A 57,671-nucleotide genomic window follows, 5' to 3' on the forward strand; every position below is an offset into this window, starting at 1 on the left:
GTGAGCGCTACCGCGAGTGTTATCTGGGATCTGCATATCGGCTTGCCCGATGGCGGCAGCCAGATCGGCCAATGGTTGATCGGCAGCGGTTTGGGTTGCCACTTCAACCGGCAGTTCTTCCGCCGGGCACCGTCGTTCATGGGCCGTACTTTGATCGGCACCGCACTGACCATGGCGCTGGCGACATTGGCAGCGGTGGGCCTGAGCGCGCTGACCCATCTGGACCTGCGTTCGTTGACATTGGGCATGATGCCCGGCGGCATTGCCGAGATGAGCCTCACCGCCGAAACCCTGCAACTGTCGGTGCCGTTGGTAACGGCGATGCAGGTGATGCGGTTGTTGTTTGTGTTGTTTTTGGCGGAGCCGTTGTTCCGGTACTGGAACCGCCAACTTTGACCTGGACGGGCGTGGCTCGCAACGAGCTACGACCGCTGGTCTGAACTGTCAGATATCACAGTTGTTGCGCTCCTCACCCGCGTGTTCTAACGCATCTCGTGCCCCTCTGCCGCGAGATGAACAACATGCGCCCAGCCCGAAATGCCCGTCCTCCCGTCGCACAACTGACGCCGTATATCCCCGGGTTGAAAGCCCCGGTGGTCGGTTTCAGTGGCGCTGTCAATAAGGCCTTGCTGGAGTCCCATGGCAATGACGGGCTTATTTGCATCCTGAGAAGCTATGCCAGCCAGGCCGAAGGTGATTTCATCGCGCTGATCTGCGCCAACCCTGACATACCGGTTGATACCCATACGGTCACAGACCAGGAAGCCCGTGAGCAGAAAGCGATTGTGTTGCGCATCCCCTTGGCACACCTGTCGGATGGAGCGGTGGGGCCCGTTTACATGGTCGTCACGCATCTGGATTCACGCCGCGAAGAGACCCAGCGCCTGACCCTCAAGGTCGATCAAGTGGCACCGACCGGTAACGACCCCATCGTGGCACCGCCCTGGGTCAACGAACGCCTGGCGCGCCCACAACTCGCCCAAACACTCATTGATTCGACGGCAGCCCAGCGGGGTGTTGCCGTCAGCATCGATTTCTATCCGGTCGATCCCACCTTGCCCACCAATACTCACCGATCTGTGCGCGACCAAATCCGGCTGATCATTGGCAGTGAAATCATCGAACACGTTGTCACCGAAGGCCAGGCGAGTAATCGCAATCCGATTGCGGTGACGGTGAACTATGGCTCCTGGCTGAAGATCGGCAGCGGTCGGCATGCCTGCGCTTATGACGTATTGGACGAATCGGGCAACTACACGCCCGGCCGCTCGCCGTCACAGATGATTGAGGTGCGCCTGAATCCAAACGAGAAATTGCTGGACCCAGCACATATCGTCGAGGCCCCCAGCGGCACACTGGATGCCGACAAGCTGGCAGGTAAGAGCGCAACGTTGCGATTCCCCATTGCCGGTAAAGGCTGGGCCAGCGGCGACACGCTGCGGGCCAGTGTCAAGGGACGCACCCTGGCCGGGGTGGAGCTGGAGCAAATCTACAGCACCCTTGTTGGCTCACCGGCCATCACGTACCTCGATATCCCATGGCCAAACGCAGATTTGAGCGTGCTGATAGGCGCATTGACTCAACTCAGTTATGAGCGGCTTCGCCCAGGCCAGCCTGGCGTGCCCTCGGAAAACAGCTTCATCCAAGTGACGGGTACGCCGGTTGCCAGCGAACTGGATGCACCTCACGTACCAGCAGCCAACGGTGGCGTCCTCGACCCGCTCACCGATCCCGTCAGGGTCATAGTCCGTTCCTACATGGGCCAGCACCCTGACGATTGCGTAACCCTCGTGTTGGACGGCAAGTATGCCAATGGCCATGGGTTTTATCAGGAGCACCGCCTACCGGCGGGCACGGGCGACATCCCGTTCGATCTCGCCAACGGCCCGGAGGGTGATATTCGCCAATTGGAAAGCGGCACGCTGCGCCTCTATTACTACATCAACCTGCCCGGACAACGTCCGCCGTCAAAGGAGCTGAACCTGCTGATCGGCGAACCGATAGAGGCGTTACCCAAGGTCCAAGTGCTCGAGGCGCCGGAACCCGACCTGACCTTTGACCCGGAGATCTCTCGCGCCAATGCCAATGTCACCGTCAAATGGCACACGTCATTTGTGCTCGGAACAACAGTGGTGCTGTATTTCGAAGGCAGCGCACTGGGCGGCAGTGCGCCCCCCATGCGACGGTTGATCACCGACGCCTGGCTCGGCGAGGATTTGAAGTTTGTGGTCCCGCGCGTCTACGTACTTGCCAACCTCAACCGTTCGGCCCGTCTCTACTACAGCGTCGAGCGGCCCGGCCAACGCACGCTGTATTCACAATCGCTGGTGATGAAGGTAGGAAGTGCGTTGCAACTGAACGTGCCACTGATCCTGCAAAGCACCGTCTCCGGCCCTGCAACAGCAACGCTGAACCCCTTGCATGTGCTGCCGCCGGCCGCACCGGTGGTCACTCTACGCATACGCTACCCCATGATGGCGGGGGATGATATTCAGCCGATCTTCAAGGGTACCTTCGGCCTGGGCACTCCGGTGATCGCGCCAAAACCCGCCGACCCGGCGTTGGGTTATGTCGACTTCAGCATCTCCAACCACGTGATTGCCGCCAATCTCGGCCTGCAGGCCAGCGTGTCCTATATCGTCACCCGGGGTGGCGCGAGCACGTCATCGCAAATACTGAGCCTTACGGTAGAGACGCTGCCGGCTCAACATCTCGACCGGGTCAGCGTGCCGCAGGCGGCGGCAGGTGTGATTGATGTCAGCAAAGCTCACAGCGTGCGGGTGTTGGAGTGGCCCTTCATGCGCAACGGGCAGTCGATATGGATAGACATCAAAGGCGCCGCCAACCTGCCTTTGCGCGAAGGCACGCCACTGAGTGCGGCGGAGTTCGCAGCCAAACGCGTGGAACATAGTTTGCCTGCGGCCTTTCTGCGCTCGCTCCCCAACCGCAGTACGCTAACCGTAGAAACCCACGTCTCACTCAACGGCAGTCTGCACAAAGACTTCGCGGTCAAGCTGGGCACCGTCAGTTATCGGATCGAGAACACCAAAGGGGTCATGGCCAATATCCGCGCAGCCGGCACGCCCACAAACCTGGCACTCAGTGCCGACGGCACGCGGCTATACCTGACCCAAGCCACCACGCCCCGATCCGTGGCGGTAATCGACACACAAAACTACCGGGTCATTCACACGATTACTGACATAGGCTCACCGCTCTGGCTGGATTTGCACCCCAACGGCAGCCGCTTGTACGTGTCGGATAACAGCAACGCGGCCAATACACCGATTCGCGTGATCAGTACGCAAGACTACTCGACGATTCACACACTCACAGGCTTTACCACTGTGCACGGGCTCACGCTGAACAAGACGGGCACGCGCCTGTATGTAGCGGACTACGGTGCCTCAGAGATGGTGATTATCGACACAACCAGCCATAACGTGGTCAGCCGCGTACCCACCAGCCGACCCAGCGCTATCGCGCTGAGCCCGGACGGAACCCGTGCACATATCGCCGGCGCATTTGATTGGCGGGCCTTCAACCTGGCAAACAATGCCCAGCTCAGCCAGGCGAACACATTCTCGCTGCCCCAGCAAATCGCCCATAGCCCGATGCTGCAACGTATCTACATCACGCAACCCGACCGAGGCACTGTGGTGATCGGCAATACCACAACGCTGCAGGTCAGCCAGACGCTGAGCGGTCTGCAACGCCCCTATGACGTAGCCTTTCACCCGAAACTGGAACGCGCCTACGTCACCCAAAGCGGCGCCAACTTACTGACCCTCATCGATACGCGGGCCCAGAACGTTATTGGCACCTATGCCGGGTTCAGTCAGCCACGGGGCGTGGTGGTTTCACCGGATGGCGTCTATGCCTATGTGGCCAATGCAAGTAATGACACGGTATCGGTGGTGGTGCTGTGACTCGTTAATTCCATTGGTCGGTACTGTCAATTCTCACAGCTAGTCAGGGCGGGAGGAAGAGCGCTGAATCAAGGCCCCGACTCAATTCAACGATGAATTACGGGTCGTGCTCTTGATTAATACTCAGACAGGTATCCCGTCATGACACATGATCAAAATTCCCTACCCGCCGCCCCTTGTCACTGCACATCGGCAGAACCGACCCCTGATCAAACTACGCCGCCAGCCCTACCGCTTGGCTGCATGCCAACGGTGCAGCGCAAAAGACCCAGCAAAAAACCTGGAGGTCGCCTGCCTGACAGGCCCGATTTTGGAGGCTGCCCTCCAGGCTTTCACAGGCCCCCTGCAACCCGGCTGCCATTCGCTGAACTGTACCCCTTTATTCCAAACCTCACTCCCATCCCTGGCACCGACGGCGCCCTTAACAACGCCGCGCTGACGGTCAGCGCCCTCGGCGTCATCTACATCCTCGAAGCCTGGTTTCAACAGGCTGAGAATGACTTTGTCTGGGTTGAACTCAATGGTTTGGAGGTCAAAAGCTACACCGTCTCCGAGACCGACGCCGCCATTGGTAAGGATATTACGCTGAACATTGAGTCCGTCCGGTTTATCGACCAGGCCTTCAACAAACTGCAAGGCTTCGTCAGGCGCTTGAACGGCACCATAGAGGAGACCACCCTTTTGGACATCTGGGTGGACACCAAAGCGCCCGGAGGTCTAGACCCACAGACCAGTACCCCCACCATCAATGAAAACCTGGCGCGGCCCCGCTTCGAAGATCCAACCATCGAAGCCTTTGGCATCATCACCCAGGCGGCCGCTCAACTCGGCATCAAGGTGATCATTGATGATTACCCTGTGAACCCGCTGGTGGATCAGGTCTACCACCGCAAAGAAGCTGATGTGATCTTCATCAGTATTGGCGGGGTGATCGTCACCCACACAGTCACCAGTTTTGAGGCCTCCGGCGACGCGCCCATCATTATCACCATCAACTACGGCACCTGGCTGCAGGTGACGCCTGGGGTAAACATCCTTGAATGGTTTGTAAGGGATAAGGCCGGCAATCAGTCCCACGGTTTTTCGATGCCAAGGCTTATACAAAGCAACGTGGGCGGGGGCGTCGGCCCGTTGCTGCCTGAGGGACTTGTGCCTGAGTCCGAATACGATGCAGATTTAGACGAAGACTTCATTGACACCGATACACAATCGAGCGACCTGAGCTTTGAAGTACCGATCAGAAATTATGCTTGGGCTGCGAATGACAAAGTACTTGTCACCTATCTCGGGCTGACCTCGACAGGTGAGCCTCTCAAACATACCGAAACGGCCAACGTACCTCAGCCCAACGCGCTACGCATTTACGTTCCCCTGCCATTGACGTTTGCCAAAAAACTTGCGGGGGGCCGCTTGTTGATTACGTACGAACGCGTGCGGGTAGGTGCGGCGAATACACCCTCCAATGCCGTGATTTACAGCATGCGAGGCGTACCTGCTGACAACAGCCGACCAGCCCCTATAGTCAAAGGGGTGCAGGGCGGAGTCTTGCCGGTAGATACCGATCCAGTGGAAATTACCGTGCGCTTCTTCGAACAAGACCCCGGTGACAAAGTCGACCTGATCATCGAAGGCAAAGCCCTGGACGGCACCCCTGTGTATGCGAAATACACAGAGATCGCAGGCACTGGAGACATCGACTTCTATCTGGACTACTTCAGCGTATTCTCCGCCCTGGAGGGCTCCTCCTTCACGGCGTATTACGTGGTCAATAACGACACCGCTCGCCCCTCTAAATCGGTGACCGTCCAGGTGGGTGACATTCAAGTGACGCTGCCACCTCCTACATCAGCAGAAGCACCACCGCCTGACCATGTTTTTAACGAACTCGTCAGCAAAGGCAACCTGAAGGCACTCGTCCATCCACATTCGAGCATCGCCCTGAACGATGAAGTCAGACTTGTTGCCAATGGCAGCAAACCAAGTGGCAGTATCACCACCTCGTGGCTGAAGGTAACGTCCACCTGGTTCGGCGCTGATCTGCCCTTCACGATTCCACGCGCTATCGTGCTGGCGAACAAAGAAGGCACCATGACACTGCACTGGGAAGTCAGGACACTGCCTACAGACACACCGCTCAAATCTCTGCCGCTGGTCGTCAACGTAGGTGCGATGCTGCAAATCACTGAATGCCCAAGCCTGCTCGAAAGCACCTATGTGTCACCTTGCGTCACGCAACTTAATCCGCAGAACGTCTGGACGCCTTCGCCTCGTATTGTCACATTCAGGGCCAAATATCTGATGCTGCCCACAGACCTGGTGAAACTGGTGGTGCAGAACAAGCTAGGTCCGGGGATGCCCGATATCCCGTCTAGACCCGGCGTTCCGGATGCAGGCCATGACTACATCACGTTTTCCTGGAACAGTAATTTTGTCGCAACTTATCTGGGTGAGTCCTTCACCGTGCATTTTGAAGTGCAGCGCAACGGAAACATTATTGAGTCTCCCAAGCTGACCGTTAACGTGGATGCGCTGTCGGAACAAGCACGTGATTTGGTGAGCGTACCTGAAGCGTCGGGAGGAGTGATCGATACCAGTCTGGCTAACCACGTCGAAATAAAAGCCTGGCCTTTCTTTGCCAAAGATCAGTCCGTTTTTATCGACTTAAAAGGCCCGCCAGACCATCCTCAACGTACCGGGAAGGTCGTGAGTGCAGCCGAGTTTACGGCTAAACACACGTCGGATTTGATTGACAGAGATTATTGGAGCGGCTTTGACAATGGTGCAAACATGACCGTTCATGCTCGCGTTTCATTGGACGGTTTTAATAATAAAGATACGGCAATTGCTTTGAAACCCATGCCTTATGTCATTCAACGCAAGGCACAGATAATCAAAACAATTCTTGTGGGAGATAATCCAAGTCAGATAGTTATCACCCCGGATGGGAAAAAGCTGTTTGTAATGAACCATGGCTCAATAAGCGTTATTGACACCCTACAGCAGAAAGTCGTTCATACAATAGTGACCTCAAGCCTTCAAGGCATTGCAATCAGCAATGACGGCACAAGGTTGTTTGGGGCCAACGCCGGCGCTTTAGGGCAGGGCGTCTACAACTACATATTCAGCACCGATACCTATGGCATCTTGGGCTGGAACTACAACGATTACTGGGCTCTATCCGCAGCATCAAACAAGAATGACTCGAAAGTCTATTACGGCGATTATTCCGCAAGCCACTTTGGCATTGCCATATTCAACTCCCCTGGCAACACATTCTCAAAACGTATCATACTTAGCAGGCCACTTTATCCTTACTCAATTAAACCCGACCCCGATGGCGCAATCGCTTTAATTGTTAATCGCAATTCAACCTATCCATACATGCAACGGATTGACCTACGCACAGATACCCTAATAGGTAACACGCCTGGTTTTTCAGGCCCCGTCAATGACGTGGCATTTGAGGCAGAGGGCACTCGGGCAGTGTGCGCGACAACTAACCAAGTCAGCATGATGGATTACCACACCAACATAGTGGTCGGTTCGTTACCCGGTTTTACAAGTGTTCAGAGAGTAGCGTGCCATCCTCACCTGAAACGCGCCTATGTCAGCGATAACACGGTTAAAGTGTTGGATACCAGTGGCACCACCCCGGTACTCGTAGACACACTGTCTTTTCCGAGTCCCGCTTTCGCACTACTTGTTTCACCTGACGGGCAATACCTCTACGTTACGAGCCCCAACGCAGATCTGATAACAATCGTTAAACTGTAAACTTCAAGCGCCGATAAAAAAACGCCCCGTACTGTCCAGTACGGGGCGTTTTAAACCAACACCGTGCAATCGCTTAGCAATCGCCTGACCTCAAAACTCCCAACGCACCCCCACATTAACCCCCAGCGGCTGCTTGATATTCTGCCCAACGCTGCGCTCCAGATCCGCATGCAGCTTCAGGTTCTGCGACACCGACATCGCCACGCCCGCACCCAGCTTCAAGCGTGAACCTGACAGGTCGTTATTGAACGAGTTGTCATTGACGAACACCTTGTTGCTCTGGTCGAACTCATGGGCCACGGCGGCCTTGAGGTACGGCTGCAACACGCTGCCACTTTCCAGTTGGAAGTTGCGGCCAGCAGTTACACCCACTTCACCGATCACCGTGCTCGAACGGTCGCCCTTGGCCTGCAGGCCGTTGTCCAGGGTGTAGCTCTGAGCCTGGGTGATGACTGCGGCCAGTTGGCCGTAGGGTTCAACGAAATAGCCATCGTCCAACTTGATGTGACGGCCCACTTCCGCCGAAGCGCCCACGGCGTTTTGCGTGTAGTTGCCCTTGGCTTTCTTACCGTCACTCATCGCCACGTCAGAATCGCTGTGCAAGCGGTTGAGTTTGAGCACTCCATCGAAGTAAAAACCGCTTTCAGCATCCAGCCAGGTGGCGTAACCGCCGACGTAGTAGCTTTTGATCTCAGCCTTGCTGCCACGGTTGAGATCCAGGTCCGAAGTACTGTGGCCGGCCATCGCACCGATCAACCACTGGCCATCACCGGCTTGCAACGGCGCATCGGCACCGATGGTGAAACCGCGCTGGGACTGGTTGTAACCCAGGCCGGTCTTGTCGTTGGACACTTCGTACTTGTTGCCGTAGGCACGGCTCCACAACCCAGCGGATTTGCCATCGTTGAAGCGCAACTCGCCCATGCGGGTACGCAGGGTGGTCATTTCACCCAGCAACACGCTCGGTGCCGCGTTGAACAGCGCCAGTACCGAATTGGTGCTCGGGCTGATCACTTTGTTGTTCGGGTCCAGGTACCAATCGTGGTCACGGTTATCACTGACCAGGCCGTACGAATAGGTACCCACGTCAACACGATCACCGACCAGACTGAACGTGGCACCGCCGTCGGCCGTGTGCACCACATGCAAACGGTCATCGGACAACGGGTCGGCACCGGTGCTGGAGATCAGCAACTGGTGGGCGCCGGACGAAGTCCCTGTCACGTTGAGGAAGTCGCCCGTCAAGGTGGAGAAATCCGCCTTCATGATAAAGGTGCCGCCCGTGCCATTGAGGTTGGTCACGTCCAGTTGGTAGAACGCGCCCGAGTCGCCGAACTTGACGTTGCCGCCATTCATCGACAGCTCCTTGAGTTCATCCTGGCCATCGACCAGCACCCAGGTGGCGTCGCTGTTGACCGACAGCTTGTCGACGTTTTCCAGGCGGCCGGTGAGGATCGCGCCGTTGTTCAGGCCCACATTGGCGGTGCCGCCACTGTTGATGATGTCGCCTTTCATGGAGGCAAAATCCAGGTTCAGGTCCAGGGCACTGCCGCTGCCAACCTGAATGTTGCCGGTCAGGTTGCTGTTGTTGACCAGTACGTCAGCGGAGCCGCCGTTGAGCAACTCCAGCATATTGCCGTTACCACCTTCCAGTGTGGTGCCATTGGTGAGGGTGATCGGCGTAACGCCCGTCCCCGGCCCATCCACCACAATGGCCGCACCGGTTTGACCCACGACGCGGGTGCCGTCAAGGTGAAAGCGGGTGGGTGCGGTTTCTCCGCCACTGCGATAGACGTAAAGACCATTGGTGCCGCCGGTAATACTGCCGCCTTGCGCGGCCAGGTTACCGTCAATGGCCAACACACCGAACTCTCCACCGACGACATCGGTGTTCATCATCTGCAGCGTGCTTTCCCGCCCCAGGTTGACGCCATAGGTGGCCCCTTCAATCAAGCTGTTGGACACCACCGCGTGACTGCCCACCCCATCCTGCTCGCCCACGACCATCCCAATGCCGCTGGCACTGGAAATGTGAGCGTCGCGAATGGCTGCCTGGCTGCCGAACAACCGAACGCCGTCTTCGGAGCCCGCAACCACTTGGCCACCATTCATCTCAAAGATCGAATTCTGCGACAGCACGCTGAGAATCGAACCACCGTTGGAGGTCAGCTTGGCACCATCTTTCAGGGTGTAGCGATCAAACGGGCTCTCGGCATCAATGACGAGTTGCTGACCTGAGCCCAGGTCTACGGCAGACACGTGAGTTGCCGCCAGTGAAAAAGGCGCGAGCGCCAGGATTTTGATTGCGGTAGACAAGCGCGAGCGCTTGAAGAGTACTTGGGTATTCATAGGGTAGAACCTCTAGTCGGATGACTGAACAAGCCAATCGATTACAGGACTCATCGACTCAGGCTTTCAGAGGCGCCAAGGTTACGTACCCGAAGGGGAACTTCATGTAGGCCGAATCAACGACCCTGTAGGACTTTCCTTAATGGTGGGTGGGCGAAATTTTGAGGTGAACCCTCAAGCCAGCATCGATAACCCTTGGGGCTTGCCCCCAAGGGTTAATGGACGTCACTCAATGCATTTAAAACAGCGTTTTAGCCGCAAACGCCTCCGCCCAGCAGATACCGACTGACGTACAAGAGGCTAGGCTCGGACTCTCCCGGAGCACCACTCGGCCTGAGTACTTTGTAATAAGCCTCGACACGCCCCTGTGTGACGGGGGAAATGTAAGTGGCGAAGGGCACCGTGAATATTTCGCCAGGGTGTCCTGAAAAGTGATCCAACGTGACGGTCACCGGAGGGAACTCATGTTCGAGCACCACGACTGACGAGTAGAAGTCATCAGGCCCATAGATCACCCATACCAGGGTCACTTGATCGCCAGCTTTCAATTTGCCCGGGCTGATGATTTTGGTTTTGATGCCTGACGTAATGCCATTATCACAGTTAATGAAGAACGGATCTTCGTCAGCCCCAGTCCCCTGCGCATCTGGATATTGCAGCAGTTCCAAATCAACAAGCGGGGACGGTTTCACATCGACTGGGGTTGGCAGGGAGTCGATGAAATTGTTGTTGGTTCCATTATTGAGGCTGTATAAAACATCGTGTACCCCATCCCCCCCCAGGGCAATGACTGACGCAGGGACCGGGATACTGAATTGTGGAGCCGTCTCATCCGCCACAGTAACGGTGTAGGGGGGGGTCAACGCCGGTATGCCTTTCCAGTAAATCTGGATTCGGTCACCTGCCACAGCACCGGTATACACCGCAAAAGTGGCCGTGGCATTACCTGTATCGCCCGGGCCGATCTCGTTGGTCAAGCCGCCAGCCGAGGTGATTGTAAGCCGCCCAAGATTAGGGTTGACCGGACCAGGGCCACCCGGATCTGGTGTCAGGCCCGGAGCAGTCAGATCCACGGGAACGCTGATCGAGCTGGAAGTCGGGGAGGCAGTACCGTTTGCAATAATCGCGTAAAAGACCATGGCAGTATAAGGGGCATCCTCACCTCCAGACGCCAAATCGGCCCACGGTATTGGAATGTCTTTAGGAAACGTTAAGTTGTTAACCGTTGCATAGATCATTCGCCCGTTAAAATTGACAACGATTTGTTGGCCAATTTCAACGTTGTCGTAGCCCGTGATTCGAACATAGGCGCGATTCAACTGAGCATCCTCCCGATCCAGCGGCGCTTCGGGCACGACAGGCGGTTGCAGGTTTGCAGGACTGGGTTCACGTGTAAGCGTTATCTCCGTCAAATACGGGGGGAAGGTCGTTTCATTACCGGCGCGGTCGTAGTAGATATACGCCAGTTGGTAGACGCCTGATTCCATGGCCAATATGTCCGCCTTGTCCAAGGTAACGCTCACCGGTGAATTATTGACGGGCAAATCGGTGACTGTGGCAATCGGCGTCGGATCCGTGTAATGCCAGAAAATACTGAGTCGGTCCCCTACCTGAGGATCAAACCGAGGGCTGCAGGTGACGGTCAAAAGGTTAGTCGAAACGTCGAGCAACTCCACCGTCACTTTGCCATTGACCACCCAAGCCGGAAGCGTTGCTCTGGCCGGCCGGATCCTGGCGTGCGTGTCGTATCGGTCAACCGTAACGACCGCCGCCCTAAGCGAACTATCAGACGTCGTACCATGAAACACTTCGTAGGTCAGGTTTTTGAGACCATGATCACCCAATTGCGCTTGATTGAACGTGTAAGGACGAGGCCATACCAGCTCGGGGGCATTCAGGTTGGGGCCAAGGTCCTCACGGGGCCCCACGAGCGAATTATTGATCCTGATTTCCAGACCGTACCTCGCAAACGGGCCGCCTCCCCCTGGAGACCATCTGGGGATCTCAATCCTCAAACCCACGAGATAAAGCGTCTCGATACTCATCAAACCAGGCTGGCCACCGGGCACATCTGGCAGCGCATTCAACACGTCTATGGCAGCAAGTGAGCCTGCCCGTGGGGCTCTTCGCGTGGATCGAGGCTCTGTCAAAACCGAGCGAACAGCCGTCTTGGCTTTTTTCTTGGCTTTCTTGCCAGCTTTGGGCTCTTTGGGGCTGTTGGTGTTCTTTAAACTTGCCATCTTGGTTGACTCCGGAAGTTTAGATAACTCGTCCGTCTCGCTCACGGACATAAGGCCATCTGTATTAGGCACTTCCAACATCATTCGCACACCTGTCAACATTGACAGTTTTGCGATTTAACCAATCAAGCGTCGTCGTCGTTGTATTGCCGTGCAAACAGGCACATCGCCAAAAACAATAAGAACGTGCGCGATTACTTTGATTAGCGCTAATGCTGCATTGGCCGAACCTGATTTAAAACAACAAAGGGGCCTAAGCCCCTCTGTCGTTCAACCTGTTTTCTACTGGGTTTTTGCTTTGCCGGGTTTCGACGGCTTACCTGCAGGAGGCGCGAGGCATGTCGTTCCACCGGGCCGAATAAGATCAATCCGTGCGAAATTGGCAGCTGACTTGCCGGTTGGGCCCGACATTTTGTAGAGACGGTAGTAAAACAACCCGGAACCATTGGTTGGAATCAGCCCAGGCACTGTGATCAACGGGTCGAAGGGTTCTATGTAGACCTCTGCCACTCCAGCAGTCCTGTGGGCATCCGTCAGCTCCACTTCAAACCAGACCTGAGACCCCGCAATAGGCGCCCCCCCACCATTGGTCGTGCGGTGACTGCTCCAGAACAACCTGACCTTATCGCCGACTTCAAAGTGAGTCGTGCTCCAGGGAATCCCCAGGATGACCGCCTCATAGGGCTGAGGGACGGTATCGCAGGTAATCCATTTACTCGGGTGATTATTCTGCAGGGTGGCCGCAAGCAGCCCCGTTAACGTGTCTAACTCAACCCGCACTTGAGTGGCAGGGCTACGTTGATAATTGACGCCGTTATAGGTCCAGTAATAAACCTCTACCAGCCCACCCCCCGCGACGATCAAGGCCCACTGCACATACAGCTGCACGGTTTGCCCGGCGACATCTCCGGGATCGACCACTTTTATATCGGCAAATGTGGCGTCATTGCCCCAGAACAGACGCAGGTTTTCCCCCACCTGCGGATTGAAGAACAAAGGCACCTCAACCAAGACAGGGCCGGGTGAGTCTGCGGGAGTGACCACGTTATCCTCGGTGACCCCTTTGACCGTTACAGGCGGCAACGCGGGGTTGATCGGATCGGGGCTGACCGGGGGATCACCTGCCACCGTAGCATCGACTTCAATAAAGGTGTCCGGTGAGTTCTTGGTGAGCGAACCCCGCGCAAACGCGTACCAGACCCTTACCGGGTATCGAGCGTCAAACCCGCCAACCAGGAATATCAGCCACGTGACGTCCACGGAAATGGGCCAGATCTGCGTCGCACCTACGGTAATCGTCGCCAGAATATGGGTGTTCCAGCGCAGAGTCAGGGTATCGCCCTCCTCCGCCCCTATCACCCTCTGCAGGGAGACACTCACGCCTTGGCGGATATCATCCAGGTCAATCAGGCCATCGGTTTCTGCCCGAGGCACCAAAGGCCGGAGCAAATCGGGCAAGGAAACCAGGTTGATATCGAGTTTGACCTGAGCGGAAAAAGGTCCGATGTTGCCGACACGATCCATCAACCGATAGGACGCCCACCTTTCACCACCACCACTGGTGCGAACAACTGCCTCGGGAATCAGGTACAGCAGTGGGTCACCGTCTTCAATGTGACGCCGTTCAACCGTAAAACTGCCGACATAGTCGATATTGGGGATGGTCCCAAAGAACACCATGACCACGTCTTCGGTGCGCATGACCAGATAACGTGGAACTTCACAGGGGATACCTGCATCGGCGGTGAGCTCGGCGTCACTCACGCCGTCAAGCGTGTCGGGGCCGAATATCAGCTCGGCACCCGGGTTATCCTGGTTGGGGGCAAGATCGTCGACATCAATCAGCGTTCGCTCCGACTCGCCCGTCGGCAACAATACCCCACTGATCTCGTAATACATCTGGCTGACACCGGGCGTATCCAGCAACCATGCCGGCAGCGCTTTGGTGTACGGGAACAGGAGAGTGGGATCATAGGGGCCGAGGATCTCCTCGGTCCACACGTGGTCGCCCTTCCAGAAGTATCGAATGTTGGTGCGCACGTTCGTGGCTGCGTTATTGGGCATCCACACGCTTGGAATGGTGATTTTGAAAGGCTGGCCCCGAATTGACAGGGGGATTTTGTGTGCGGCTTCGTCCCATAACAGTGGAAGGCTGTCTTCCGGTAGTGGGCCCACCACCCCGGGCGATGGTGCGGCAGGCTCAGCAGGAGAGCTCTTTTTTCTTTTGTTGGGACGGGCCTTTTTGGCGACGGTTTTTTTCTGTTGGCGCACCTTCGAGTCAGTCATCTCATTCTCCCAACGCAACCCATGATGTGGCGACCATGGGCTACTGCGCTGGTGCGAACCCGCCGCCTACGGTCAGGAGAACAGTTAAAACGTAAATCGACAGGTTGAATACTGTCAGAACTCACAGGTGCCTACGGTGCAACGCTTGCTTGCGTTGTACCCACGCGTGCTTAAAGCGGCGGCAAACACCAATCAATCGGCGTCTCACCATTCTGCTCAAGAAACTTGTTGGTACGGCTGAAATGCCCGCACCCCAAAAACCCGCGATATGCCGACAACGGCGACGGATGCACCGAGGTCAGCACCAGATGCTTGGTCGCATCGATCAGCTTCTGCTTGCCCTGGGCATGGGCGCCCCACAGCAAAAACACCAAGTGCGGCTGGTGCTCACTGACCACTTCGATAATCCGATCAGTAAAGAACTGCCAGCCCTTGCCCGCATGCGCATTGGCGTTGGCGCGCTCCACGGTCATGGTGGTGTTGAGCAGCAGCACGCCCTGATCCGCCCAGCTTTGCAGGCAGCCGTGATTGGGGATGTCGATGTTCAGGTCGCGCTTGAGCTCTTTGTAGATATTGAGCAGCGACGGCGGCGTCGGAATGCCCGGTTGCACCGAGAAGCACAGGCCGTGGGCCTGGCCGGGGCCGTGGTACGGGTCCTGGCCGAGGATCACCACCTTGACCTTGTCCAGCGGCGTGGAATTGAGCGCATTGAAAATCAGCGGGCCGGGCGGGTAGATCTCTTTGCCGGCGGCATGTTCCTGGCGCAGGAACTCGCGTAACTGGGCCATGTACGGCTGCTCGAACTCATCCCGCAGGGCGTGTTTCCAGCTGGGTTCGAGTTTGATACGGTCGTCTTCGGTCATGGTTGAAAGGTCTTGTAAAAAAGAATGTGGCGAACCCTAGGAAAGCCGACCCCGCTTGTCAATTGATCTGACACACAACCGGCACTTTCCTACCAAAGGATCATACTGATCCTTCACTTCCCCGAATGAGGTCATGATGAACCTGCACTTCGAAGAGCTGACCGGCAGCGACGGTGCCCGCATTGGTATCGCCAGCCTCGACGCAGAAAAATCCCTCAACGCACTCTCCTTGCCGATGATCCTGGCCCTGGGCGAGCGCCTGGACGCCTGGGCCAAGGACCCGAACATCGTCTGTGTATTGCTGCGCGGCAACGGCCCCAAAGCGTTTTGCGCCGGTGGCGAAGTGCGCAGCCTGGCCATGGAATGCCTTGAGCAACCCGGCGTCGTGCCGGCGTTGGCGGCCAAGTTCTTTGCCGCGGAATATCGTCTCGACTACCGCCTGCACACCTACCCCAAACCGCTGATCTGCTGGGGCCACGGCTACGTATTGGGCGGCGGCATGGGCCTGCTGCAAAGCGCTGCGGTGCGTATCGTCACGCCGAGCAGCCGGTTGGCCATGCCCGAGATCAGCATCGGCTTGTATCCCGATGTGGGCGCCAGTTGGTTCCTGTCGCGCCTGCCGGGCAAGCTCGGTCTATTTCTTGGTCTTACCGGCGCGCACATCAACGGGCGTGATGCGCTGGACCTGGGCCTGGCCGACCGTTTTCTGCGTGATGATCAACAAGACGAACTGCTCGATGGCCTGCTGCAACTGAACTGGCAGGAGCAGACCGCGATGCAGCTCAACAGCCTGTTTAAAGCGCTGGCCCAAGAAGCCGTCGACCAGCAACCCGAAGCGCAATGGCTGCCACGCCGCGCGCAGATTGACGAATGGCTCGACGTAAGCGATGTGCGGTGTGCGTGGCGCGCCTTGAGCCAACTTCGCGAACACGCGGACCCGCTGTTCAGCCGTGCCGGCAAAACCTTGAGCGAAGGCTGCCCGCTGACGGCTCACCTGGTGTGGGAACAGATCCAGCGGGCTCGCCACCTGTCCCTGGCCCAGGTGTTCCAGATGGAATACACCCTGAGCCTCAATTGCTGCCGTCACCCGGAATTCAGCGAAGGCGTGCGGGCGCGGTTGATCGACAAAGACCATTCGCCTCGCTGGCATTGGCCCGACATCAACACCGTCCCCGAAGCGGTGGTACACGCGCACTTTAATAAAGCCTGGGAAGGTAGGAATCCTCTGGCAGACCTTTCCGATTATTGACAGCTCAAGGTTTGGGCCGGTCGAGCATGAAGGAGCAGTTGTCCGGCTGGCTGTCCTGGCAGATATAAATGTCCTGATCGAATGGACCGCTAACAAGATTCCAATACAAGGTGCTGGTCAGCGACATGCTCTCGACTGCCACCGGCCCACCATAACGCAAGGCCACTACCTGCCCCGTACCGGTGCGGTAGAGGCACTTTTCAAGGTAGCCATTGTTTCGCTCTTGCCCCTTGCCCGGGGTAAACACAGCGCCAATGAATACGTCGACAAAGTCCCGGGACTCCACCTTCGCGCTTTGCCAAAACGCCTTCCCTCCTGCGGTCTGGAAGTAACCCTGTACGAAACGGATCGATGAAGGATAGGGACAGCCCTGCTCTGCCTTCGCGTGAGTGATCACGCCGCCCAGCAATAAGAAACTACATACCACGTGTTTAAACATATTAAGTTCCATAAACCCACCAGGCACTCGGGAAAAATCAACGGTTTCCCACCCAGTGAAATGCATTAGAACCTCGAAGCCTAGCTGTTAAATCTGACAGTACGGATAAACGGCACCCACAAAAAAGCGGCGCATCGTGCGCCGCTTGCAGTACTGGCCCTTCAACGGTGACCGCCGCGGCCACCTCCGTGATCGGAACCGCGTCCGTGCCCACCATTTCCCCCATGATCCCCCCAGCCCTGGTTTGGATAAGGTCGATAACCGGCGCGGGGGCCAGCTGGATAGTAGCGAGGGGCCGGTTGGTAATAACGCGGCGCCGAGTAGTAACGCGGTTGAGGCGCGTAATAGCGCGGTGCAGGGTAGTAATCACGACGGTATTGATACGCCGTGCCACCGCCGTAGTAGTACACCGGCGCCGGTGAGGTGTAGACCTCGGATCGATAGCCTCCATCGTAGTAGGGCACACAGGCCGAAAGAGTCAGACCGAGTAAAGCACTGAGCAGCAGTCGTCGATACATGGCGGCCTCCTGGACCGCGAAAGAGCGCCTCCAGCGACGCTGGGGGGCGGCATTCATCTTTCAATGAATGACGAAATATCTGACATCAAAAACCGAATCTGGTGCGTTTCAGTAACAACTTGATACATCTGCGTAGGGCGCCGGATACAGCTTGGCCGAGCCTGTATCAAGCAGGCTTAACGGCTCCTTTGATTTATCGATTCAGTAAATTTACCTGGCTCGAAACTTTGCCGATTGCGATGATGTCATTGTGATATCGCATAATGCCAGGGAGGCTCTAGTGCGAGCCCTTCGCCCTTATCGCCGGATTCGACCCATGAAAATTTCCACCAAGCTGCTACTTTCGTTTCTTATGTGTGCGCTGGTCACCCTCGGGGTCGGCCTGCTGGGGATCCAAGGCGTCGTCCGACTTGCCAACGCCCTCGAATTGACGTTCTCCAATAACCTGGTTTCCGTCAGCAATACGGCGGCCACCCTCAATGGCCTGGTTGCCCACAACCGCGGCTTGTACCGCTTGATGGATGCCAGCAAAGGCGACGTCTCGGCACAGGACCGCGACCGTGTACGCCAGGACATCAGCAACGAACTCAAACGCAGCCAGGCCGCTTACGCCACCTACCGCGCCACGCCGCTGGAAGATGACGAACGGGCGGCCGGTGATAAGCTCGACCAGATTTGGCCGACTTACATCAGCAACTCCGAGCGCATCATCGCGATGCTCGATAGTGACCACATCGAACAGGCCCGCAGCCAACTCAACACCACCAACAACGAGCTGTTCCGCCAGGCACGTGAACTGATCCGCGTGATGATCGAGTCCAACAACCGCCAGATCAAGGAAGGTGCCGTCGCGGCCGATGAATTGCGTGCCAGCGCACTGGCCTGGATGATCAGCGGCATCGTGCTGGCCTTCATCATTGCGATCACTATTGGCGTGCTGATCACCCGCCTGATCACCCGCCCCATCGCCCAAGCGGTGGAAAGCGCCCAACGCATTGCCAACGGCGACCTCACCCAGGCCATCGTCACCCAGCGCACCGACGAAGCCGGGCAACTGCTGATGGCGCTGTCGGACATGCAAGGCGGCTTGAAAAGTACCCTGGTGGAAATCGCCAACGCGTCTGACCAACTGGCATCGGCCGCCGAAGAGCTGAGCGCGGTCACCGATGAGAGCAGTCGTGGCCTGACCCGCCAGAACGACGAAATCCAACAGGCCGCCACCGCCGTCAACCAGATGACCGCCGCGGTGGACGAAGTGGCGAGTAACGCCGTGTCCACCTCCGAAGCCTCGCGCCAGGCCACCGCCGAAGCCGAGGATGGCCGCCAGCAAGTGGAACAAGCCGTGTCCGGCATGAGTTCGATGGTGGGCGAAATCAACGACTCTACGCAGTCGGTGGCGGACCTCGCCGGCCAAGTGCGCGAAATCGGCAAGGTAATTGATGTAATCCGGGGCATCGCCGACCAGACCAATCTGCTGGCCCTCAACGCCGCCATCGAAGCGGCGCGTGCCGGTGAACAAGGTCGCGGGTTTGCGGTGGTGGCCGATGAGGTTCGGGCGCTGGCCCATCGTACCCAGACCTCCACGGTCGATATCGAAAAGATGATCGGCGCAGTACAGGTCGGTGCCGATGACGCGGTGGCCGCCATGAACAAAAGCCTCACCTGGGCCAACAACACTCAAGGTCTGGCGCAGAACGCCGGTGAAGCATTGCAGCGGATCACCGCCAGTGTGGCGAAGATCAACGAGCGCAACCTAGTGATCGCCTCAGCCTCGGAAGAACAGGCCCAGGTCGCCCGGGAAGTCGACCGCAACCTGCTCAACATCCAGGACCTGTCCACCCAGACTGCCGCCGGAGCACACCAGACCAACGCGTCCAGCCAGGACCTGTCGCGCCTGGCCACTTCGTTCAATGTATTGGTCAGCAAGTTCCAGCTGTAAGTAGCCTGCGCCAGGGCTGCGCTGTATCGTGCAAGGCACACCGGGACTCACCGGGACCTTGCACCTTTCAGCCTGAACTGACCATGACTACGCCAACCCTCTGCCCCGCCTGCGGTGCGCGCAACGACTGCGCCCTGGCCGACCCGCGCACTGCCGACCAAGCCTGCTGGTGCTACAGCGTCAGCATCAACCCGGCGGTACTCGAAGCGCTGCCGGATGAACTGCGCAACAAGGCTTGCCTGTGTCCGCGTTGCGCCCAGGTGGATGAACAACTGCGTGGCCGCCATGCGGATTGATCGGTTTCTCAGCAATCTGCCTCGTTTCAATCGCAAGCAGGTACGCCTGTTGCTGGTTGAGCGACAGGTGACAGTGGACGGGGTGACGGTCGACGACCCTCACCATGATGTACGTGAATTCAGCCGGGTCTGTGTAGGCGGTGAAGTGTTGCAGGTGGGCAAGCCGGCGCGCTATTTCATGTTGCATAAGCCTAAGGGCTGCGTGAGTGCCACGTCAGACCCGCAGCACCCGACCGTTATCGACCTGTTGGACGAACCGGATAAAGACGAGCTGCATATCGCCGGCCGCCTGGATTTCAACACCACCGGTCTGATGATCATCACCAATGACGGCCAATGGTCGCGGCGTCTGACCCAACCGCAGACCAAATTACCCAAGGTTTATTGGGTGGAGACCGAGCAGGACATTGGCCCGGAGTACGCGTCGGCCTTCCAGGCGGGCCTGTACTTTGCCTTTGAAGACCTCACCACCCAGCCCGCCGAGCTGCAAGTGCTTCGCCCGACGACAGCGCGACTGAGCATTATCGAAGGCCGTTACCACCAGGTGAAACGCATGTTCGGGCACTTCAATAACAAGGTCATCGGCCTGCATCGCGAGCGCATGGGGCCGCTGGTGTTGGACACAGCCCTCGCGCCCGGTGAGTACCGGGCACTGACTGACGAAGAAATCCGACAGGTCTGACGACCGTTCAGCCGGTGATGGCAAAAAACCGCTGGGTCGCCTTGCGAGGCAGCACCTCTGCTGCTTGAATCAAAACGCCAGCCAAATTATGACTGGCGAGTCGCCTATAACCTCCAAGAAACACTTTGCCCCCGCCCGCGCTTGATCTACGGGCCTTCCAGGCAAAACTGCCCGCCATAACAACACCCGTCGGCCAGCCGTCATCGGATCGACATGGGCTCTCACTTTTCCAGGCGTATGCCTACCTGTCACAAAGCTCGTGCAGAGTTATCTGCGCGCCCTACCCGCTTGCCAGGAGTCTTACGACATGAGGCCAGAAATCGCTGTGTTGGATATACAGGGTCAGTATCGGGTTTACACGGAGTTCTATCGCGCGGATGCAGCGGCCAAGACCATCATCATGGTCAATGGCTCCATGGCCACCACGGCATCCTTCGCCCAAACCGTGAAAAACCTGCACCCGCAGTTCAACGTGGTTTTGTACGACCAGCCCTACGCTGGCCGGTCCAAAATCCATAACCGCCATGAGCATATGCTGACGAAAGAAGTCGAAGGCCAGATCCTCCTGGAGCTTATCGACCACTTCGCCGCCGAACACGTGCTGTCCTTCTCCTGGGGCGGCGCCTCCACCTTGGTCGCCCTCGCCCAGCGTCCACGTCGCGTGGAAAAAGCCGTGATCAGCTCGTTCTCACCGGTGATCAACGCCCCCATGCGCGACTACCTGGAGCGTGGCGTCGACTACCTCAGCAACCTCGACCGCGACCGCGTCGGCCACCTGGTCAACAGCACCATCGGCAAACACCTGCCGTCGCTGTTCAAGCGCTTCAACTACAAGCACGTGAGCAGCCTGGCCGAGCATGAATATGGGCAGATGCACTTCCATATCAGCCAAGTGCTCAACAGCGACCGGCTGTGCTACATCAAGGCGGCCAAGCAAATCGACATTCCGGTGTTGTTTGTGAACGGTGAATGGGATGAATACACCAGCGCCGAGGATGCCAAGCTGTTTGGCCAGCATGTGGCCAACAGCCGCTTCAGCACCGTGCAGGCCACCGGGCATTTTCTGGATATGGAACACAAGGCAGCGTGCCGGGATACTCGGGAGGCGGTCGTCGGGTTTCTGAAACCAGAGCGGCAGGTCAGCCGATTGCGCTATCACCAAGGCCAGACACAGCATGCATTTGCAATTTGAAATGAAGGGTTACAGGCGGTGAGCAAGCTCCCTCGCCACCTGTAACCCACACATTTTTGAAGAAAAACTTCAAATCCTGGCGAACATCTGGTACAAAGTCAGCCGCTCTGAGCGGGTATAGTTTAATGGTAGAACAGTAGCTTCCCAAGCTTCCGACGAGGGTTCGATTCCCTCTACCCGCTCCACTCAATTTCTGTTCTCCCGTCGAGTAAGCGCTTGACGAGAGACGCAAAAAAAACCGGTCCTTGGTGACCGGTTTTTTTATGCCTCGAATTGGGTGATTCGACAGGGCGACAACTGTGCGCGGACGAGCAGGCCGGGTAGCTTTCGGGATACCGGCACACTCGAAGCGTCCGACACACAGTTGCCATTGAGCATCGCCAATCGCGGGCGGTGCCTGACAAACCATAAGTAGCGCGCTTTCGGTGCACAACCCGAAGCGTTCCGATGGTTGTGTAGGCAATTTCGCAAGACTAAAAGTGCGAGGCGAAATACATCTACAGGGAAATCAAAAAAGAAAAGCCGATGCATAACCGGCTCTGATGTGCATGAAGCACCGACACTTCACGATTATCTCCGCTCCAACGCTGCCAAGACGTGGCACGGGTCATTGTATAGAGCCCGCAATAATGCTCTTGCTGGCCCCTCTGGCTCGCGCCGTCCTTGTTCCCAGTTCTGAAGTGTCCCTACAGGCACATCAATCGCTTTCGCAAAGCGCGTCTGAGAAAGCCCCGTGGCCTGTCGAATCTCTTTTACCTTCAAAGCATCAACAAAAAACTCGCGGGAAGGAGGACACTCACCTCTTACGATCTCATCCATCTGGGTCATGCTTTCGACCAGACGATTGAACAGTTTTTTATCCATCACTCCCACCTTCTGTTTATCTCGCTCAAAACCCTTCTTTCCGTCAACGAGAGATCATCCTTGATGCCCTTTCTGTAGATAAGGATCAATCTAATTTGATACGCCCTACAGAGGTGATAGTAAATCACCCTGACACCACCACTTTTCCCCCGCTCCGGCACAGCCCAACGGATTTTTCTCAGGCCATTGGTCCCCTGAATGACATCCCCGGCTGCGGGATTCTCGGCCAGAAACGCTTGGAATTCCCCATAACTTTCCTCGCTCAACAGTGTTGCCAAATCCTCGGTAAATGCGGGTGACTCAATAAATATCATGCTCACGGCTATACGTCACTGGCGCATAAACAGCTTAATCTTGCCACCTATTGTCAAGCAACGCCCACTCGTCACTCGCAGATCGACATATCAAAGATGCGCCACAATTTGTGAAGTACAAACTCTACAACCACAGAACGAGTGAACTGACGTAGGACGCAACTGAGTTTCCCATCTGAAAAAACCATTAGTCTTTTACCGCGATATCCCGTTGCGCGCCCCACGCCAACGGCAACGTCACCATCAACACCCCCGCCAACACCATCACCGCCACCGGCACCCCCAGCCCATCTCCCACCCCGCCAAACACCACCGGCGCCAGCGCCCCGCCGCCAATTGTGCCGGTGTAGAACAACGCAAAGGCCTGTTCTCGTTTTCCGGCACCGGCCAAGTCCGGCACGGCGCCGTAGAGCACTGAGGATGTGCCGTTAAGCACCAGTCCGAGTACCGGCAACATCACCATCAAACCAGCCAATGGTAGGTCCACCGCTGCCACGATCAGCAAGGCCGTGCTGGTTTCTGTCAGCCACACGGTCTTCATCATGCCGATGCGTGCACCGAGGTAGCCGCAGAGCAATTTTCCGAAGGCGCCGCCGATAAACAGCAAAGTCAGCGCCAGGCCGATACCGGCGGTGCCGGCGCCTTTGGCTTGCAAGAGGAACGGCAGGAAGGTGAGAAAGCCCATGCGCACGGCGCTGTCGAGGGTGCCGGTCAGGATCAGCGCACGCAGGCCGCTGGCAGAGCCGCTTCCACTCTGGGGCCTGGTTTTTTTAGACGCCATGGACGCTGGCGACTGGCGGGGAATCAACCACCACAACAGTCCCGCCGCCGCCAGGCCGAGCAGCCCCAGGAGTGTGGCACTGGCGCGCCAACTGATCACCGTGAGTAGCAGGCCGACCAACCCCGGGATCAGGGTTTTGCCGATGTCGCCGGAAAAATTATAGTGAGACAGCGCCTGCTTGACCCCGCCACCGTCTTCGTACGCGTCGGTGATCATCGATGACGCCAGCGGATGTTGAGTACTGGCCCCAAGCCCCCCCAACAACAATGCCAGCAGTAACAAGGTCAGCCCGCTTGCTTGCCCGACCAGCAAATAGGCGGCGCCCGCCAGTGCAGTGCCACCCACCAGCATTGGCGTGCGTCCCCAGCGCTTGGCGGCACGGCTGGCCAGCAGTTGGAACACCGCCATCATCCCGGAATAGGCACCGCGCAAAAGTCCGATCTGAGCGTAGGACAGTGCGAACTGCGCCTGCCAGATCGGCAGCAGCACGTAGATGACATCGGTCAGACCATCATGCACAGCGTGGGCGCCGCAGCCTGCAATCAGCGAGCGACGGCGGGTGGAGGTTTCGATGACGGTGTCGGTCATGGTGCAGGAACCGAGGGCAAGACGGGCACGATGCAGGCGCGGTTTCATGAAACCTCTCGTTTTATTTTGTGCGGTCTTTATAGAATGGTCGGCAGGTCTTGGACCAATACCGAATTCGCACCGATCAATACCCTGGAGCCAGGATGCTCGACCTACGCAAGCTGCGGTATTTTCTGACAGTCGCCGAAGAGTTGCACTTTGGCCGCGCAGCCATTCGCCTGCACCTGGCACAACCGCCATTGACCCGGCAGATTTCGGCGCTGGAAGCCGAACTGGGGTTCAAACTCTTCGACCGCACCAGCCGCTCAGTCACGCTGACGGCTCAAGGCCGCTCGTTTTTGCCTTATGCGCGAGTTGTGCTGGAACAAGTGGAGTTGGCACAGGTGATCGCCGGCAAGCTGGCGGCGGGCACCGCAGGGCAATTGGCGTTGGGCTACGTCAGCTCGATTGCCCTGTCGGACCTGTTCAGCCAGGTGATCCAGGGGTTCGCCCAGCGCTTTCCCGATGTGCAACTCACCCTGGTGGAATGCGCTTCCGGCAGCCTGGGTGCGCAGGTGGCGGATGGGCGCCTCGATATCGGTCTTAGCCGTTTGATACCTCAGGGAAAGGAGATGCAAGTCCTGTCACTGGGCGAAGAACGCCTGGTGGCCGCAGTCTCCAGCGATAGTCCTTTGGCAACCCAGGCGCAGGTCAGCCTGGCGCAACTCAGTGCTTATCCGTTGATCCTGTTCCCGCCGGATTACGGCTCGGGGTTGAATCAATCTATCGAGCAGCTTTACCGACACCACGGACAACCCTTGCGACCTGGGCCGACCGGGCGCCAGATTACTTCGATCATCGCCTTGGTAGCCGCTGGGCAAGGTGTGGCGCTGGTACCGGAATGTACCCGGAGCCTGATGAACAAGGGCGTGACATACAGACCGCTGGTGGAGGTGGATGCGTGTGCAAAGTTATTGGTGCTGACTCGCAGTGATACACGACATAGCCTGCTAGTGGATGCCTTCATGTCGGTGATTAGGCAAACGCCGATTGCAAACACTAAGCTTGAGCTTGAATAGTAAAGTTTTCAGTTGATGACGCAGAGCCCCAACATGATCCTGTTCAACCGCAGCCGTACAAGACAGCCAGCCTACAACGTCTCAGGCCTTGTCCTGATCGTGCCATTGATGATTTCGCTGACGAATCTGGGCGGCACAGGCGTGGTACTGGCCATTGCATCATCAGCCTGGGGTGTCTGGGTCGCCGCCCGCCACGGCAACAGGAGGTTAACGGTGATGGCGGTTGTCGCCACGCTTCTGAATCTGGTATCGACGGTGATGCTATCGACCCCCTCAATACTGATGGCCCTCGGCTACATCGCATGGTTCTACGCTTATCCAGCGTTATCCGAATGGCTTTACTGGCGCGGTTGAATTCAACCGCAAGAAACGTAGTTTCCCACCCGGCACGGCGCTTTAGACTTCAATCACAAACACCCGGGAGCCCACTTATGCCCTACGAATACAAACTCATGCCCTCCCCCGTCGGCCAACTCACGTTGGTGGCGCGCAACGGCAAGCTCAATGCGATCCTGTGGGAAGTCGAACGCGCCAACCGCGTCCGCCTGGGTGAGCTGCATGAAGCCAATGATAGCCCCGTGCTGTTGGAAACCGAACGCCAGTTGCAGGAATACTTTGCCGGCACCCGCAACCATTTCGAGCTGGAGCTGGATTTCACCGGCACCGATTTCCAGAAGCAAGTCTGGCAGGCGTTGCTGACCATTCCCTTCGGCGAAACCCGCAGCTACAGCCAGATTGCCCAGCAGATCGGCAACCCCAAAGCCGTGCGCGCGGTGGGTGCGGCCAACGGGCGTAATCCCATCTCCATCATTGCACCGTGCCACCGAGTCATTGGGGCATCAGGCGGCCTGACAGGATTCGCCGGTGGATTGCAGGCCAAGCAGTATCTGCTCGCGCTGGAAGGCACAGGCCAGGCTGAACTGGCGTTCTAAGACGCTTGCCAATCGAGCTGAATGTAAAAAGAAATTTCAAAGAATTCCTGCGGTCCATTATTTCATCACCCCTTTCCAAGGAAAACGGTCATGAAATTCTCCGCAGTCTCGCAATCCCTGTCCCGTTGGGCTGGCAGCCCGCGCACGTTCTTTACGGCGGTGGCGTTGATCCTGGCGTGGAGCCTGAGCGGGCCGTATTTCCACTACAACGACACCTGGCAATTGATCATCAACACCTCGACCACCATCATCACCTTCCTGATGGTGTTCTTGATCCAGAACACGCAGAACCGTGACAGCGACATCCTGCATATCAAGATCGACGAATTGCTGCGCGTCACCAAGGACGCGCAAAACGCCGTGCTCAGCCTGGATGGACTGGACCTCAAGGCATTGGAAAAGCTGCGCAAGGAATACCGCAGCATCGGTGACCCCGACACCATGCAGCTCAACGGTGACAATGATGCGGCGTCGAACAAGACCGATTTGAACCAGGCATAAAAAAACAGCGGTTGGATGTACTCCAACCGCCGCTCTTTCATATCAAGGCGCCCAATCAACCGTCGCCTTGATGACCTTTCCCATAGGTCGATGCCAGGGCGCGGGCCTTCTGCAAACGCTCTTCCAATTTGGGTAGCGTTTCGTCCACCAGTGCTTTTATTTCCGGCACATCCGACGCTGCGCCTTCCTGCTTGAACAGGGCGATAGCGTCTTCGTTTTCCTTGACCTGTTGCGCAGTGTAGGCGGCGTCAAAGGAGTCGCCGTCCTTGAGCTCTGGCATCAAGGTTTCAGCCTTGTCGACGATCTTCTCGCGCGGCGCCACCGGCAGGTCGAGCTTCTTGGCAATGGCCGCCAGATGTTGGTTGGCCAGGGTGCGCTCGTTGATCACCTCAATGGTGTAGTCCTTGATCTCTTGGGACGAGGTTTTGGCGTGGGCCATGCGACTGGTTTCGATATCGGCCATCCCTTTGGCCGAAGCCTGCTCGATAAATTCAGCAGGCGACTGGGCGAAAGCATTGCTGGCGCCGAGGCCCAGCAGCATCGCGAAACTGGCGGTGCGTAACCGGATAGCCATGCGGCTCATGATGGGTTCCTCCAGGGCAAAAATAAACGCGGGAGAACACACCCCCGCCCTGCTTTCGAATTTTCAGGGCGGTAAAGGTTTAGAAAAAACTCGCCGGTACGACGAACGGTCATCTTTCCATCAGGCCGGTTTGCTGCCAAACAGACCCGGCAACGCGTGCGCCAGGGCATTGATGGCGAAGCCGATAAACATCACGCCACAGAGTTTGGTGATGAGGATTTCATGGCGCTGGTACACCGTGCGCACGCGCTGAGCACCGACCACACCGATCAGAATCGCGTAGGCCAGCAGGCCGCCGATGAAACTCAAGATGATCAGCCACGGCAGCATCGACCACGTCAGCAACTCGGCACGGCTGGACAGCAACGCGGTAAAGGTGGCGACGGCCACCGGGTAAGCCTTGGGGTTGGTGAGCCCGAACACGATGCCGTGCCAGAACGGATGCCGCGCCGCGCCCTGGGGTGCATCGCTGCTGCGACGCTGGGTGCGGATCGCGCGCCAGCCGAGCCAGAACAGATACAGGCCGCTGAGCACGCCCAACACGTCAAAGGCGCTGCTGCCGACTTCCCGCGCGCCGACGATGGCAATCAACGCCGTACTGCACCACACCACATCACCCAGCAAATGCCCGCACAGGAAACCCGCCCCGGCGCGACGACCACGGGCGGCGCCGATGCCGAACACGGCCAGCACGCCAGGACCGGGCGTAATACCGTAGATAAAGCCTGAGGCGAGGACGGCTAGCAATAAGGAAGGGGTCATCGGCGCGACTCTGATAGGCGGTTAAGAGGTGGATGGATTTTGCATGTTCTGTGAGTGAACGCAACGCCAGCAACACCACAAATTAAATGTGGGAGGGGCGGTGCGACGGTTCGACTTGCCCCCGATGGCGGTGGGTCAGCCATACAGGTAGTCACTGACACTCCCTCATCGGGGGCAAGCCCCCTCCCACATTTGGAACAGTTTCAGGCCAGCACGTCTTGCACTCGCCCAATAAACCACTGCAATCCCACATCTCCGCCCCGCCGCGCATGCCACGCCAATTCAACCGCAAACGATGGGATGTGAAACGGCGGCGGTACGGCGACCAACGCTTGGTGATCGATATTCAGCAACCCCCGTGACGACACCGTCAAAATCAGATCCGTACCCTCGATCAACTGCGGCGCCACGCCCCAATGCGGGAGGCTGATGGCCACATGTCGACGCTGACGAATCGCCGTCAACGCTCGCTCGATTTCCGGCGTACCGCTGCCACGCATTTCCAGCAGTACATGGGGGCGCGACAGGTAAGTGGCCAGATCCAACGCGCCGTCAGCCGGCAGACTGTCGCGGTCAACCAGGCAGGTGTAGTGTTCTTCAAATAACGACGTGATGCGCAGTTCGGCCGGCGTGTCGGGGAACACGCCGGCGGCCAGATCGAGGTCGCCATTGAGCACAGCGTCGACCATGCCTTCACGGCTGGCCTGGATAATTTGCAGGTCGATACCGGGCGCGTCACGACGCAACATGCGCACCAACCTCGGGAGGAATATGGCTGCGCTGTAGTCCGACATCGCCACGCGAAACCGGCGCTTGGCCGATGCCGGGTCAAATCGGTTAGGTGCCAGTAGCGCCTGCACATGGGCCAACGCTTCGGCCAGTGGCGTTGCCAGTTCCAACGCACGCGCGGTCGGCACCAGGCTACCGCCCTGGCGGACCAGCAACGGGTCACCCAGCATATCCCTCAAGCGCGCCAACGCATGGCTGACCGCTGGTTGGCTCAGATGTAAACGCTCAGCGGCACGGGTGACGTGTTGTTCGGTGAGCAACGCATCAAGGATCACCAGCAGGTTAAGGTCGATGCGGCGAAGATCATTCATCAGCTGCATGCTCAGCATAAGAACTTGGAATTTAAATTTGCGCGACGAATACCCTAGAGTCCAGCAAAACCTCTGGGAGACATCCAAATGACAACCTTGCATTGGGCAGGATTATTGGCGCTGGCGGTGATCGCCGGAGCAGTGGTGCCGTTTCAAAGTGCGATCAACGCTAACCTGGGGCGCGGGCTCGGCCATCCGTTGTGGGCAACCCTGGCGTCGTTGTTGGTGAGCATCGTTGTGTTGTTGCCGGTGATCATCGCCCTGCGCTTGCCCCTGCCGAGCCTCACGTTTATCAGCAAGGCACCGCTGTGGATGTGGGCCGGTGGCGCATTTGGCGTGTGCTTTATTTCCCTGGCATTGGTACTACTGCCCAAGCTGGGAGCGTCGGGTTTTATTGCGCTGGCCATGGCCGGGCAAATCCTGGCGTCACTGGTGCTCGACCACTTCGGCCTGTTTGGTCTGGTGGAGCGCCAACTGACAACGCCCCGCGTGTTGGGGGCGTTGTTGTTGATAGGTGGCGTGGCGTTGATTCAATTCAGCGCGACGCCAGGCAAAGCTCTGGCCGCCGCGTGATCAAGCGTCAACGCTTGTCGGAAGTGCGCAGCTTTTGCGGCAAGCCCCACAACAGCAACGCCGCAGCAATCAACGCACATACACCGATCACATAAAGCGCAGGCGTGGTGCTGCCGCTGATGTCCTTGATACGCCCGACCATGACCGGGCTGACAATCCCGCCCAGTTGCCCCAGGGTGTTGATCAAGGCAATCCCACCCGCTGCACCGGCACCAGCACCCGCCAACAGTTTGGGTGGCAGCGTCCAGAACGTCGGGATGGCCGCAATAATGCCCGCACCCAGCAAGCCCAACGCGATGATCAGGAACGTGGTGTGGTCATCGAAGATCCCGGCGCAGAAGAACCCCACGGCCCCCAACGCCACCAGCCCACTGACAAACTTGCGCCGCTCACCCGTGGCATCCGACCACCGCCCGACCACCACCATCGTGATCGCACCGCAGATATACGGGATAGCGGTCAGCAGGCCAATCACCACCGAACTTTCGATACCGGTGCTGCGGATCAATTGCGGCGCCCAGAAATTCAGGCCATAGGACGCCACCTGGATCAGGAAATAGATCAACCCGAGCATCAGGAAACCAGGGATGCGCAGCGCTTGCAGGAGGGAGCCTTTCTTGTGTACTTCGTGCACGGCGATACGGCTGGAGAGCAAGGCTTTTTCCGCCGAGGTCAGCCAGGGCGCATCCTCGATACGATCCTTGAATTGGGTCAGCACCATCCACGCCAACACCACGCACGGCATGCCGCCCAGCAGGAACAACCAGTGCCAGCCGCGCATCTGCAGCACGCCGTCCATATGTTCCAGTACCAGTCCGGAGAACGGTGCCCCCACCAGTCCGGCAAACGCCGAGGCAAGAAACAGCATCGAGGTGATGCGCCCGCGGAAGTCCTGGGGAAACCACAGCGTCAGGTAGTACAGCACGCCCGGCGCAAAACCCGCCTCCATGGCGCCGATCAGAAAACGCAGCGCGTAGAACTGCCATTCGGCGGTGACAAACACCATGGCCGCGGTCGCCAGCCCCCACGACACCATGATCCGTGCGATCCAGCGCCGTGCACCGACCTTGTACAGCATCATGTTGCTGGGCACTTCGAAAATGACATAGCCGACGACAAACAGGCCCGCACCCAGGCCATACGCGGTATTGCTCAAGCCAAGATCGGCTTGCAGCTGGAACTTGGCAAAGCTGATGTTGATGCGGTCAAAAAACGCGAACAGGTAACACACCATGATCAGCGGCATCAGGCGCCAGGCGACTTTGTTCACCACGGCTTTAATCGCGTCGGTTTCATCGGCCGGGCGTGCGCCGGCCTCGAAGATATTCGTGCTCATGCTTTCTCTCCAGCGGACTGCTCACAGGCGTCCGATTGTTTTTGTTGTCTGGTGCGGCGTTACAGCGTGGCGATGTACGCCGGGGGTGGATGCAGGTCGCAGTTGCGCCCGGCCTTGGCCACTTGGCCAGGCAACTCATGGCCCAGCAAGGCCGGCAGGCGACGGGACATTTGCAGCAGGTGTGGCAGGTCGATACCGGTGTGAATCCCCACCTCTTCGCAGAGATTCACCAGGTCTTCGGTGCAGATATTGCCCGAGGCGCCCGGTGCAAACGGGCAACCGCCAAGGCCGCCGAGGGCCGCATCAAAACGACGGGCGCCGGCCTCATAAGCGGCCAGCACGTTGCACAAGCCCAGGCCACGGGTGTTATGAAAATGCAGGGTCAGATCGCTGGCGGATACACGCGCCAACACGCGCTTGACCAAGCGTTCCACCTGACGCGGGTTGGCCATGCCAGTGGTGTCGGCGAGGCTGATGCCCTGGATGCCGAGTTCCTGATAAGCCTCGACGATTTGTAGCACGCGGTCCCCATCGATCTTGCCCTCGAACGGGCAGCCGAAGGTGGTGGCGATGCTGCCGTTGAGGCGCACCGGATGATCGCCAGCAAAACTGACGATATCGCTGAACGCCGCCAATGACGCCTCGCACCGCATACGCATATTGGCCAGGTTGTGGGTCTGGCTGGCGGACATCACCAGGTTCAACTCATCGGCACGAGACTCGACGGCACGCTGGGCGCCCTTGAGGTTGGGGATCAGTGCTACGTAGATCACCCCCGGCTTGCGCGCGATGCCCTGGAACACTGGCTCGCCATCGCGCAACGCGGGAATGGCTTTGGGCGAGACGAACGAGCCGGCTTCGATCCGCGAGAATCCGGCGAGGGAAAGCTGATCGATCAGCGCGATCTTGTCAGCCGTCTCAACCCAGGTTGGCTCGATCTGCAAGCCATCACGCGGGGACACTTCCTGCACGATCAGCGCGTCGGAATAGTCTGTAATCATTGCACCACTCCCGAGGTTTTCAGACGTTGGATATCAGCGCCGGTCAGGCCGAGGCTGCCGAGGATATCGTCGGTGTGCTGGCCGAGACTCGGGCCCTGCCAGTTCACACCGCCGGGGGTTTCAGAAAGCTTGGGCACGATGCCCGGCATCTTCACCGACACGCCGCCGGGCAACTCGGCATTGAGTAGCATCTCCCGCGCCTGATAGTGCGGGTCACTGACGATATCGGCCACGGAGTAGATGCGCCCAGCCGGCACTTCGGCCGCCTCCAGGGCACTGAGCACCTGCTCGATGGGCCGGCTGCTGGTCCAGTGGGTGATCGCCGCGTCAAGCAAGCCGCTCTTGGCGGCACGGCCATCGTTATGGGCGAACTCAGGCGCCTCGGCCAAGTCGACACGGCCGATGGTGGTCATCAGGCGTTTGTAGATCGGGTCGCTGTTGCCGGCGATCACCACATAGGCACCGTCGGCGGTCAGGTAGGTGTTGGAGGGTGCGATACCGGGCAAGGCGCCACCGCTGCGTTCACGCACATGGCCGAGCATGTCGTATTCGGGCACCAGGCTTTCCATCAGGTTGAACACACTTTCAGCTAGGGACACGTCGACAATCTGCCCATCGCCCTGCCCGGTCTTGACCCGCAGCAACGACATCAGCGCGCCGATCACACCGTGCAACGACGCCAGGGAATCGCCGAGGCTCACCCCGACTCGCGCCGGTGGCGAATCCGGGTTGCCGGTGGTGTAGCGAATCCCCCCCATGGCCTCGCCGATGGCACCAAAGCCCGGACGGTCACGGTAAGGGCCGGTCTGGCCGTAGCCGGAAATACGCACCAGGGTCAGCTTGGGGTTGAGGGCATGCAGCACGTCCCAGCCCAGCCCGAGTTTTTCCAGGCCGCCGGGGCGCAGGTTTTCAATGAGGACGTCGGCGTCGCCAAGCAGTTGCTTGATCAGGTCCAGGCCTTCAGCGGACTTGAGGTCCAATGCCAGGGACTTCTTGTTGCGCGATTGCAGGTACCACCACAGTGACGTGCCTTCATGCAGCTTTCGCCATTTGCGAAGCGGATCGCCCTGGCCCATGGCTTCGATCTTGATCACCTCGGCGCCAAACTCGGCCATCAGCCGGGCGGCGAACGGCGCGGCAATCAGGGTGCCGATCTCAATCACCTTGATACCGCTCAGGGGAGCCGTCATGGGGTGCACCTCTTGTTCTTGGAATGTGGGGCCAAGACTAGAGGGCAGCCGCAGGAGAAATCCAACCGTCAGTTGGCAAGGAGCGTTCGCAAAACGCGAACGACCAAAGAATTATCTGTAGGAATCGGGGGTATTGCTCAGGTAATCAAAGAGCAAGCGGCTGACCGGCGAGAGCTGTGCCTCATCGCGTACCACCAGGATCAAACGGCGATCCGACCAGGCATCCGACAGCGGCACGGCATGCAAACCCAATGCGCGGCCGAACAATTCGTACGCCTTGTGCGGCAGGATTCCGATACCCATGTTCGCCTGGACCATCCGGCACATCGCGTCAAACCCCGGCACATGGATGCGCAGGCGCAGCATCTTGCCCGCCTCGCGCGCGGCGGCGTGGGTGCGCATATTGATGGAGCTGGCGGCGTGCAGGCCAACGTAATCGCTGTCCAGGGTTTCGGCGAAGGCCACGCTATCGCGGGCGGCCAACGGATGATCGGCGGGCATCAGCACCACCAGCTTATCGAGGCGATAGGTCACGCTGGGCAGGCCTTTGGTGTCGGTGTCACAAGAACAGATGCCCAGGTCCGCCACGCCGTCGAGCACGCCCTGCACCACGCCGTTGCTGGGGCGCTCTTCCAGGTCGGTTTTCACTTCAGGGTGAAGTTCGGAAAAATCCCGCAAGTCCTCAGGAAGAAACTGAATGATCGCCGACAGATTGGCCAGCATCCGCACATAACCACGCACACCGTGGCTGTGTTCGCCCAGTTCCAGGCCCATTTTCTCGACGTTGAACAGCATCTGCCGGGCATGGTGCAGCAGGGTTTCGCCGGCCGCCGTCAGGTCCATGCCCTTGGCCCGCCGCACAAACAGGCTCACACCCAACACTTGCTCCAACTCCATCAGGCGCTTGCTGGCGGCCGATACGGCGATGGCTTCACGGTTAGCAGCGCGGGTCAACGTGCCTTCTTCGTACACCGCGACGAACAGTTGCAAGGTGATCAGGTCAAGGCGACGTACCAGGCTCTTGTGCAACATCAGTGGCGCTCGTTGGCCAAGCGGTTGATCTCGGCCTGTTCCACCACCGGCTTCGAGGCGCCGTAACTTGCCGCCTGCAACATTGCCCGGCCAACGGTTTCGGTACTGACCACCCAGCCTGGATTGACCCGGCGCACCAGCGACAACACCGGCCCCAGCACGGAATAAAAGGATTGATACAACGGCGTCTTCGAACGCACGCCATGCAATGGTTGGATCACCCCCGGCCGGAACAGATACACCGCCTTGAACGGCAAGCGCAGCAACGCATTCTCGGTCTTGCCCTTGACCCGCGCCCACATCGACTTGCCCGCCTCGGAGCTGTCGGTCCCGGCGCCGGACACGTAGATAAACGTCATCTGCGGATTGAGCCGCGCCAGGGTGCTGGCAGCGACCAGCGTGAGGTCATAGGTGAGGTGGGTGTACTGGGCCTCGTTCATCCCGGCCGACGAAACGCCCAGGCAGAAGAAACACGCATCAAAGCCCTGCAACAGGTTCTCCAGGGGCTGGAAATCCAGCATGTCGCTGTGCAACACCTGATGCAGCTTGCCGTGCTCCTGGGTCAACGGCGTACGGCCCACCGCAACCACTTCCTGCACGTCGGCGGCCAGCAGGCATTCACGCAGCACGCCTTGGCCGACCATGCCGGTGGCGCCGAATAGTAGAACTCTCATAAGGGACCTCAGCGGCAAGCCGCAAGCTTCGAGCAACAAGTTGGATGCAGTTCAACTTGTAGCTTAACGCTTGCGGCTTGTAACTGCCCCGTCAGAAAGCGCTGCGAAAGATCTCTTCTATCTGCCTTTGATCCGCCCGCCGAGGGTTGGTCAGCCCACACGCGTCCTTCAGCGCATTGGTGGCGAGCAAAGGAATGTCCTGCAACTTAGCGCCCAACTCCCGCAATCCTGCGGGGATTTCAACGTCGAGCGCCAGGCTACGAATGGCTGCAATCGCCGCTTGGGCGCCCTCCTCGTCGGTGATGCCCTTGACGTCGGCGCCCAGTGCGCGGCCTACGTCGCTCAGGCGTTTGGCGCTGACGCTGGCGTTGAAGCTTTGTACGTGAGGCAGCAACACCGCGTTGCACACGCCGTGGGGCAGGTCGTAGAGGCCACCCAATTGGTGGGCCATGGCGTGCACGAAACCCAGTGACGCATTGTTGAAAGCCATGCCGGCGAGAAACTGCGCGTAGGCCATGTTCTCCCGCGCAGCCTTGTCGCTGCCGTCACGCACGGCCAGGCGCAGGTTGGCGCTGATCAGCTCGATGGCCTTGATGGCGCAGGCGTCGGTGATCGGCGTGGCGGCGGTGGAGACGTAGGCTTCGATGGCGTGGGTCAGGGCGTCCATGCCGGTGGCAGCGGTAAGGCCCTTGGGCATGCCGACCATCAGCGCCGGGTCGTTGACCGACAGCAGCGGTGTGACGTTACGGTCGACGATGGCCATTTTCACGTGGCGACTTTCGTCGGTGATGATGCAGAAACGGGTCATCTCGCTGGCGGTACCGGCGGTGGTGTTGATCGCCACCAGTGGCAGTTGCGGTATTTTCGATTGGTCGACGCCTTCGTAGTCGCCGATATGCCCGCCGTTGGTGGCGCACAGGGCAATGCCCTTGGCGCAGTCATGGGGCGAGCCGCCCCCCAGGGAGACGACAAAATCGCAGGTACTTTCCTGCAATAGCGCCAGACCTTTCTCGACGTTTTCCACATTGGGGTTGGGTTTCGCGCCGTCGTAGATCACAGAGTCGATGTCCTGCATCGCCAGTTTCTCGGCGATCATGCTGGCCACGCCGGCCTTGGCCAGGCCCAGGTCGGTGACGATCAACGCCTTGCGAAAACCGTAGTTGCGAATGGCGCTCATGGCTTCGTCGAGGCAATCGGTGCCCATGATGTTGACGGCGGGAATGAAGAACGTGCTGCTCATGGCGAATCCTCGGATAACGTGTATGCCTACAGCATCGACCTCACCTGCCTGCGGCATCTTGATCAGGATCAACGCCGGCTCGTGATAAAGTCGCCATCCAGCCGATTTCGAGTAGACCCGCCGCAATGAAGGATTTCCAGGATATTGACGCCCAGCTTGAAGACTGGAATGCGCTGCGCAGCGCGATCGACTTCAACGGGATTCTGATCGGCAACGGCGCCAGTCGTACGATTTGGGAAGACTTTGCCTACGACTCATTGTTCGAAAACGCACGCACCGTCGAAGAAAAACCCCTGAGCCAATCCGAACTCAGCGTGTTCGACGCCCTGCAAACCCGCAGTTTCGAACAAGCCCTTGGCGCGCTGAAAACCACTAGCCGGGTCAACAAGGCCCTGGCGGTCAGCTCGGCGGCGCCACGCAATCGCTACTACGCGATCAAGGAAGCGCTGATCAACACCATCCACGCCGTGCATATCCCGTGGCGCCTGGTGCAGCCGTCGACATTGGCGACGATCAACGCGGAGCTGGCGCGCTACGCCACGGTGTTCACCAGCAACTACGACTTGCTCAACTACTGGGCGATCCTGCATACGCCGGGCATTGATGACCTGTTCCGCAGCGCCGATGCCAGCTTCGACCTGCGTGACACTCGCACCGAGGCCACGCGCATTTTGTACCTGCACGGCGGCCTGCATCTGGTGCGCAACCTGGACGGCACTGCGCGCAAATTGCCAACCACCGACAGTACGTTGCTCAGCAGCTTTGCCATCAACAACACGATCAAGACCCTGGACGATGTGCCGCTGTTCGTCAGCGAGGGCAAGGTCGAGGAGAAGCTCAAGACCATTCGCAGTTCGGATTATCTGTCGTTCTGCTATGAGCAGTTGCTTAATCACGAAGGTGCGTTGTGCATCTTCGGCCATGACTTGGGGGCGCAGGATAAACACTTGGTGGATGCAATTCGCCAGGCCAAATTGAGCACCCTGGCGATCTCGGTGTCGGGGCGCAGCGATGGGTTTATTCGCCAGCAGAAGCGGCGGTATTCGCAGTTGTTTGATGGGACGGGGGTTGAACTGAGGTTCTTCGCGGCACGCACCCATGCGCTGGGCAATCCTGCATTGTCAGTGCCTGTCGAACGCTGATCTCCACAACAAAGGAGATCAACTGTGGGAGCTGGCTTGCCTGCGATTGCGGTGGGTCAGCTTGCACATTGGCTACTGATATACCGCTATCGCAGGCAAGCCAGCTCCCACATTGGGGAGCATTTCAAATGACTGGCGCGGTCATTCTTCTGGGCTATGTACGACCACTAGCAACTGCGCCTGCACCGCCCCCACCGAGCGAATCCGGTGGGGTTTCTGCGCATTGAAATGCAGCGCATCACCACGCTCCAGAATCACGCGCTCGTTCATGAAATCCACTTCCACCTGGCCTTCATGCACGAACAAAAACTCCTCCCCCAGATGCTCCTTGAAGGTCTTGTCGCTGAACTCCGCCGGCGGGTAAATGATGAACGGCAACAGGCTACGCTCGCTGACCTGATGGGCCAGCACCGCGTAACCCGGTGAGGTGTCCGGTCGCTCGTGGCTGCGTACCAGGCTGTAGCTGTCGAGGCTCACGCTGTCTTCGCTGAACAGCTCTTCGACCTTCACGTTCAACGCCTTGGCCAGCTTTAACGCGGCGGCAATCGACGGCGTGTTGAGCCCGCGCTCGACCTTGGACAGGTAACTCTTGGTCATCCCGGATTTTTCAGCCAGGGCCTCAAGGGTTACGCCAAGTTTTTTTCTCAATACTTTCAAACGGATAGACATGCGCTGCGGTTAATCCATGCAGTAAGCGATACGCTGTGCTTGCCAATGACACAAAGTGTCATATAGCATCATTAGTGTCATTTGCAGCCACCGAGGGCACCCGATATGGCCAAGACATTAGCACTCCCCAAAGACCAACTGGTCAAGCAAGCACTGATCCAGATGCAAAACACCCTGGCGGATAATACGTGGACCGACCGGCAAAAGCTGGCGCTTACCTGTCGCATCCTGTTCGAGAACGGCCACGACTCCGGCCTGGCCGGGCAGATCACCGCGCGTGGGCCTGAGCCAGGCACCTATTACACCCAGCAATTGGGCCTGGGTTTTGACGAGATCACCGCGAGTAATCTGTTGCTGGTCAACGAAGACCTTGAAGTGCTGGAAGGCCACGGCATTCCCAACCCGGCCAACCGTTTTCACAGTTGGGTGTACCGTGGGCGGCCGGACGTGAACTGCATCATCCACACCCACCCGACACATATCGCGGCGCTGTCGATGCTGGAAGTGCCGTTGGCGGTGTCCCATATGGACCTGTGCCCGCTGTATGAAGACTGTGCCTTTCTGGAGGCTTGGCCCGGCGTGCCAGTAGGCAATGAGGAAGGCGAAATCATCACCGCTGCCCTGGGCGACAAGCGCGCCATCCTGCTTTCCCACCATGGCCAACTGAGCACCGGGGCGAGCATCGAGGAAGCCTGTGTGATCGCGCAGTTGATCGAACGCGCGGCCAAGTTGCAGTTGCTGGCGATGGCGGCAGGCACGATCAAGCCGATCCTGCCGGAGCTGGGGCGCGAGGCCCATGACTGGATTTCCCGGCCCAAGCGCCATGGCGCCGCGTTCAATTACTACGCCCGGCAGAACCTGCGCAAACACGCCGATTGCCTGAACTGATTCGCCCCTTTTCGCCCGGAGACCTCCCATGTCCAGCCCCACCATTCACGGCATCATCGGCTACACCATCACCCCGTTCAGCGCTGACGGTCAGCGCATCGACCTCGACGCCCTGGGCCGCTCCATCGACCGCTTGATCGACGACGGCGTGCACGCCATCGCCCCGCTGGGCAGCACCGGCGAAGGCGCGTATTTGAGCGACGCCGAATGGGATGAAGTCAGCGCCTACAGCCTGGCCAAAATCGCCCGGCGCGTACCGACCATCGTCAGCGTCTCCGACCTCACCACCGCCAAGGCCGTGCGCCGTGCCCGCTATGCCGAGGCCAATGGCGCCGATGCGGTGATGGTATTGCCCGCGTCTTACTGGAAGCTCAGCGAAGCGGAAATCGTCGCCCACTACGCCGCGATCGGCGACAGCATCGGTGTGCCGATCATGCTCTACAACAACCCGGCCACCAGCGGCACCGACATGTCGGTGGAGTTGATCCTGCGCATCATCAAACAGGTCGCCAACGTGACCATGGTCAAGGAGAGCACGGGGGATATTCAGCGCATGCACCGCTTGCATAGCCAGACGGACGTGCCGTTCTACAACGGCTGCAATCCCCTGGCGCTGGAAGCGTTTGCGGCGGGGGCCAAGGGCTGGTGCACGGCGGCGCCGAACCTGATCCCACAACTGAACCTGGATTTGTATGACGCGGTGCTGGCCAATGACCTGACCACGGCACGGGAATTGTTCTATCGGCAGTTGCCGTTGCTGGAATTCATCCTCAAGGGTGGCTTGCCGGCGACGATCAAGGCCGGGTTGCGGTTGACGGGATTGGAGGTGGGGGATCCACGGTTGCCGGTGTTCCCGTTGAGTGAAGCGGGGGTCGAACGCCTGAAAACATTCCTCAGCTAACGCCACGAATCCCTGTGGGAGCGGGCTTGCTCCCGATGGCGGTGTGCCAATCAACACATCTGCAAGCTGAGCCACCGCTTTCGCGGGCAAGCCCGCTCCCACATTTGGCTTTGTGTCAGGCTCAAGAAACAGTCACACCGGCAATCCACTGTGGGAGGGGGCTTGCCCCCGATGACTGAGTGTCAGCCGATACATATGCAAGCTGAACCACCGCCATCGCGAGCAAGTCGAATCGTCGCACCGCCGCTCCCACAGGGGATTGGCGGTGTGCCTGTATTTCGAGCTTGGTGCAGATTCAGATGTTGAGGGCAGGCTTGCCCAATAACATAGAATCTCCCACACAAGCCCTCTCCAACCTTTTTGATGGTGTGCATCCGTTATATAGAGACAAATGACAATGGTTCTCGATACCATTCACGACTTTTCCAAGCCGTGCTTCGTCAAGAAGGATTTCCATGTCTCGTCCCAAGCCCGACCCGTCGTCGGCCGATGCCTTTCGCGGGTTCTATACAGACATCCTGTATTTCCTGCGCAAACGCACGGACAACGCCAGCGATGCGGCGGACATGACACAGGACGTCTTTACCCAATGGCTGGACTACCGCGACCGGGCCAAGGTCGAGCAGCCACGGGCGTTTCTGTTCCAGATGGCGCGCAACCTGCTGCGCGATCACTGGCGCAAACAGAAGGTACGGCAGACCGTCCATCATGATCAGGCCGACCTGGACGCCGAGCCTGTCACCGACGAGCAAAACGATCCCATGGTCGCCGCACACCGCTTGCAACGCCTGGAACAGTTGAAAGAAGTCCTCGCCGAACTCTCGCCCCGCCGGCGAGAAGCCCTTATGCTGCACCGCTTCGAAGGCCTGAGCCAGGCGCAGATCGCCGAGCGCATGGGCATTTCCACCAGCATGGTGGAAAAGCACATCGCCTTTGCCCTGCTGCATTGCAAGCGACGCCTTCAAAACGACCACGGCACGGAGCAGCCACAATGAACCGCCTGAGCGACATCGACGCCCTGGATATCGACGACAGCGACACCGTTGACGCCCAAGCCGCCAGTTGGTTTGCCCGCAATCGCAACGAGCCTGATCGCGCCGAGCGCAAGGCCTTTGCCGACTGGCATGCAGAGCCTGCCCATGCGCGCGCCTACGCCGAATTCGAGCAACTGTGGGCTGACCTGGCCCAATTGCAGCAACTGAACAAACCGGTGCCACTGCCCCAGCGCAAACCATCGATATTACGCCCAGCCCTGGCCGTCGCGGCGGCCGTATTGTGTGCCACCCTCACCACCCAGATCGGCGCGCCGCGCACGCTGTATCACAGCCAGGTGGCCGCCCATGCCAAGGGCATGCGCACCCTGAATTTGCCGGATGGCAGCACGTTGTATGTGAACGCCAACACCCGCCTGCGCCTGGACTTCACCGCCCACCAGCGCATCGTGCACCTGGACAAGGGCCAGTTGTATATCGAAGTCGCCGCCGACAAGGAACGACCCCTCTACGTGCAAGCCGGCGAGGCCAACGTGCGAGTGGTCGGCACCGGTTTCGATGTGCGCCGCAGCCAGCAACAACTGGTGGTCAGCGTCGCCCATGGCCAGGTTGCTTTCGAGCCGGACGCTAAAACCCCCGTCGCCCTGCTGGGCGCACAGCAACGCGCCACCTACAGCTACGCCAAGGGCACGTTGCAGCAGCAAACCCTCACCGCTGAAGAAGTCGCCGACTGGCGCAACGGGCACTTGTCATTTCGCAACCGCGAACTGGCCAGCCTGATTGATGAGTTAAGCCTGTACCGCCCTCAAGCGCCGTTGCAGGTGAATCACGCGGTGGCGCAATTGAAGGTCTCGGGCAGCCTGGATGTGAATGACCCAGACGCCTTGCTCAACGCCCTGCCCGCCCTGCTGCCGGTGAAAACCGTGGCCTCGGCCGACGGCATCGTGAGGATCGAACCGAGCAAATGACTCTCGTTTGAGAATATTTTGCATTTGCAGGTGTGGATTTTCTCGCCTGCCCCGTCTTCCCCCGGTCTGTGTTTGTTACGTACACCTTTTCGGCCATTTGGCCACACCGGGGGATTTCATGTTTCGCGCGCCTTGCCACGCTTCGCACTTGTTTCTTCGACCGACACTTATCGCCACCTGCCTGGCGTTCAGCATCAGTGCCCAGGCTGAGTCATTCACGCTACCGGCTCAGTCGCTCGCGACATCCCTGAGCCAGGTGGCACAACAGGCGAAGATCCAGCTGCTGTTCGATGAGGAACTGTTCAAGAACGTGCAGGCGCCGGCGCTCAACGGTGATTTCACCCCGGAAGTGGCGATTCGTACACTGTTGAAAAATGGCGAGTTTACGCTGATCAAAGTGGGCAACACCTACGTGGTCAAGCCCGAAGAGGCCAAGACCACCAACAGCGGTGCGATCCAATTGGACGCCCTGAGCGTGATCGGCACCGGCACCGAGGTCGACTCCAGCACCGTCGGCCGCTCCACCCTGAGCCAGGAAGACATTGACCGATACCAATCCAATAACATCCCCAGCCTGTTGCAGACCCTGCCCGGCGTCAGCCAGGGCGGCTCGCTCAAGCCTGGCGGCCAGACCATCAATATCCGCGGTTTTGGCGATGCCGAAGACGTACCGTTGACCGTCGATGGCGCTACCAAGAGCGGCTTTGAGCGCTATCAGCAAGGCACGGTGTTCATCGAACCCGAGCTGATCAAAAGCATCGAGGTGGAGAAAGGCCCCAACTCCCCTTTCACCGGCAACGGCGGGTTTGGCGGTACGGTCAACATGACCACCAAAGATGCCCCCGACCTGCTCAAGGACGGCCGCAACAGTGGCGCGATGCTCAAATACGGTTACTCCAGCAATGACCATGAGCAGGTCTATAGCAGTGCCGTGTACGGGCGTACCGATGATGGCCGTTTCGACGCCCTGGCCTACCTGACCCAACGCGACGGCGACGACATGAAGGTCGCCGCCAAACTGCCCAACGAAAACAATCAATACCCGGTGAACCCTCAGCGCCTGCCGAACTCCGCGCAGAATGTCGACGGCAAGCTGTTCAAGGTCAATGCCCACTTCACCGAAGAGCACGCCGTTGGCTTGTCTTACTCGCGCTCACATAGCAATCGCTGGACACCGTTCTCCGCTGCCAGCTACCCGACACCGCCTACCCAGGCCAACATCGACCGCTATGGCTACGATGCGGCGTTGAAGCGCTTCCTGGCCCATCGCGACACCGTCGACACCACCTGGTCGGGCAAATACGAATACACACCCGTGGACAACCCGCTGGTGGACCTGACCGTCAAATACTCCCAGTCCAACACCGACCAGACCGACGAGCGCGACGCCACCGCGTTTTTCCAGTTGGCCACCGGTGGGCGCAAAATGGACACCGCCTACACCGACAAGAACCTCGACATACGTAACGTCAGCCTGTTTGACACGGGCCCGTTGCAACATGCCGTCACCGTGGGTGGGCAGATCCGCAAGCACACCCGCGAGACCGAGATGTGGATGCCGGGTTCTACCTACAACACCCCGCGCTACAACTACGGGCATTTCCAACCGGGCTTCATGCCTCACGGCAAGGTCGATACCAACAGTTTCTTCGTGCAGGATGCGGTGACTCTGGGCGATGTCACCATCACGCCATCGATGCGTTACGACCACGTCCGCAACCGTGGAGAAGCCAACGATGCGCCGTACTACAGCAACCCCGATCCGTCCTTCGGCCACGATTACAGCGACCGCACCTACACCGGCTGGTCGCCACGCCTGGCGGTGTTCTGGACCGTCAACCCGCACCTCGGGCTGTTCGCCAACTGGAGCAAGACCTGGCGCGCGCCAGTGATCGATGAACAGTACGAAGTCCAGGGCCTGGGCAGCCGCACCGCCACCAGCGTCGACCTCGACCCGGAACGCATCACTTCGATCAGCGTGGGCAGCGTCAGCAGCTTCGACAACCTGATCACCCACGACGACAATCTGCAACTGCGCACCACCTTCTTCCACAACAAAGTCGAAGACGAGATCTTCAAGGCCACCGGTGTCGGCTGCCAGAACCAGGCCATCAACGGCGGCACCATCTCCACGGCCTGCCCGCCCGGCGCGATGTCCAACTATCGCAATATCGGTGGCCTGACTATCAAGGGCTTCGAACTCGAATCCTTCTACAACTCTACCTACCTGTTCGGCTCGGTGTCGTTCGCCTATGCCAAGGGTGACCATGAAGGCGCCTACACCAACCCCTGGGGCCCGGACGTGGCAGCACGGGATATCCCACCGACCAAATGGGTGCTGGTGCTCGGCACCAATATTCCAGCCTGGGATGCCCAGGTGGGCTGGACGGGGCAGTTCATCGGCGCGACCTCCCGCTTGCCCAGCGACAAGTATTCCGGTGGCCCGGGCAGCAGTGTGGGCGACCTGTTCTACGACCAGTACGGCAACAAGCGCTACAACACCCAGGGCCTGTTCGCCAAATGGAAACCACAACAAAACTACCTGAAAGGCACCGAGGTGAACTTCACCGTGGACAACCTGTTCAACAAAAACTTCCGGCCGGCCCTGAGCGGCGACCGTGCCTACACCAAAGGCCGTGATGCCAAGATCAGCAACACCCGCTTCTTCTAAAAAACTGTACGGATAAATCCGCACCCAGCTGTAGGCCCGCGATTGGCGGGGGTTGTGGCTAGATGGGCTTCCCTTGAAGCCCTCTAGATTTCGGTCCTTCTCCATGAGTTCGCGCGAAAACACCGGCATGGCCCTCGGCCTGCTGGGCGTCATCATCTTCAGCCTGACCCTGCCCTTCACCCGCATTGTGGTGCAGGAAATCCACCCCTTGCTCAACGGCCTGGGCCGGGCGTTGTTTGCGGCGGTTCCGGCGGCGGCATTGTTGCTGTGGCGGCGTGAACAATGGCCGACCTGGCGCCAGGTGCGCGGGCTGTGCCTGGTGATTGCCGGGGTGATCCTGGGCTTTCCGGTGCTGTCGGCCTGGGCCATGCAAACCTTGCCGGCCTCCCACGGTGCGCTGGTCAATGGCCTGCAACCGCTGTGCGTGGCGCTGTATGCGGCATGGCTGTCCCATGAGCGGCCGTCAAAAGCCTTCTGGGCCTGCGCGGCGTTGGGCAGTGGGTTGGTGTTGAGTTACGCATTGATCACCGGTGCCGGCAGTATCCAGGCAGGCGATTTGCTGATGCTCGGCGCGATTGCCGTGGGTGGGCTGGGTTATGCCGAAGGCGGCCGATTGGCCAAGGAGATGGGCGGCTGGCAAGTGATTTGCTGGGCACTGGTGCTGTCGACGCCGGTGTTGATCGGCCCGGTGTGGTACCTGGCGGCGCAGCATCACGGGGCGATTTCGATGCGCACGTGGTGGGCGTTTGGCTATGTGTCGCTGTTCTCGCAGTTCCTGGGGTTCTTTGCCTGGTATGCCGGGTTGGCCATGGGCGGGATTGCACGGGTCAGCCAGATTCAGCTGTTGCAGATTTTCTTCACCATCGCGTTTTCGGCGGTGTTCTTTGGCGAACATATCGAGCCGATTACGTGGGTGTTTGCGTGTGGGGTGATTGTGACGGTGGTGTTGGGGCGTAGGACCAGCGTTCAGCCGGCCCCAATAGCCAAGGCTGGCTCAATCTAATGTGGGAGGGGGCTTGCTCCCGATGGCGGAGTATCAGTCACAGATGTATCTACTGACACTCCCTCATCGGGGGCAAGTCGAATCGTCGCACCGCCCCTCCCACATTGGATTTCTGATCAGTTCAAAAGCCCATCCGCCCGCAACAGGGTTTCCAGGCAGTGTTCGGTGATGTGGTAGAACGCCTTCAACTCCTGGATCTTGTCCAGCAACTGCGCGTTATCCATCGGCTCGGCACGCTTCACCGCGAGGATCATCTTGTTCTTGTTGGTGTGCTCCAACGAGATGAACTCAAACACCTTGGTCTCATAACCGCAGGCTTCCAAAAACAACGCACGCAGACTGTCGGTCACCATCTCCGCCTGCTGACCCAGGTGCAAACCGTATTGCAGCATCGGCTTCAACAACGCCGGGCTCTGGATCTGCAAACGAATCTGTTTGTGGCAGCACGGCGAGCACATGATGATCGACGCGCCGGAGCGGATGCCGGTATGGATCGCATAGTCGGTGGCGATATCGCAGGCATGCAACGCGATCATCACGTCCAGCTCGCTCGGCGCCACGCTGCGTACATCGCCGCACTTGAACACCAGCCCCGGATGCTCCAGGCGAGCAGCGGCGGTGTTGCACAAAGTCACCATGTCTTCGCGCAACTCGACGCCGGTCACTTCGCCCTCGGCCTTGAGGGTGTTGCGCAGGTAGTCGTGGATGGCGAAGGTGAGATAGCCCTTGCCTGAGCCAAAGTCGGCGACACGCACCGGCTGGTCCAGCTTCAACGGCGATGAGGTCAGCGCATGGCTGAACACTTCGATGAACTTGTTGATCTGCTTCCACTTGCGCGACATCGACGGGATCAGCGCCTGCTTGGCATCGGTCACGCCCAGGTCGGCGAGGAACGGTCGGCTGAGATCGAGGAAGCGATTCTTCTCGCGGTTATGCTCGGCTGAAGGTGCTTCGCGCAGTTGCTGCGGCTTGCTTTTGAACAGCGAGCTTTTGTTCTTCTTGCTGTATTCCAGCTGGGCTTCGTCGGTCAGCGACAGCAGGTGGGCGTTCTTGAACTGAGTGGGCAGCAACGCGGCAATCGCTGCCACGCCTTCGGCCAACGGGAAGTTCTTGGTGATGTCGCGGGTCTTGTAGCGGTAGACGAAGGACAGGCACGCCTGGTCCTTGACCGTGACCGGCTTGATGATCAGCCGCTGCAACTCGGCTTCCTCACCGACGTATTTGGCCAGCACCAGCTTGATAAACGCGTTGTGCGCGAGGCTGTCGCTCAGCAGTTGGATGAACTGGGCGTGGTGATCGCTGGCAGGTTGAGCGGTGACGGACATGAACAAAAACGCCTCGGGCAAAGAATGCCGGGCATTTTAGGGGGGATGGGGGTTTAGGGCACGGGGTTATTTGATCAACGGTCGATTCTCAACACCACCACAAATCCAATGTGGGAGGGGGCTTGCCCCCGATAGCGGAGTGTCAGTCACAAACAGGCTGGCTGATACACCGCCATCGGGGGCAAGTCGAATCGTCGCACCGCCCCTCCCACATTTTTGGCCCTGTTTTGGATCGTTTATTCGAGCACAACCAGGCGATTGGGCAGCTCATTGCGGGTTTGCGTCACCGGCACATGCACCTTGAGCAATTCACCACACGCCTCGATACAGCTGATAAACCCCGCCAACGTCTGCCCCTGTTTCACCTGCTGGGTAAACGCCTTGACGATCACATCCCAACTGCCGTCATCCAAACGCTTGGAAATCCCATCATCCACCAGGATCTCCACATACCGCTCGGCCTCGCTGACAAAAATCAGCACGCCGGTGCTGCCCAGCGTGTGATGCAGGTTCTGCTCCAGGAACTGGCGCCGTGCCAGGTTGGACGCGCGCCAGTGGCGTACCGAACGGGGGATCAACCGCGTGGTGACCTTGGGCAAACGAAACACCAGGCACAACACGATGAACGTCGCCCATTGCGCCAGCAGCAAGGTGTACATGGTCAGGTAACCCGACAGGTAATGCACCACGCCGGGCACCACCAAGGCGATCAAGCTGGCCCACAACAGCGGGATATAGGCGTAGTCGTCGGCGCGGGCGGCCAGCACGGTCACCAGTTCCGCATCGGTGGTTTTCTCGACGCGGGCAATCGCTTCGGCGACTTGGCGCTGCTCGTGTTCTGTCAGTAATGCCATGGTTGTCGTTGCTCTCTCATTATTATCATCACCAGCCACCCGAGGCGCCGCCGCCGCCGAAGCCGCCACCGCCGCCGCGGAAACCACCGCCCCCGCCACCGCCACCGCCGCGTCCGCTGCTGCTGAGGATCGCCAGCAAGATCGCGCCCACCGGCAGGCCCAGGCGATTGCACAGCCACAACACGCCGATCAGCAGGATAAACAGGCCGATGGAAAACCCGGGATTATCCTTGGCAAAGTTCGCGTCCGCCACATGGGCCGGCACCGCCAGCGGTTCGCCGCCCACCACTTGCAGCATCGCTGCCACGCCGTCGCTGATGCCCTGGCTGTAGTTGCCGGCCTTGAACTTGGGCGCGATCACCTGGTTGATGATCACCCACGACTGCGCATCGGTCAGTACGCCTTCCAGGCCGTAGCCGACTTCGATGCGCAATTTGCGCTCATCGCGGGCGACGATCAACAACGCGCCGTTGTCCTTGCCCTTCTGGCCGATGCCCCAGTGGCGGCCCAATTGATAACCGAAGTCTTCAATCGGCACGCCCTGCAAATCGGGCACGGTGACCACCACGATCTGATCGCCCGTGGTCTGCTCCAGCGCCTGCAATTGCTGGGTCAATTGCGCCCGCGTGGCCGGGTCGATCATCTGGGCGTTGTCCACCACCCGCCCGGTCAGCGCCGGGAAGCTCAGCGCCGCCTGGGCCGCGCCCACGCAGGCCAACAGCCACAGCGCCAGGCCTATCCTTAATAAACGCATCGACACCTCAATGCAGCGTTATTTGAACTTCACTTGCGGTGCTTTATCCGCACCTTCACTGGTGGCTTCAAACGTGGCGCGAATCGGCAGGTCGCTGTACATCACGCTGTGCCACAGGCGGCCCGGGAAGGTACGGATCTCGGTGTTGTAGGCCTGCACCGCCTGGATAAAGTCGCGGCGCGCCACGGTGATACGGTTTTCGGTGCCTTCAAGCTGGGACTGCAAGGCCAGGAAGTTCTGGTTGGCCTTGAGGTCCGGGTAACGCTCGGACACCACCATCAAGCGGTTGAGTGCGCCACTCAGGCCGTCCTGGGCTTGCTGGAACTGCTTGAGTTTTTCCGGGTTGTCGAGGGTGCTGGCATCCACCTGGATTGAGGTGGCCTTGGCCCGCGCTTCAATCACGGCGGTCAACGTCTCCTGCTCATGGGCGGCGTAGGCCTTCACGGTTTCCACCAGGTTGGGGATCAGGTCGGCGCGGCGCTGGTATTGGTTCTGCACCTGGCCCCAGGCGGCCTTGGCCTGTTCATCCAGGGTGGGAATGTTGTTGATGCCGCAACCGCTGAGCACCGTACTGATCATGAGCAAAACCGCGGCTTTGAAGCCCCAGCGGTAACCTTGTGCTGCTTGCATGGTGTTTCTCCTGGCGAACCTTGATGGAATTGGACGGCGGTAAGGCATAATCCCCGCCTCGACTGGAATGCATCCGTTCAATCAGCTAAAAAGATGCCCAGCACAAATAAGAGTTCAGAAGTGTGGTGCATTTTCTGCAATAACACTCGAACAACAACATATGTTCCCCACCATTTTGGCAGAACAGCGCCTATTCGCTGTGCAGTGAGCCGAAAAAGGATATTCATGAAGAAGCTGTGTTTGCTCGGCCTTGTTGCCACTCTGGCCAGTCACCCCGTCTGGGCCGAAACAAAGCCTGCTGCGCTTAAAGACAAGGACGCGTTTGTCAGCGACCTGCTCAAGCAGATGACCCTCGATGAAAAGATCGGCCAATTGCGCCTGATCAGCATCGGCCCGGAAATGCCCCGCGAGCTGATCCGCAAGGAAATCGCCGCCGGCCGTATCGGCGGCACGTTCAACTCCATCACCCGCCCGGAAAACCGTCCGATGCAGGACGCGGCCATGCGCAGCCGCTTGAAGATCCCGATGTTCTTCGCCTACGACGTGATCCACGGTCACCGCACGATTTTCCCGATCAGCCTGGCGCTGGCCTCCAGCTGGGACATGGACGCCATCGGCCGCTCCGGGCGCATCGCCGCCCAGGAAGCCGCCGCCGACAGCCTCGACATCACCTTCGCACCGATGGTCGACATCTCCCGCGACCCACGCTGGGGCCGCACCTCCGAAGGCTTCGGTGAAGACACCTACCTCGTCTCGCGCATCGCCGAAGTCATGGTCAAGGCGTTCCAGGGCGTGAGCCCGGCCAATGCAGACAGCATCATGGCCAGCGTCAAGCACTTCGCCCTCTACGGCGCGGTGGAAGGCGGTCGCGACTACAACGTGGTCGACATGAGCCCGGTCAAGATGTACCAGGACTACCTGCCGCCGTACCACGCGGCGATCAAGGCCGGCTCGGGCGGCGTGATGGTGGCGTTGAACTCGATCAACGGCGTGCCCGCCACCGCCAACACCTGGCTGATGAACGACCTGCTGCGCAAGGACTGGGGCTTCAAGGGCCTGGCCGTGAGCGACCATGGCGCGATCTTCGAGCTGATCAAACACGGTGTGGCCAAGGACGGGCGTGAAGCCGCCAAGCTGGCGATCAAGGCCGGCATCGACATGAGCATGAACGACTCGCTGTATGGCAAGGAATTGCCGGGGCTGCTCAAGTCCGGCGAGATCGAACAAAGCGACATCGACAACGCCGTGCGCGAGGTGCTCGGCGCCAAGTACGACATGGGCCTGTTCAAGGACCCGTACCTGCGTATTGGCAAGGCCGAGGATGACCCGGCCGATACCTACGCCGAGAGCCGCCTGCACCGTGCCGAAGCCCGCGACGTCGCGCGCCGCAGCCTGGTGCTGCTGAAAAACCAGAACAACACCCTGCCGCTGAAAAAGTCCGCGACCATCGCCCTGGTCGGCCCACTGGCCAAGGCGCCCATCGACATGATGGGCAGCTGGGCCGCTGCCGGTAAGCCTGAGCAATCGGTAACCCTGCTGGACGGCTTGAATGCGGTGATCGGCGAGAAAGGCAAGATCATCTATGCCCGTGGCGCCAACATCACCAACGACAAGGCTGTGGTGGATTACCTCAACTTCCTCAACTTCGATGCCCCGGAAGTGGTGGATGACACCCGCTCGGCACAGGTGATGATCGACGAGGCGGTGAAAGCCGCCAAGGATGCCGATGTGATCGTGGCCGCCGTGGGCGAGTCCCGTGGCATGTCCCACGAATCTTCCAGCCGCACCGACCTGAACATCCCGCAAAGCCAGCGCGACCTGATCAAGGCCCTCAAAGCCACCGGCAAACCGCTGGTGCTGGTGCTGATGAACGGCCGTCCGCTGTCGATCCTCGAAGAGAACCAACAAGCCGACGCCATCCTGGAAACCTGGTTCGCCGGCACCGAAGGCGGCAATGCGATTGCCGACGTGCTGTTCGGTGACTACAACCCGTCGGGCAAGCTGCCAATCACCTTCCCGCGTTCGGTGGGGCAGATTCCGACCTACTACAACCACCTGACCATCGGCCGGCCGTTCACCCCCGGCAAGCCGGGCAACTACACCTCGCAGTACTTCGATGACACCACCGGGCCGCTGTTCCCGTTTGGCTATGGCCTGAGCTACACCACGTTCACCCTGTCGGACCTGGCGCTGTCGTCCACCACCCTGAACAAGACCGGCAAGCTCGACGCCAGCGTGACCGTGGCCAACACCGGCAAGGTCGATGGCGAAACCGTGGTGCAGCTGTATATCCAGGACGTGGCCGGCTCGATGATCCGCCCGATCAAGGAGTTGAAGAACTTCCAGAAAGTCCTGCTCAAGGCGGGTGAACAGCGCACCTTGCACTTCACCATCACCGAGGAAGACTTGAAGTTCTACAACACCCAGCTCAAGTTCGCGGCGGAGCCGGGTGAGTTCAATGTGCAGATTGGGTTGGATTCCCAGGATGTGCAGCAGCAGACGTTCGAACTGCTCTAAAGCCCTAATGGGGTCAAAATGTGGGAGGGGGCTTGCCCCCGATTGCGGTGTGTCAGCTACAGATAAGCTGACTGATGCGCCGCTATCGGGGGCAAGCCCCCTCCCACATTTGATCTCCTTCGTTCTGGCTAGCCGCGTCGGTCGAGCAAATTGACCACCAACCGATCAATCCACCCCCACACCCGCTGCTTCACCCGTCGCCACAATGGCCGCGACTGCCATGCCTCCAGGCTCACCGCCTGGCTTTGCGCAAAATCCCGCTCGAAACTGCCCGCCACTGCACGCGTCAGATCCGGGTCCAGCGCCTCCAGGTTGGCGTCCAGGTTGAAGCGCAGATTCCAATGATCGAAATTGCACGAGCCCACGCTGACCCAATCATCCACCAGCACCATTTTCAGGTGCAGGAAGCACGGCTGGTATTCGAAAATCTGCACGCCTGAACGCAGCAGCCGTGGGTAGTAACGGTGCCCGGCGTAACGCACCGACGGGTGATCGGTGCGCGGCCCGGTGAGCAGCAATCGCACGTCCACGCCGCGCCCCGCCGCCCGGCGCAATGCGCGTCGCACGCCCCAGGTCGGCAAGAAGTACGGCGTCGCCAGCCAGATACGTTGCTGGCCACTGTTCAAGGCGCGGATCAGCGATTGCAGAATGTCGCGGTGCTGGCGTGCGTCGGCATAGGCGACCCGTCCCAGGCCGGGTCCGGTGGCGGGCATTCGGGGCAAGCGCGGAAGGCCAAACCCAGGTTTCCAGGCACGCCGGGCGTTGTTGGCTTGCCATTGGCGGTCGAACAGCGCTTGCCAGTCCAGCACCAGCGGGCCGCTGATCTGCACCATCACTTCATGCCAGTCGGCGCTGTCTTGACCGGGCGTCCAGAACTCATCGGTGACGCCGGTGCCGCCGACAAAGGCGATGCCTTGGTCAATCAACAACAGCTTGCGGTGGTCGCGGTACAGGTTGCGCATCCAGCGGCGCCAGTTCAGGCGATTGTAGAAACGCAGTTCCACCCCCGCATCGGTCAAGCGTTTGCGCAGCCCGAGGGTAAACGCCAGGCTGCCGTAGTCATCGAACAGGCAGCGCACCTGCACACCGCGTTCGGCGGCGAGGACCAGGGCCTGCACCATGGCTTCGGCACAGGCGCCGGCTTCCACCAGGTACAACTCCAACTCGACTTGCCGCTCGGCGCGGGCAATGTCCACCAGCATTTGCGGGAAGAAACTCGGCCCGTCGATCAACAACTCGAAACGGTTGGCGCTGCGCCAGGGGAACACCGCGCCGGCCATGGTCAGCGCGCCGTGAAGATCAGCACCGCACCCACCGGCACCGACAAACTGATGGACGCCACACCAGCGGCCTTGCGTAACGCGGCCACACCCGGCGCCAGATCGAAGTCCTCGGCATGCAGCACCAGCGGTTCCAGGGTCACCACCTGGAAGCGGCGGTCGTCCAGGCGCGTGGCGAGCAGTTCGGCGCTGTAGGTCTGGGTCTTGCCGTGCAGGGTCACCGACATCGGCAAACGCAATTCCAATTGCGCACCGGGGGCCAGGTCGTTGATCGGTTGCAGATTGATTTGCGCATTGATCAGCGCATTGGGGAACGTCTTGATATCGAACAGCAGGTTGCGCATGCGCTCATCGCGCAGCGGCACGCCGCTGTTGACCGAGTCCATCTCCACTTCCACCTGCGCTGCGCCTTTGCTGTCGACCTTGCCGTGCAGCACCAGGAAGCGCTGTACTTCGGCGATTTCGGTGTTCTTGGTGGTGACGAACGACAGGCGCGAGGATTCGTTATCCAGGTACCAGTCGGCATGGGCAGGCACGGCTGTGGCGGCCAACAGGGCGAAGGCCAGGGGTTTGATTGACATTGAAGACTCGTGGGGCGAAAACCTGCACGAACCTTAAGCGCATTGTCACAAGCGACGCAAATCCAATGTGGAATGGTTCTTTTTGTGGGAGGGGGCTTGCTCCCGATAGCGGTGGTTCAGTCATAAATGAGTTGGCTGATACACCGCCATCGGGGGCAAGCCCCCTCCCACATTGGATCTGTGGTGGCTGTCAGATCAGTGTGCGCTGCACTTCGCGCACGGTCTGCTCCAGGCTGGCCATGTGCAAATTCAACACCCGCTCCACCGGCGCCTGATGCATCGGCCAATGCAGCGCCATACTCCCCACCAATCGCCCATTGGCCTGCACCGGCAGTGCCACCGCGCGAATCAAAAACGGTAACCGCACCGGATACTCCCAATACCCCTCGGTACGCTGGCCAAACCCCTGGTGCAGGGATTGTTCGCAGGCACGGTATTGCTCATCCGCTGCGACCTGGTTGCAACCGGCCAAACGCTGCACTTCTTCAGCCGGCAATTGGGTCAGGCAGGCCTTGCCCATCGCCGAATGAAACAGGCTGGCGTGCTGGCCGACGATCTGGCAGTTATTGGGATAGAGCTTGCGCAACACGCCGGGGATCGCGCTTTCCATGACTTCCAGGCGCTCGCCATCAAAGCAGGACAAATCCACCACCAGCCCCGTGCGTTCGCTGAGTTCCAGCAGCCAGGGCGCGGCGCTTTCTACCAGCTGGCGTTTGAAGCGTTGCTGGGTGTCGCCGAACAGGCGTTGGGCGCGCAGCCGATAACGCCGGTCACTCAGGCCACGATAGACCCAGCCTTGATCCTGCAAGGTCAGCAACATGCGCGACACGGTGGCCTTGGGCAAACCTGTGAGGTAATGCAACTCCTCCAGCCCCAGGGCCTGGTGTTCGCCCACCAACTCGACAATTGCCAGTGCGCGCTCAACCGAGCGTACGGTGCCCGTGTCGGCCATGTTCGATCTCCCTGATTGCGGTGGATGATCGGAATTTCACAGCAAGATACAGGCCCGGTCGTGCATCAACCCGTCGATTCAAGGCACATCGGCGGACGGCGTTGTACCCATTGCGTGAGTTGTTCATGGGCATAGGCCAATTGCAGCACCGCGCGGTCCGCCTGGGCCGGGCCGATGATCTGCACGCCCATGGGCAGGCCTTGGGCGTTGAAGCCCACCGGTACGCTCATGCTCGGCAGGCCGGCCAGGGTCGGGCCGATCACCACTTCCATCCAGCGGTGATAGGTGTCCATTTCGCGCCCACCGACGAGGCGCGGCCACGGCTGTTGTGCATCGAAAGGGAACACTTGGGCGGTGGGCAGCAGCAGGAAATCGTAACGTTCGAACAACTTGGCCAGGGCCCGATACCACTCGCTGCGGTCCACCGAGGCCTGGTACACCTGCTGCGCACTCAAGCCCAGGCCGCCCTCCACTTCCCACTGTGCTTCGGGCTTGAGCAGCGCACGTTTCTGCGGGTTGGCATAGGCCGCACCGAGGTTGCCGTGCACCAGCCAGTGGCGATGCACCAACCAACTGCGCCACAGGCGCGCCATGGAAAAGTCCGGTTGGCAGCTTTCCACCTCGCAGCCCAACGCGGCGAAATCGCCGAGGGACGCTTCGCACAAAGCCAGCACGCCATCGTCCATCGGCAAATAGCCGTTGTAGTCCCCCAGCCAGCCCAGGCGAGCGCCCTTGAAGTCGCGTTGTAAAGGTTCGCCCAGCACCGCCGGATCCTCCTTGGAGGACAGCGGCACTCGCGGGTCGTAACCGGCCTGGATGCTCAGCAACCGCGCCACATCCGTCACGCTACGGCCCATCGGCCCTTCGGTGCCCAGTTGCTGCACGAACAGTTCCGGAGTCGGCCCGTACGGCACGCGGCCTTGGGACGGGCGCAGGCCGAACACATTGTTGAACGCCGCCGGGTTGCGCAGCGAGCCCATCATGTCGCTGCCATCGGCCACCGGCAGCATGCGCAACGCCAGTGCCACCGCCGCCCCGCCACTGCTGCCGCCGGCGACGAGGCGGGGGTCATAGGCATTGCCGGTGATGCCAAACAGCGTGTTGTAGGTTTGCGAACCCAGGCCGAATTCCGGCACGTTGGTCTTGCCGATGATGATCGCGCCGCTGGCCCGCACCCGCGCCACGCTGATGGCATCTTCGCTGGGTACATGTTCAGCGAACAACGGAGATCCAAGCGTGGTGCGCAACCCCTTGGTCGCCGCCAGGTCCTTGATCGCCTGGGGCATGCCGTGCATCCAGCCACGGGACTGGCCGTGATCCAACTCGCGATCACATTGCCGCGCTTCGGCCAGCACCGCCTCGGCATCGCGCAACGACACCAGTGCATTCACGCTCGGGTTGAAGCGCTGGATCTGCGCCAGATACGCCTGCATCACCTCTTCACACGACACCTGCCGCGCATGAATCGCCCGCGACAACTGCGTGGCATCCCAATCAACAATACTCAAGGCTTCACCTCATTCGAAAACGGCAGCGGCTTCTTCGCCCGCGGAGCTTCCTGCATGCAATAAGTGCCCAGCAGCGTCAGCACGCACGCGAACAACACATAGAACGATGGCGCCACCGGTGTGCCCAGCACTTTGCTCAGCCAGGTCACGATCAACGGTGCAAAACCACCGAACACCATGACCGCCACGTTATAGGCCACCGACACGCCGGTCGAGCGCACTTCGATGGGAAATTGCTCGGCCAACGCGGTCGGCGCCGGGCCGAAGAAACCGCCAATGGCGGTGCAGAGCATCACCTGCATCACCAACAAACGCTCGATGGACGGCGCAGCGGCGACCCACACATACAGCGGGTAGACCATCACGAAAAACGCCAGGGTGAACGCCATCAACACCGGCCGTCGACCGAGGCGATCCGAGAGCAGGCCAGACAGCGGAATCACCACGGTCATCAACGCCACCGCGAACATCTGCACCATCAACACCTGGTCCAGCGGCAGGCCAAGGTTCTTGTGGGCGAAGGTCGGCATATTCACCAGCACCACGTAGAACGACACCGTGGCGCCACAGGCCAGGCCCATGGATACCAGGATGCTGCGCCGATGCTCGCGCACCACCTGCATCAGGCTGGGCTCGGGGCCGGTGACTTGCTTGCGGGCTTCGATGAATTCTTCCGGGTCTTCCATGTGCCGACGAATCCACAACCCCACCGGACCGATCAGCAAGCCAAATACGAACGGCAGGCGCCAGCCCCACAGGTCGAGGGTTTGTGGCGAAAAGAAGTGCGTCACCATCGCCACCATCGCCGCCCCGCCAAACACCGCCAGGCACTGCCCGACCAGTTGCCATGAACCGTACAACCCTTTGCGATGGGCCGGTGCGCTTTCCACCAGGAACGCCGTGGCGCTCGCGTACTCACCGCCGGTGGCAAAGCCCTGGAGCATACGCGCCACCACGATCAGCATCGGCGCGCCCATGCCGATGGCGGCGTAGTTCGGTGCGAAGGCGATCAGCGCAATGGACACGGTCATCAGCCGGATAATCAACTGCATCGCGGCCTTGCGGCCTTTGCGGTCCGAATAGATGCCCAGCAGGATCCCGCCCACCGGGCGCATGAAAAAGCCCACGCCAAAGGTGGCCAGGGCCATCAAAAGCGAGGCGTATTCATCGTCCGAGGGGAAAAACTGCCGGGCGATGATGCTGGCCAGAAAGCCGTAAACGATGAAGTCGTACCACTCGAGCGCATTGCCGATCACGGCCGCCACCACTTGGCGGGTGCGGGATACGCCTGGTCTTGAAGTCTGCATGAGGAACACTCCGTTCAACCGATAAGGGAAAGGGTCCAGCGGCAGAAAAAAGCAGGTCGTCAGGCAGGCTTGAGCCAGCTCTCGGCCAGCGCGCCCCAATAGGCGGCGCCGGTCAGCAGGATGTCGTCGTTGAAGTCATAGGCGGGGTTGTGCACCATCGGCCGCGATACGCCGTTGCCGATAAACAGGTAACTGCCGGGGCAGCGTTGCAGCATCCAGGCGAAGTCTTCGCTGCCCATCAGGGTGCGGGTGTTGCCGTCCACGGCGTCGGCGCCAAGCAAGGCGATACCGACCTGGCGGGCGAACTCGGTTTCTTCGGGGTGGTTGACCAGCACCGGATAGGCCGGGCGATGATCGATCTGCACGGTGCAGCCGAAACTGGCGGCCTGGGTGTGGATGATGGCGAATACCCGCTCCAGCATCTGCTCACGTACCTTGGGATTG

General features: G+C 59.4%; 49 protein-coding genes and 1 tRNA gene (2 of these 50 running past the window's edge). 22 read left to right on the forward strand and 28 right to left on the reverse strand.

Annotated features, from left to right (window positions below; genetic code table 11):
- The 3 genes from DYL61_RS01155 to DYL61_RS01165 form a co-directional block, all read left to right on the forward strand.
- Positions 1-396, forward strand: partial view of an AbrB family transcriptional regulator gene (locus DYL61_RS01155; protein WP_135306850.1) — the end only. It extends 633 nt beyond the left edge of the window; 396 of the gene's 1,029 nt are visible here — the last part of the coding sequence; its start codon lies off the left edge, out of view; the stop codon is at positions 394-396.
- Positions 397-521: 125 nt separating this feature from the next.
- Positions 522-3,929 (forward strand): YncE family protein, encoded by a 3,408-nt coding sequence (locus tag DYL61_RS01160; protein WP_135306851.1) that lies wholly within the window; start codon positions 522-524, stop codon positions 3,927-3,929.
- Between the two features lie 141 nt (positions 3,930-4,070).
- Positions 4,071-7,703 (forward strand): YncE family protein, encoded by a 3,633-nt coding sequence (locus tag DYL61_RS01165; protein WP_193559417.1) that lies wholly within the window; start codon positions 4,071-4,073, stop codon positions 7,701-7,703.
- 90 nt (positions 7,704-7,793) lie between these two features.
- Here the strand turns inward: DYL61_RS01165 and DYL61_RS01170 are convergent, their stop codons facing one another.
- The 4 genes from DYL61_RS01170 to ung all read right to left on the reverse strand — a co-directional run bounded on the left by DYL61_RS01170 (position 7,794) and on the right by ung (position 15,441).
- Positions 7,794-10,052, reverse strand: coding sequence for an autotransporter outer membrane beta-barrel domain-containing protein (locus DYL61_RS01170; RefSeq protein ID WP_135306852.1), 2,259 nt, complete (start codon positions 10,050-10,052; stop codon positions 7,794-7,796).
- Between the two features lie 251 nt (positions 10,053-10,303).
- Entirely contained in the window at positions 10,304-12,376 is a 2,073-nt protein-coding gene (locus DYL61_RS01175) for a hypothetical protein (RefSeq protein WP_167497925.1), read from the reverse strand.
- Positions 12,377-12,574: 198 nt separating this feature from the next.
- Complete coding sequence (locus tag DYL61_RS01180; RefSeq protein WP_135306854.1) at positions 12,575-14,578, reverse strand: hypothetical protein; 2,004 nt, start codon at positions 14,576-14,578, stop codon at positions 12,575-12,577.
- A gap of 170 nt (positions 14,579-14,748) precedes the next feature.
- A complete protein-coding gene (ung, locus tag DYL61_RS01185) occupies positions 14,749-15,441 on the reverse strand; it encodes a uracil-DNA glycosylase (RefSeq protein WP_135306855.1) in 693 nt (230 codons plus the stop codon).
- 136 nt (positions 15,442-15,577) lie between these two features.
- Here ung and DYL61_RS01190 point away from each other — a divergent pair, with 136 nt between their 5' ends.
- The gene (locus DYL61_RS01190) at positions 15,578-16,690 is read left to right on the forward strand and encodes an enoyl-CoA hydratase/isomerase family protein (RefSeq protein ID WP_135306856.1); all 1,113 of its coding nucleotides are present in this window, start codon (positions 15,578-15,580) and stop codon (positions 16,688-16,690) included.
- Between the two features lie 4 nt (positions 16,691-16,694).
- Here DYL61_RS01190 and DYL61_RS01195 read toward each other — a convergent pair whose 3' ends face one another.
- Together DYL61_RS01195 and DYL61_RS01200 are read right to left on the reverse strand one after the other, a co-directional pair.
- Positions 16,695-17,129, reverse strand: coding sequence for a DUF3757 domain-containing protein (locus DYL61_RS01195; protein WP_135306857.1), 435 nt, complete (start codon positions 17,127-17,129; stop codon positions 16,695-16,697).
- A 161-nt stretch (positions 17,130-17,290) separates the two neighbouring features.
- Positions 17,291-17,647 carry a hypothetical protein gene (locus tag DYL61_RS01200; RefSeq protein ID WP_135306858.1) on the reverse strand — a complete coding sequence of 119 codons (357 nt, stop codon included), beginning with the start codon at positions 17,645-17,647 and terminating at the stop codon, positions 17,291-17,293.
- Positions 17,648-17,963: 316 nt separating this feature from the next.
- Between DYL61_RS01200 and DYL61_RS01205 the strand changes: the two genes are divergently transcribed.
- The 5 genes from DYL61_RS01205 to DYL61_RS01225 all read left to right on the forward strand — a co-directional run bounded on the left by DYL61_RS01205 (position 17,964) and on the right by DYL61_RS01225 (position 21,941).
- Positions 17,964-19,586, forward strand: a complete 1,623-nt coding sequence (locus tag DYL61_RS01205) for a methyl-accepting chemotaxis protein (protein ID WP_135306859.1) — start codon at positions 17,964-17,966, stop codon at positions 19,584-19,586.
- Between the two features lie 83 nt (positions 19,587-19,669).
- Positions 19,670-19,882, forward strand: a complete 213-nt coding sequence (locus DYL61_RS01210) for a cysteine-rich CWC family protein (RefSeq protein WP_135306860.1) — start codon at positions 19,670-19,672, stop codon at positions 19,880-19,882.
- Positions 19,872-20,564, forward strand: coding sequence for a pseudouridine synthase (locus DYL61_RS01215; RefSeq protein ID WP_135306910.1), 693 nt, complete (start codon positions 19,872-19,874; stop codon positions 20,562-20,564). Before DYL61_RS01210 ends, DYL61_RS01215 begins: the two co-directional genes overlap by 11 nt.
- A 307-nt stretch (positions 20,565-20,871) precedes the next feature.
- Positions 20,872-21,756 (forward strand): alpha/beta fold hydrolase, encoded by an 885-nt coding sequence (locus DYL61_RS01220; RefSeq protein ID WP_135306861.1) that lies wholly within the window; start codon positions 20,872-20,874, stop codon positions 21,754-21,756.
- Between the two features lie 111 nt (positions 21,757-21,867).
- Positions 21,868-21,941, forward strand: a tRNA-Gly gene (locus DYL61_RS01225).
- Positions 21,942-22,326: 385 nt separating this feature from the next.
- On the opposite strand, the gene DYL61_RS01230 is transcribed toward DYL61_RS01225, so the two are convergent.
- Both DYL61_RS01230 and DYL61_RS01240 read right to left on the reverse strand, forming a co-directional pair.
- Entirely contained in the window at positions 22,327-22,620 is a 294-nt protein-coding gene (locus tag DYL61_RS01230) for a helix-turn-helix domain-containing protein (RefSeq protein WP_135306862.1), read from the reverse strand.
- Positions 22,621-23,121: 501 nt separating this feature from the next.
- Entirely contained in the window at positions 23,122-24,303 is a 1,182-nt protein-coding gene (locus DYL61_RS01240) for an MFS transporter (protein ID WP_135306912.1), read from the reverse strand.
- Positions 24,304-24,446: 143 nt separating this feature from the next.
- Here DYL61_RS01240 and DYL61_RS01245 point away from each other — a divergent pair, with 143 nt between their 5' ends.
- The 4 genes from DYL61_RS01245 to DYL61_RS01260 all read left to right on the forward strand — a co-directional run bounded on the left by DYL61_RS01245 (position 24,447) and on the right by DYL61_RS01260 (position 26,794).
- Positions 24,447-25,361 carry a LysR family transcriptional regulator gene (locus DYL61_RS01245; RefSeq protein WP_135306863.1) on the forward strand — a complete coding sequence of 305 codons (915 nt, stop codon included), beginning with the start codon at positions 24,447-24,449 and terminating at the stop codon, positions 25,359-25,361.
- Between the two features lie 33 nt (positions 25,362-25,394).
- Positions 25,395-25,715, forward strand: a complete 321-nt coding sequence (locus DYL61_RS01250; RefSeq protein ID WP_135306864.1) for a hypothetical protein — start codon at positions 25,395-25,397, stop codon at positions 25,713-25,715.
- Between the two features lie 77 nt (positions 25,716-25,792).
- Positions 25,793-26,293, forward strand: a complete 501-nt coding sequence (locus tag DYL61_RS01255) for a methylated-DNA--[protein]-cysteine S-methyltransferase (protein ID WP_135306865.1) — start codon at positions 25,793-25,795, stop codon at positions 26,291-26,293.
- A 90-nt stretch (positions 26,294-26,383) separates the two neighbouring features.
- Positions 26,384-26,794, forward strand: a complete 411-nt coding sequence (locus tag DYL61_RS01260; protein WP_135306866.1) for a low affinity iron permease family protein — start codon at positions 26,384-26,386, stop codon at positions 26,792-26,794.
- A 55-nt stretch (positions 26,795-26,849) separates the two neighbouring features.
- On the opposite strand, the gene DYL61_RS01265 is transcribed toward DYL61_RS01260, so the two are convergent.
- The 3 genes from DYL61_RS01265 to DYL61_RS01275 all read right to left on the reverse strand — a co-directional run bounded on the left by DYL61_RS01265 (position 26,850) and on the right by DYL61_RS01275 (position 29,248).
- Entirely contained in the window at positions 26,850-27,377 is a 528-nt protein-coding gene (locus DYL61_RS01265; protein WP_016975135.1) for a DUF4142 domain-containing protein, read from the reverse strand.
- Positions 27,378-27,497: 120 nt separating this feature from the next.
- Complete coding sequence (locus tag DYL61_RS01270; protein WP_135306867.1) at positions 27,498-28,139, reverse strand: LysE family translocator; 642 nt, start codon at positions 28,137-28,139, stop codon at positions 27,498-27,500.
- A gap of 203 nt (positions 28,140-28,342) precedes the next feature.
- Complete coding sequence (locus DYL61_RS01275; RefSeq protein WP_238704509.1) at positions 28,343-29,248, reverse strand: LysR substrate-binding domain-containing protein; 906 nt, start codon at positions 29,246-29,248, stop codon at positions 28,343-28,345.
- A 78-nt stretch (positions 29,249-29,326) separates the two neighbouring features.
- Between DYL61_RS01275 and DYL61_RS01280 the strand changes: the two genes are divergently transcribed.
- Positions 29,327-29,812: a DMT family transporter gene (locus tag DYL61_RS01280; RefSeq protein WP_135306869.1), complete on the forward strand. Its 486-nt coding sequence runs from the start codon at positions 29,327-29,329 to the stop codon at positions 29,810-29,812.
- Positions 29,813-29,819: 7 nt separating this feature from the next.
- Here DYL61_RS01280 and DYL61_RS01285 read toward each other — a convergent pair whose 3' ends face one another.
- The 6 genes from DYL61_RS01285 to yiaY all read right to left on the reverse strand — a co-directional run bounded on the left by DYL61_RS01285 (position 29,820) and on the right by yiaY (position 36,285).
- Positions 29,820-31,148 carry an MFS transporter gene (locus DYL61_RS01285; RefSeq protein WP_135306870.1) on the reverse strand — a complete coding sequence of 443 codons (1,329 nt, stop codon included), beginning with the start codon at positions 31,146-31,148 and terminating at the stop codon, positions 29,820-29,822.
- Between the two features lie 59 nt (positions 31,149-31,207).
- A complete protein-coding gene (locus DYL61_RS01290) occupies positions 31,208-32,149 on the reverse strand; it encodes a hydroxymethylglutaryl-CoA lyase (protein ID WP_135306871.1) in 942 nt (313 codons plus the stop codon).
- Complete coding sequence (locus DYL61_RS01295; protein WP_135306872.1) at positions 32,146-33,339, reverse strand: CaiB/BaiF CoA transferase family protein; 1,194 nt, start codon at positions 33,337-33,339, stop codon at positions 32,146-32,148. The genes DYL61_RS01290 and DYL61_RS01295 overlap by 4 nt, the downstream gene beginning before the upstream one ends.
- A gap of 111 nt (positions 33,340-33,450) precedes the next feature.
- Entirely contained in the window at positions 33,451-34,371 is a 921-nt protein-coding gene (locus DYL61_RS01300) for a LysR family transcriptional regulator (protein WP_135306873.1), read from the reverse strand.
- Positions 34,371-35,045 (reverse strand): NAD(P)H-binding protein, encoded by a 675-nt coding sequence (locus DYL61_RS01305; RefSeq protein WP_135306874.1) that lies wholly within the window; start codon positions 35,043-35,045, stop codon positions 34,371-34,373. The genes DYL61_RS01300 and DYL61_RS01305 overlap by 1 nt, the downstream gene beginning before the upstream one ends.
- 91 nt (positions 35,046-35,136) lie before the next feature.
- A complete protein-coding gene (gene yiaY, locus DYL61_RS01310; protein WP_135306875.1) occupies positions 35,137-36,285 on the reverse strand; it encodes an L-threonine dehydrogenase in 1,149 nt (382 codons plus the stop codon).
- A 125-nt stretch (positions 36,286-36,410) separates the two neighbouring features.
- Here yiaY and DYL61_RS01315 point away from each other — a divergent pair, with 125 nt between their 5' ends.
- On the forward strand, positions 36,411-37,427 hold the full coding sequence (locus DYL61_RS01315; protein ID WP_135306876.1) for a DUF4917 family protein: 1,017 nt from the start codon (positions 36,411-36,413) through the stop codon (positions 37,425-37,427).
- A 141-nt stretch (positions 37,428-37,568) separates the two neighbouring features.
- Here the strand turns inward: DYL61_RS01315 and DYL61_RS01320 are convergent, their stop codons facing one another.
- Complete coding sequence (locus DYL61_RS01320) at positions 37,569-38,096, reverse strand: helix-turn-helix domain-containing protein (RefSeq protein ID WP_135306877.1); 528 nt, start codon at positions 38,094-38,096, stop codon at positions 37,569-37,571.
- Between the two features lie 105 nt (positions 38,097-38,201).
- On the opposite strand from DYL61_RS01320, the gene DYL61_RS01325 reads away from it, so the two are divergent.
- From DYL61_RS01325 to DYL61_RS01350, 6 genes are all read left to right on the forward strand, one after another.
- Positions 38,202-38,984, forward strand: coding sequence for an aldolase (locus DYL61_RS01325; protein ID WP_135306878.1), 783 nt, complete (start codon positions 38,202-38,204; stop codon positions 38,982-38,984).
- Between the two features lie 28 nt (positions 38,985-39,012).
- A complete protein-coding gene (locus tag DYL61_RS01330) occupies positions 39,013-39,885 on the forward strand; it encodes a dihydrodipicolinate synthase family protein (RefSeq protein WP_135306879.1) in 873 nt (290 codons plus the stop codon).
- Between the two features lie 455 nt (positions 39,886-40,340).
- The gene (locus DYL61_RS01335) at positions 40,341-40,880 is read left to right on the forward strand and encodes an RNA polymerase sigma factor (RefSeq protein ID WP_135306880.1); all 540 of its coding nucleotides are present in this window, start codon (positions 40,341-40,343) and stop codon (positions 40,878-40,880) included.
- Positions 40,877-41,845, forward strand: coding sequence for a FecR family protein (locus DYL61_RS01340; protein ID WP_135306881.1), 969 nt, complete (start codon positions 40,877-40,879; stop codon positions 41,843-41,845). Before DYL61_RS01335 ends, DYL61_RS01340 begins: the two co-directional genes overlap by 4 nt.
- Before the next feature lie 118 nt (positions 41,846-41,963).
- Complete coding sequence (locus DYL61_RS01345) at positions 41,964-44,516, forward strand: TonB-dependent receptor (RefSeq protein WP_135306882.1); 2,553 nt, start codon at positions 41,964-41,966, stop codon at positions 44,514-44,516.
- 103 nt (positions 44,517-44,619) lie between these two features.
- Entirely contained in the window at positions 44,620-45,519 is a 900-nt protein-coding gene (locus DYL61_RS01350) for a DMT family transporter (protein WP_135306883.1), read from the forward strand.
- Between the two features lie 116 nt (positions 45,520-45,635).
- Here DYL61_RS01350 and DYL61_RS01355 read toward each other — a convergent pair whose 3' ends face one another.
- The 4 genes from DYL61_RS01355 to DYL61_RS01370 all read right to left on the reverse strand — a co-directional run bounded on the left by DYL61_RS01355 (position 45,636) and on the right by DYL61_RS01370 (position 49,082).
- Positions 45,636-46,844 (reverse strand): class I SAM-dependent methyltransferase, encoded by a 1,209-nt coding sequence (locus tag DYL61_RS01355; protein ID WP_135306884.1) that lies wholly within the window; start codon positions 46,842-46,844, stop codon positions 45,636-45,638.
- A 236-nt stretch (positions 46,845-47,080) separates the two neighbouring features.
- On the reverse strand, positions 47,081-47,698 hold the full coding sequence (locus tag DYL61_RS01360) for a TPM domain-containing protein (RefSeq protein ID WP_028619297.1): 618 nt from the start codon (positions 47,696-47,698) through the stop codon (positions 47,081-47,083).
- A 28-nt stretch (positions 47,699-47,726) separates the two neighbouring features.
- Positions 47,727-48,452: a TPM domain-containing protein gene (locus tag DYL61_RS01365; protein WP_135306885.1), complete on the reverse strand. Its 726-nt coding sequence runs from the start codon at positions 48,450-48,452 to the stop codon at positions 47,727-47,729.
- A gap of 18 nt (positions 48,453-48,470) precedes the next feature.
- Positions 48,471-49,082, reverse strand: a complete 612-nt coding sequence (locus DYL61_RS01370) for a LemA family protein (protein WP_135306886.1) — start codon at positions 49,080-49,082, stop codon at positions 48,471-48,473.
- A gap of 225 nt (positions 49,083-49,307) precedes the next feature.
- On the opposite strand from DYL61_RS01370, the gene bglX reads away from it, so the two are divergent.
- Positions 49,308-51,599 carry a beta-glucosidase BglX gene (gene bglX, locus DYL61_RS01375; protein ID WP_135306887.1) on the forward strand — a complete coding sequence of 764 codons (2,292 nt, stop codon included), beginning with the start codon at positions 49,308-49,310 and terminating at the stop codon, positions 51,597-51,599.
- Between the two features lie 128 nt (positions 51,600-51,727).
- Here bglX and DYL61_RS01380 read toward each other — a convergent pair whose 3' ends face one another.
- The 6 genes from DYL61_RS01380 to DYL61_RS01405 all read right to left on the reverse strand — a co-directional run.
- Entirely contained in the window at positions 51,728-52,879 is a 1,152-nt protein-coding gene (locus DYL61_RS01380) for a phospholipase D-like domain-containing protein (protein ID WP_135306888.1), read from the reverse strand.
- Between the two features lie 2 nt (positions 52,880-52,881).
- A complete protein-coding gene (locus DYL61_RS01385) occupies positions 52,882-53,460 on the reverse strand; it encodes a YceI family protein (protein WP_135306889.1) in 579 nt (192 codons plus the stop codon).
- 190 nt (positions 53,461-53,650) lie between these two features.
- On the reverse strand, positions 53,651-54,412 hold the full coding sequence (locus tag DYL61_RS01390) for an IclR family transcriptional regulator (RefSeq protein WP_135306890.1): 762 nt from the start codon (positions 54,410-54,412) through the stop codon (positions 53,651-53,653).
- Between the two features lie 65 nt (positions 54,413-54,477).
- Entirely contained in the window at positions 54,478-55,920 is a 1,443-nt protein-coding gene (locus tag DYL61_RS01395; protein ID WP_135306891.1) for an amidase, read from the reverse strand.
- Positions 55,917-57,227, reverse strand: a complete 1,311-nt coding sequence (locus tag DYL61_RS01400) for a citrate-proton symporter (RefSeq protein WP_105698688.1) — start codon at positions 57,225-57,227, stop codon at positions 55,917-55,919. The genes DYL61_RS01395 and DYL61_RS01400 overlap by 4 nt, the downstream gene beginning before the upstream one ends.
- 59 nt (positions 57,228-57,286) lie before the next feature.
- Positions 57,287-57,671 carry the 3' end of a M20 aminoacylase family protein gene (locus DYL61_RS01405; protein WP_135306892.1) on the reverse strand. 791 nt of this gene lie beyond the right edge of the window, so only the last 385 of its 1,176 coding nucleotides appear in the window; its start codon lies off the right edge, out of view; it ends in the stop codon at positions 57,287-57,289.

The sequence above is a fragment of the Pseudomonas nabeulensis genome, assembly GCF_004682045.1.
Classification (GTDB): domain Bacteria; phylum Pseudomonadota; class Gammaproteobacteria; order Pseudomonadales; family Pseudomonadaceae; genus Aquipseudomonas; species Aquipseudomonas nabeulensis.

Excerpts from the sequence above, each read along its gene's own strand:
- DYL61_RS01160 (WP_135306851.1), top strand. The coding sequence starts at position 522 with ATGCGCCCAGCCCGAAATGCCCGTCCTCCCGTCGCACAACTGACGCCG.
- DYL61_RS01165 (WP_193559417.1), top strand. The coding sequence starts at position 4,071 with ATGACACATGATCAAAATTCCCTACCCGCCGCCCCTTGTCACTGCACA.
- DYL61_RS01170 (WP_135306852.1), bottom strand. The coding sequence starts at position 10,052 with ATGAATACCCAAGTACTCTTCAAGCGCTCGCGCTTGTCTACCGCAATC.
- DYL61_RS01175 (WP_167497925.1), bottom strand. The coding sequence starts at position 12,376 with ATGATGTTGGAAGTGCCTAATACAGATGGCCTTATGTCCGTGAGCGAG.
- DYL61_RS01180 (WP_135306854.1), bottom strand. The coding sequence starts at position 14,578 with ATGACTGACTCGAAGGTGCGCCAACAGAAAAAAACCGTCGCCAAAAAG.
- ung (WP_135306855.1), bottom strand. The coding sequence starts at position 15,441 with ATGACCGAAGACGACCGTATCAAACTCGAACCCAGCTGGAAACACGCC.
- DYL61_RS01190 (WP_135306856.1), top strand. The coding sequence starts at position 15,578 with ATGAACCTGCACTTCGAAGAGCTGACCGGCAGCGACGGTGCCCGCATT.
- DYL61_RS01195 (WP_135306857.1), bottom strand. The coding sequence starts at position 17,129 with ATGTTTAAACACGTGGTATGTAGTTTCTTATTGCTGGGCGGCGTGATC.
- DYL61_RS01200 (WP_135306858.1), bottom strand. The coding sequence starts at position 17,647 with ATGTATCGACGACTGCTGCTCAGTGCTTTACTCGGTCTGACTCTTTCG.
- DYL61_RS01205 (WP_135306859.1), top strand. The coding sequence starts at position 17,964 with ATGAAAATTTCCACCAAGCTGCTACTTTCGTTTCTTATGTGTGCGCTG.
- DYL61_RS01210 (WP_135306860.1), top strand. The coding sequence starts at position 19,670 with ATGACTACGCCAACCCTCTGCCCCGCCTGCGGTGCGCGCAACGACTGC.
- DYL61_RS01215 (WP_135306910.1), top strand. The coding sequence starts at position 19,872 with ATGCGGATTGATCGGTTTCTCAGCAATCTGCCTCGTTTCAATCGCAAG.
- DYL61_RS01220 (WP_135306861.1), top strand. The coding sequence starts at position 20,872 with ATGAGGCCAGAAATCGCTGTGTTGGATATACAGGGTCAGTATCGGGTT.
- DYL61_RS01230 (WP_135306862.1), bottom strand. The coding sequence starts at position 22,620 with ATGGATAAAAAACTGTTCAATCGTCTGGTCGAAAGCATGACCCAGATG.
- DYL61_RS01240 (WP_135306912.1), bottom strand. The coding sequence starts at position 24,303 with ATGACCGACACCGTCATCGAAACCTCCACCCGCCGTCGCTCGCTGATT.
- DYL61_RS01245 (WP_135306863.1), top strand. The coding sequence starts at position 24,447 with ATGCTCGACCTACGCAAGCTGCGGTATTTTCTGACAGTCGCCGAAGAG.
- DYL61_RS01250 (WP_135306864.1), top strand. The coding sequence starts at position 25,395 with ATGATCCTGTTCAACCGCAGCCGTACAAGACAGCCAGCCTACAACGTC.
- DYL61_RS01255 (WP_135306865.1), top strand. The coding sequence starts at position 25,793 with ATGCCCTACGAATACAAACTCATGCCCTCCCCCGTCGGCCAACTCACG.
- DYL61_RS01260 (WP_135306866.1), top strand. The coding sequence starts at position 26,384 with ATGAAATTCTCCGCAGTCTCGCAATCCCTGTCCCGTTGGGCTGGCAGC.
- DYL61_RS01265 (WP_016975135.1), bottom strand. The coding sequence starts at position 27,377 with ATGAGCCGCATGGCTATCCGGTTACGCACCGCCAGTTTCGCGATGCTG.
- DYL61_RS01270 (WP_135306867.1), bottom strand. The coding sequence starts at position 28,139 with ATGACCCCTTCCTTATTGCTAGCCGTCCTCGCCTCAGGCTTTATCTAC.
- DYL61_RS01275 (WP_238704509.1), bottom strand. The coding sequence starts at position 29,248 with ATGCAGCTGATGAATGATCTTCGCCGCATCGACCTTAACCTGCTGGTG.
- DYL61_RS01280 (WP_135306869.1), top strand. The coding sequence starts at position 29,327 with ATGACAACCTTGCATTGGGCAGGATTATTGGCGCTGGCGGTGATCGCC.
- DYL61_RS01285 (WP_135306870.1), bottom strand. The coding sequence starts at position 31,148 with ATGAGCACGAATATCTTCGAGGCCGGCGCACGCCCGGCCGATGAAACC.
- DYL61_RS01290 (WP_135306871.1), bottom strand. The coding sequence starts at position 32,149 with ATGATTACAGACTATTCCGACGCGCTGATCGTGCAGGAAGTGTCCCCG.
- DYL61_RS01295 (WP_135306872.1), bottom strand. The coding sequence starts at position 33,339 with ATGACGGCTCCCCTGAGCGGTATCAAGGTGATTGAGATCGGCACCCTG.
- DYL61_RS01300 (WP_135306873.1), bottom strand. The coding sequence starts at position 34,371 with ATGTTGCACAAGAGCCTGGTACGTCGCCTTGACCTGATCACCTTGCAA.
- DYL61_RS01305 (WP_135306874.1), bottom strand. The coding sequence starts at position 35,045 with ATGAGAGTTCTACTATTCGGCGCCACCGGCATGGTCGGCCAAGGCGTG.
- yiaY (WP_135306875.1), bottom strand. The coding sequence starts at position 36,285 with ATGAGCAGCACGTTCTTCATTCCCGCCGTCAACATCATGGGCACCGAT.
- DYL61_RS01315 (WP_135306876.1), top strand. The coding sequence starts at position 36,411 with ATGAAGGATTTCCAGGATATTGACGCCCAGCTTGAAGACTGGAATGCG.
- DYL61_RS01320 (WP_135306877.1), bottom strand. The coding sequence starts at position 38,096 with ATGTCTATCCGTTTGAAAGTATTGAGAAAAAAACTTGGCGTAACCCTT.
- DYL61_RS01325 (WP_135306878.1), top strand. The coding sequence starts at position 38,202 with ATGGCCAAGACATTAGCACTCCCCAAAGACCAACTGGTCAAGCAAGCA.
- DYL61_RS01330 (WP_135306879.1), top strand. The coding sequence starts at position 39,013 with ATGTCCAGCCCCACCATTCACGGCATCATCGGCTACACCATCACCCCG.
- DYL61_RS01335 (WP_135306880.1), top strand. The coding sequence starts at position 40,341 with ATGTCTCGTCCCAAGCCCGACCCGTCGTCGGCCGATGCCTTTCGCGGG.
- DYL61_RS01340 (WP_135306881.1), top strand. The coding sequence starts at position 40,877 with ATGAACCGCCTGAGCGACATCGACGCCCTGGATATCGACGACAGCGAC.
- DYL61_RS01345 (WP_135306882.1), top strand. The coding sequence starts at position 41,964 with ATGTTTCGCGCGCCTTGCCACGCTTCGCACTTGTTTCTTCGACCGACA.
- DYL61_RS01350 (WP_135306883.1), top strand. The coding sequence starts at position 44,620 with ATGAGTTCGCGCGAAAACACCGGCATGGCCCTCGGCCTGCTGGGCGTC.
- DYL61_RS01355 (WP_135306884.1), bottom strand. The coding sequence starts at position 46,844 with ATGTCCGTCACCGCTCAACCTGCCAGCGATCACCACGCCCAGTTCATC.
- DYL61_RS01360 (WP_028619297.1), bottom strand. The coding sequence starts at position 47,698 with ATGGCATTACTGACAGAACACGAGCAGCGCCAAGTCGCCGAAGCGATT.
- DYL61_RS01365 (WP_135306885.1), bottom strand. The coding sequence starts at position 48,452 with ATGCGTTTATTAAGGATAGGCCTGGCGCTGTGGCTGTTGGCCTGCGTG.
- DYL61_RS01370 (WP_135306886.1), bottom strand. The coding sequence starts at position 49,082 with ATGCAAGCAGCACAAGGTTACCGCTGGGGCTTCAAAGCCGCGGTTTTG.
- bglX (WP_135306887.1), top strand. The coding sequence starts at position 49,308 with ATGAAGAAGCTGTGTTTGCTCGGCCTTGTTGCCACTCTGGCCAGTCAC.
- DYL61_RS01380 (WP_135306888.1), bottom strand. The coding sequence starts at position 52,879 with ATGGCCGGCGCGGTGTTCCCCTGGCGCAGCGCCAACCGTTTCGAGTTG.
- DYL61_RS01385 (WP_135306889.1), bottom strand. The coding sequence starts at position 53,460 with ATGTCAATCAAACCCCTGGCCTTCGCCCTGTTGGCCGCCACAGCCGTG.
- DYL61_RS01390 (WP_135306890.1), bottom strand. The coding sequence starts at position 54,412 with ATGGCCGACACGGGCACCGTACGCTCGGTTGAGCGCGCACTGGCAATT.
- DYL61_RS01400 (WP_105698688.1), bottom strand. The coding sequence starts at position 57,227 with ATGCAGACTTCAAGACCAGGCGTATCCCGCACCCGCCAAGTGGTGGCG.